The sequence below is a fragment of the Enterococcus canis NBRC 100695 genome, assembly GCF_001544375.1.
GTDB classification, from domain to species: domain Bacteria; phylum Bacillota; class Bacilli; order Lactobacillales; family Enterococcaceae; genus Enterococcus_H; species Enterococcus_H canis.
This window is the reverse complement of sequence record NZ_BCQJ01000001.1, coordinates 113,808-171,478: the sequence shown is the minus strand read 5'-3', so window position 1 is coordinate 171,478 and position 57,671 is coordinate 113,808. Positions and strand designations below refer to the sequence as shown.

56 protein-coding genes, 2 pseudogenes and 1 CRISPR repeat array (2 of these 59 cut by a window edge) are annotated in these 57,671 nt (G+C 42.6%); of the genes and pseudogenes, 46 read left to right on the top strand and 12 right to left on the bottom strand.

Features of this window, described 5'->3' with window-relative positions; genetic code table 11:
* From aroE to ECA01S_RS00825, 20 genes and pseudogenes are all read left to right on the top strand, one after another.
* On the top strand, positions 1-691 hold the 3' portion of the coding sequence (gene aroE, locus ECA01S_RS00920; RefSeq protein WP_067391060.1) for a shikimate dehydrogenase. It extends 158 nt beyond the left edge of the window; 691 of the gene's 849 nt are visible here — the last part of the coding sequence; the start codon falls outside the window, past its left edge; its stop codon occupies positions 689-691.
* Positions 692-705: 14 nt separating this feature from the next.
* Entirely contained in the window at positions 706-1,731 is a 1,026-nt protein-coding gene (gene aroF / locus ECA01S_RS00915; protein ID WP_067389702.1) for a 3-deoxy-7-phosphoheptulonate synthase, read from the top strand.
* Between the two features lie 5 nt (positions 1,732-1,736).
* Positions 1,737-2,798, top strand: a complete 1,062-nt coding sequence (aroB, locus tag ECA01S_RS00910; protein ID WP_067389700.1) for a 3-dehydroquinate synthase — start codon at positions 1,737-1,739, stop codon at positions 2,796-2,798.
* A 13-nt stretch (positions 2,799-2,811) separates the two neighbouring features.
* Positions 2,812-3,969: a chorismate synthase gene (gene aroC / locus ECA01S_RS00905; protein ID WP_067389697.1), complete on the top strand. Its 1,158-nt coding sequence runs from the start codon at positions 2,812-2,814 to the stop codon at positions 3,967-3,969.
* A gap of 16 nt (positions 3,970-3,985) precedes the next feature.
* Complete coding sequence (locus ECA01S_RS00900; protein WP_067389694.1) at positions 3,986-5,077, top strand: prephenate dehydrogenase; 1,092 nt, start codon at positions 3,986-3,988, stop codon at positions 5,075-5,077.
* Positions 5,074-6,360 carry a 3-phosphoshikimate 1-carboxyvinyltransferase gene (aroA, locus tag ECA01S_RS00895; RefSeq protein WP_067389691.1) on the top strand — a complete coding sequence of 429 codons (1,287 nt, stop codon included), beginning with the start codon at positions 5,074-5,076 and terminating at the stop codon, positions 6,358-6,360. Before ECA01S_RS00900 ends, aroA begins: the two co-directional genes overlap by 4 nt.
* Complete coding sequence (locus ECA01S_RS00890; RefSeq protein WP_067389687.1) at positions 6,357-6,866, top strand: shikimate kinase; 510 nt, start codon at positions 6,357-6,359, stop codon at positions 6,864-6,866. Before aroA ends, ECA01S_RS00890 begins: the two co-directional genes overlap by 4 nt.
* On the top strand, positions 6,863-7,699 hold the full coding sequence (gene pheA, locus ECA01S_RS00885) for a prephenate dehydratase (RefSeq protein WP_067389684.1): 837 nt from the start codon (positions 6,863-6,865) through the stop codon (positions 7,697-7,699). Before ECA01S_RS00890 ends, pheA begins: the two co-directional genes overlap by 4 nt.
* Before the next feature lie 183 nt (positions 7,700-7,882).
* A complete protein-coding gene (locus tag ECA01S_RS00880) occupies positions 7,883-8,101 on the top strand; it encodes a hypothetical protein (protein ID WP_067389680.1) in 219 nt (72 codons plus the stop codon).
* A gap of 201 nt (positions 8,102-8,302) precedes the next feature.
* Positions 8,303-9,169, top strand: a complete 867-nt coding sequence (gene ylqF / locus ECA01S_RS00875; RefSeq protein WP_067389677.1) for a ribosome biogenesis GTPase YlqF — start codon at positions 8,303-8,305, stop codon at positions 9,167-9,169.
* A complete protein-coding gene (gene rnhB / locus ECA01S_RS00870) occupies positions 9,150-9,920 on the top strand; it encodes a ribonuclease HII (RefSeq protein ID WP_067389674.1) in 771 nt (256 codons plus the stop codon). The genes ylqF and rnhB overlap by 20 nt, the downstream gene beginning before the upstream one ends.
* Before the next feature lie 44 nt (positions 9,921-9,964).
* Positions 9,965-10,804, top strand: a complete 840-nt coding sequence (gene dprA / locus ECA01S_RS00865) for a DNA-processing protein DprA (RefSeq protein WP_067389671.1) — start codon at positions 9,965-9,967, stop codon at positions 10,802-10,804.
* A gap of 139 nt (positions 10,805-10,943) precedes the next feature.
* Entirely contained in the window at positions 10,944-13,022 is a 2,079-nt protein-coding gene (topA, locus tag ECA01S_RS00860) for a type I DNA topoisomerase (protein ID WP_067389668.1), read from the top strand.
* A pseudogene (gene trmFO / locus ECA01S_RS00855) lies at positions 12,991-14,366 on the top strand (FADH(2)-oxidizing methylenetetrahydrofolate--tRNA-(uracil(54)-C(5))-methyltransferase TrmFO). Before topA ends, trmFO begins: the two are co-directional and overlap by 32 nt.
* A 113-nt stretch (positions 14,367-14,479) precedes the next feature.
* The gene (locus ECA01S_RS00850) at positions 14,480-15,091 is read left to right on the top strand and encodes a TetR/AcrR family transcriptional regulator (RefSeq protein WP_067389662.1); all 612 of its coding nucleotides are present in this window, start codon (positions 14,480-14,482) and stop codon (positions 15,089-15,091) included.
* Between the two features lie 193 nt (positions 15,092-15,284).
* Complete coding sequence (gene xerC, locus ECA01S_RS00845; protein WP_067389659.1) at positions 15,285-16,190, top strand: tyrosine recombinase XerC; 906 nt, start codon at positions 15,285-15,287, stop codon at positions 16,188-16,190.
* A gap of 10 nt (positions 16,191-16,200) precedes the next feature.
* Complete coding sequence (gene hslV, locus ECA01S_RS00840; protein WP_067389656.1) at positions 16,201-16,749, top strand: ATP-dependent protease subunit HslV; 549 nt, start codon at positions 16,201-16,203, stop codon at positions 16,747-16,749.
* A gap of 12 nt (positions 16,750-16,761) precedes the next feature.
* On the top strand, positions 16,762-18,153 hold the full coding sequence (gene hslU, locus ECA01S_RS00835) for an ATP-dependent protease ATPase subunit HslU (RefSeq protein WP_067389653.1): 1,392 nt from the start codon (positions 16,762-16,764) through the stop codon (positions 18,151-18,153).
* 12 nt (positions 18,154-18,165) lie between these two features.
* Positions 18,166-18,957: a GTP-sensing pleiotropic transcriptional regulator CodY gene (codY, locus tag ECA01S_RS00830; RefSeq protein WP_067389650.1), complete on the top strand. Its 792-nt coding sequence runs from the start codon at positions 18,166-18,168 to the stop codon at positions 18,955-18,957.
* A gap of 16 nt (positions 18,958-18,973) precedes the next feature.
* The gene (locus tag ECA01S_RS00825) at positions 18,974-19,849 is read left to right on the top strand and encodes an aldose 1-epimerase family protein (protein WP_067389647.1); all 876 of its coding nucleotides are present in this window, start codon (positions 18,974-18,976) and stop codon (positions 19,847-19,849) included.
* 33 nt (positions 19,850-19,882) lie between these two features.
* Here ECA01S_RS00825 and plsY read toward each other — a convergent pair whose 3' ends face one another.
* A complete protein-coding gene (gene plsY / locus ECA01S_RS00820) occupies positions 19,883-20,515 on the bottom strand; it encodes a glycerol-3-phosphate 1-O-acyltransferase PlsY (protein ID WP_067389645.1) in 633 nt (210 codons plus the stop codon).
* Between the two features lie 108 nt (positions 20,516-20,623).
* Between plsY and ECA01S_RS00815 the strand changes: the two genes are divergently transcribed.
* The 10 genes from ECA01S_RS00815 (at position 20,624) to ECA01S_RS00770 (ending at position 33,126) form a co-directional block, all read left to right on the top strand.
* Positions 20,624-21,040: a CoA-binding protein gene (locus ECA01S_RS00815; RefSeq protein WP_067389642.1), complete on the top strand. Its 417-nt coding sequence runs from the start codon at positions 20,624-20,626 to the stop codon at positions 21,038-21,040.
* 175 nt (positions 21,041-21,215) lie between these two features.
* Positions 21,216-23,249, top strand: coding sequence for a DNA topoisomerase IV subunit B (gene parE, locus ECA01S_RS00810; RefSeq protein WP_067389639.1), 2,034 nt, complete (start codon positions 21,216-21,218; stop codon positions 23,247-23,249).
* 5 nt (positions 23,250-23,254) lie between these two features.
* The gene (parC, locus tag ECA01S_RS00805; protein WP_067389636.1) at positions 23,255-25,693 is read left to right on the top strand and encodes a DNA topoisomerase IV subunit A; all 2,439 of its coding nucleotides are present in this window, start codon (positions 23,255-23,257) and stop codon (positions 25,691-25,693) included.
* Positions 25,694-25,975: 282 nt separating this feature from the next.
* Positions 25,976-28,204 (top strand): formate C-acetyltransferase, encoded by a 2,229-nt coding sequence (pflB, locus tag ECA01S_RS00800; protein ID WP_067389633.1) that lies wholly within the window; start codon positions 25,976-25,978, stop codon positions 28,202-28,204.
* Between the two features lie 109 nt (positions 28,205-28,313).
* Positions 28,314-29,075 carry a pyruvate formate-lyase-activating protein gene (gene pflA / locus ECA01S_RS00795; RefSeq protein ID WP_067389630.1) on the top strand — a complete coding sequence of 254 codons (762 nt, stop codon included), beginning with the start codon at positions 28,314-28,316 and terminating at the stop codon, positions 29,073-29,075.
* An 88-nt stretch (positions 29,076-29,163) separates the two neighbouring features.
* Complete coding sequence (locus tag ECA01S_RS00790; protein WP_067389628.1) at positions 29,164-30,093, top strand: manganese-dependent inorganic pyrophosphatase; 930 nt, start codon at positions 29,164-29,166, stop codon at positions 30,091-30,093.
* A gap of 71 nt (positions 30,094-30,164) precedes the next feature.
* Entirely contained in the window at positions 30,165-30,794 is a 630-nt protein-coding gene (locus ECA01S_RS00785; protein ID WP_067389625.1) for an HD domain-containing protein, read from the top strand.
* A complete protein-coding gene (locus tag ECA01S_RS00780) occupies positions 30,791-31,546 on the top strand; it encodes a DUF1803 domain-containing protein (protein ID WP_067389621.1) in 756 nt (251 codons plus the stop codon). Before ECA01S_RS00785 ends, ECA01S_RS00780 begins: the two co-directional genes overlap by 4 nt.
* A 19-nt stretch (positions 31,547-31,565) precedes the next feature.
* The gene (locus ECA01S_RS00775) at positions 31,566-32,405 is read left to right on the top strand and encodes an alpha/beta hydrolase (protein WP_067389618.1); all 840 of its coding nucleotides are present in this window, start codon (positions 31,566-31,568) and stop codon (positions 32,403-32,405) included.
* Between the two features lie 256 nt (positions 32,406-32,661).
* Entirely contained in the window at positions 32,662-33,126 is a 465-nt protein-coding gene (locus ECA01S_RS00770; protein ID WP_143139557.1) for a hypothetical protein, read from the top strand.
* Positions 33,127-33,154: 28 nt separating this feature from the next.
* Here the strand turns inward: ECA01S_RS00770 and ECA01S_RS00765 are convergent, their stop codons facing one another.
* Positions 33,155-33,793 carry a hypothetical protein gene (locus tag ECA01S_RS00765; RefSeq protein ID WP_067389612.1) on the bottom strand — a complete coding sequence of 213 codons (639 nt, stop codon included), beginning with the start codon at positions 33,791-33,793 and terminating at the stop codon, positions 33,155-33,157.
* 119 nt (positions 33,794-33,912) lie between these two features.
* Complete coding sequence (locus ECA01S_RS00760; protein WP_067389609.1) at positions 33,913-34,470, bottom strand: DUF2179 domain-containing protein; 558 nt, start codon at positions 34,468-34,470, stop codon at positions 33,913-33,915.
* 122 nt (positions 34,471-34,592) lie between these two features.
* Here ECA01S_RS00760 and ECA01S_RS00755 point away from each other — a divergent pair, with 122 nt between their 5' ends.
* The 5 genes from ECA01S_RS00755 (at position 34,593) to ECA01S_RS00735 (ending at position 39,591) form a co-directional block, all read left to right on the top strand.
* A complete protein-coding gene (locus ECA01S_RS00755) occupies positions 34,593-36,023 on the top strand; it encodes an amidase family protein (protein WP_067389606.1) in 1,431 nt (476 codons plus the stop codon).
* Between the two features lie 123 nt (positions 36,024-36,146).
* Positions 36,147-36,572, top strand: a complete 426-nt coding sequence (locus ECA01S_RS00750) for a hypothetical protein (RefSeq protein WP_217994731.1) — start codon at positions 36,147-36,149, stop codon at positions 36,570-36,572.
* 281 nt (positions 36,573-36,853) lie between these two features.
* Positions 36,854-37,156, top strand: a complete 303-nt coding sequence (locus ECA01S_RS00745; RefSeq protein WP_067389599.1) for a hypothetical protein — start codon at positions 36,854-36,856, stop codon at positions 37,154-37,156.
* 100 nt (positions 37,157-37,256) lie between these two features.
* A complete protein-coding gene (locus ECA01S_RS00740; RefSeq protein WP_067389596.1) occupies positions 37,257-38,021 on the top strand; it encodes an ABC transporter ATP-binding protein in 765 nt (254 codons plus the stop codon).
* The gene (locus ECA01S_RS00735; RefSeq protein WP_067389594.1) at positions 38,014-39,591 is read left to right on the top strand and encodes a hypothetical protein; all 1,578 of its coding nucleotides are present in this window, start codon (positions 38,014-38,016) and stop codon (positions 39,589-39,591) included. Before ECA01S_RS00740 ends, ECA01S_RS00735 begins: the two co-directional genes overlap by 8 nt.
* A gap of 55 nt (positions 39,592-39,646) precedes the next feature.
* Here the strand turns inward: ECA01S_RS00735 and ECA01S_RS00730 are convergent, their stop codons facing one another.
* Positions 39,647-40,546: a C40 family peptidase gene (locus ECA01S_RS00730; protein ID WP_067389592.1), complete on the bottom strand. Its 900-nt coding sequence runs from the start codon at positions 40,544-40,546 to the stop codon at positions 39,647-39,649.
* Positions 40,547-40,786: 240 nt separating this feature from the next.
* On the opposite strand from ECA01S_RS00730, the gene msrC reads away from it, so the two are divergent.
* The 10 genes from msrC (at position 40,787) to ECA01S_RS00680 (ending at position 49,830) form a co-directional block, all read left to right on the top strand.
* On the top strand, positions 40,787-41,242 hold the full coding sequence (msrC, locus tag ECA01S_RS00725; RefSeq protein ID WP_067389590.1) for a free L-methionine (R)-S-oxide reductase MsrC: 456 nt from the start codon (positions 40,787-40,789) through the stop codon (positions 41,240-41,242).
* 153 nt (positions 41,243-41,395) lie between these two features.
* A complete protein-coding gene (psiE, locus tag ECA01S_RS00720) occupies positions 41,396-41,806 on the top strand; it encodes a phosphate-starvation-inducible protein PsiE (RefSeq protein WP_071858920.1) in 411 nt (136 codons plus the stop codon).
* Positions 41,807-41,905: 99 nt separating this feature from the next.
* Positions 41,906-42,892, top strand: coding sequence for a LacI family DNA-binding transcriptional regulator (locus ECA01S_RS00715; RefSeq protein WP_067389585.1), 987 nt, complete (start codon positions 41,906-41,908; stop codon positions 42,890-42,892).
* Positions 42,893-42,912: 20 nt separating this feature from the next.
* Positions 42,913-43,644, top strand: a complete 732-nt coding sequence (locus ECA01S_RS00710; protein WP_067389582.1) for a sugar phosphate isomerase/epimerase family protein — start codon at positions 42,913-42,915, stop codon at positions 43,642-43,644.
* A complete protein-coding gene (locus ECA01S_RS00705) occupies positions 43,637-44,608 on the top strand; it encodes a sugar kinase (RefSeq protein WP_067389579.1) in 972 nt (323 codons plus the stop codon). Before ECA01S_RS00710 ends, ECA01S_RS00705 begins: the two co-directional genes overlap by 8 nt.
* The gene (locus tag ECA01S_RS00700; protein WP_067389576.1) at positions 44,605-45,228 is read left to right on the top strand and encodes an orotidine 5'-phosphate decarboxylase / HUMPS family protein; all 624 of its coding nucleotides are present in this window, start codon (positions 44,605-44,607) and stop codon (positions 45,226-45,228) included. Before ECA01S_RS00705 ends, ECA01S_RS00700 begins: the two co-directional genes overlap by 4 nt.
* On the top strand, positions 45,221-45,760 hold the full coding sequence (gene hxlB, locus ECA01S_RS00695) for a 6-phospho-3-hexuloisomerase (RefSeq protein WP_067389573.1): 540 nt from the start codon (positions 45,221-45,223) through the stop codon (positions 45,758-45,760). The genes ECA01S_RS00700 and hxlB overlap by 8 nt, the downstream gene beginning before the upstream one ends.
* Before the next feature lie 15 nt (positions 45,761-45,775).
* A complete protein-coding gene (locus ECA01S_RS00690) occupies positions 45,776-47,059 on the top strand; it encodes a citrate transporter (protein ID WP_067389570.1) in 1,284 nt (427 codons plus the stop codon).
* A gap of 15 nt (positions 47,060-47,074) precedes the next feature.
* Positions 47,075-49,192 carry a hydantoinase/oxoprolinase family protein gene (locus ECA01S_RS00685; protein WP_067389568.1) on the top strand — a complete coding sequence of 706 codons (2,118 nt, stop codon included), beginning with the start codon at positions 47,075-47,077 and terminating at the stop codon, positions 49,190-49,192.
* Positions 49,192-49,830 carry a hypothetical protein gene (locus ECA01S_RS00680; protein ID WP_067389565.1) on the top strand — a complete coding sequence of 213 codons (639 nt, stop codon included), beginning with the start codon at positions 49,192-49,194 and terminating at the stop codon, positions 49,828-49,830. Before ECA01S_RS00685 ends, ECA01S_RS00680 begins: the two co-directional genes overlap by 1 nt.
* A gap of 19 nt (positions 49,831-49,849) precedes the next feature.
* Here the strand turns inward: ECA01S_RS00680 and ECA01S_RS00675 are convergent, their stop codons facing one another.
* The gene (locus ECA01S_RS00675) at positions 49,850-51,112 is read right to left on the bottom strand and encodes a S41 family peptidase (protein ID WP_067389562.1); all 1,263 of its coding nucleotides are present in this window, start codon (positions 51,110-51,112) and stop codon (positions 49,850-49,852) included.
* Between the two features lie 187 nt (positions 51,113-51,299).
* On the opposite strand from ECA01S_RS00675, the gene ECA01S_RS00670 reads away from it, so the two are divergent.
* Positions 51,300-51,680, top strand: coding sequence for a hypothetical protein (locus ECA01S_RS00670; RefSeq protein WP_067389558.1), 381 nt, complete (start codon positions 51,300-51,302; stop codon positions 51,678-51,680).
* A 558-nt stretch (positions 51,681-52,238) separates the two neighbouring features.
* Here the strand turns inward: ECA01S_RS00670 and ECA01S_RS00665 are convergent.
* The 7 genes and pseudogenes from ECA01S_RS00665 to csn2 form a co-directional block, all read right to left on the bottom strand.
* Complete coding sequence (locus ECA01S_RS00665; RefSeq protein ID WP_067389556.1) at positions 52,239-52,457, bottom strand: hypothetical protein; 219 nt, start codon at positions 52,455-52,457, stop codon at positions 52,239-52,241.
* A 12-nt stretch (positions 52,458-52,469) separates the two neighbouring features.
* Entirely contained in the window at positions 52,470-53,333 is an 864-nt protein-coding gene (gene cydB, locus ECA01S_RS14280; RefSeq protein WP_082703212.1) for a cytochrome d ubiquinol oxidase subunit II, read from the bottom strand.
* Between the two features lie 12 nt (positions 53,334-53,345).
* A complete protein-coding gene (locus tag ECA01S_RS14675) occupies positions 53,346-53,474 on the bottom strand; it encodes a hypothetical protein (protein WP_281176619.1) in 129 nt (42 codons plus the stop codon).
* Positions 53,467-54,911, bottom strand: a pseudogene (locus tag ECA01S_RS14275) (cytochrome ubiquinol oxidase subunit I). The gene ECA01S_RS14675 and the pseudogene ECA01S_RS14275 overlap by 8 nt, the downstream one beginning before the upstream one ends.
* Before the next feature lie 242 nt (positions 54,912-55,153).
* Positions 55,154-55,828, bottom strand: coding sequence for a hypothetical protein (locus tag ECA01S_RS00650; protein ID WP_067389552.1), 675 nt, complete (start codon positions 55,826-55,828; stop codon positions 55,154-55,156).
* Positions 55,829-55,839: 11 nt separating this feature from the next.
* The gene (locus tag ECA01S_RS00645; protein WP_067389549.1) at positions 55,840-56,328 is read right to left on the bottom strand and encodes a helix-turn-helix domain-containing protein; all 489 of its coding nucleotides are present in this window, start codon (positions 56,326-56,328) and stop codon (positions 55,840-55,842) included.
* Between the two features lie 218 nt (positions 56,329-56,546).
* Positions 56,547-57,242: direct repeats of the CRISPR family, unit length 36 nt; unit sequence GTTTTGGAGACATTCAAAACAGCATAGCTCTAAAAC.
* A 123-nt stretch (positions 57,243-57,365) separates the two neighbouring features.
* A protein-coding gene (csn2, locus tag ECA01S_RS00640; RefSeq protein WP_373277532.1) for a type II-A CRISPR-associated protein Csn2 crosses the window boundary here: on the bottom strand, positions 57,366-57,671 show its 3' end. It continues 357 nt past the right edge of the window; 306 of the gene's 663 nt are visible here — the last part of the coding sequence; its start codon lies off the right edge, out of view — the gene reads right to left on this strand; it ends in the stop codon at positions 57,366-57,368.

Genomic DNA, 57,671 nt, shown 5'->3' with positions numbered 1-57,671 from the left:
AATGATCCGTGAGTTTGATATGCTGGGGGTAAACTTATCAATGCCCAATAAAACAGCGGCTCTAGCTTTGGTGGATGAAGTGAGTCCAGCAGGCAAACTGATTGGCGGCATCAATACTATTGTCAATCAACAGGGTCACTTAGTTGGCCACAATACGGACGGTATTGGCTTTATGCGCAGCTTGCAGGAGGCAGACATCCAAGTGCCACGTAAGATGACGATCTTAGGTGGTGGTGCCGCAGCGACGGCTATTATGGTCCAAGCGGCTTTAGATGGTGTAGCAGAAATCGCCGTTTTTAACCGGCGCAGCACCTCTTATTCTCGAATCGAAGCGAAACTTCAGGAAATCGCAAAGGAAACCGGCAAAGTCCTGACGCTTTATGATTCAGCCGATGCAGTCGCCTTAGAAAATGCCTTAAAGGATAGCCAGCTATTAGTCAATGGCACCAATATTGGCATGGCTGAATTAGCAAATGAGTGTCCCCTAGATCCTAAACTGCTGTACCCGGCATTAGCGGTGGCAGACATCATCTACGAACCACGAGAAACGGTATTACTGAAAGAAGCAAAAAAAATCGGTGCTAAAACCACCAACGGCTTAGGAATGTTGTTGTATCAAGGTGCGGCGGCCTTCTCCTTATGGACAGGTCAAGCTATGCCCATTGAAAAAATTAAGCCATTGATGAAATAAGAGGAGGAATTAACATGATCGTTATTATGAAACCAGGGGCAACGAATGCCCAAGTAAAAGCTATTATTGAACGTGTGAAAAGTGAGGGCTTGGAAGTCCATTTAAGTGAAGGCAAGGAGCAAACGATTGTCGGCTTAGTCGGCGATACGCGTAAAATGCAAGACGTAGCTTTCACCAGCTACGATGGCGTCGAAAATGCCGTACGCATTTCTTTAACTTATAAATTAACCAGCCGTGAATTCCATCCAGAGGACACCATCGTGGATGTCAATGGGGTCAAAATTGGTGCTGGCAACTTTGTGACAATGGCTGGTCCTTGTTCCATTGAGGGGCTAGACCAAATTCGTGAGTGTGCCCGTATCGCGAAAGCTGGCGGTGCTACCATTTTACGGGGAGGAGCTTTCAAACCGCGGACCTCGCCATACGCTTTCCAAGGTCTAGAAGAAGAAGGCTTGAAATACATTCGCCAAGCGGCTGATGAATTCGGAATGCAAGTCATTACCGAAGTTATGGATGAAGCCCACATTGACATGGTGGCGGCATACAGCGACATTCTTCAAATTGGGGCCCGTAATATGCAAAATTTCCGGTTATTGCAAGCTGTCGGAAAAACTGGCAAACCAATTGGTTTAAAACGTGGTATCTCAGGCACGATTGATGAGTGGTTAAACGCCGCCGAATACATTACAACGCAAGGCAACTTCAATGTGATCTTCATTGAACGTGGTATTCGAACCTACGAAACGGCTACGCGAAATACCTTTGATTTAAGTGCAGTGCCATTAATTAAAAAATTAAGCCACTTCCCGATTATCGTAGATCCAAGTCACGGTACTGGCGTCTGGGATTTAGTTCCGCCAATGGCGCGGGCGGGGGTTGCTGCTGGTGCTGACGGTATGATCGTCGAAATTCATCCAGATCCCGCCAACGCTTGGTCAGATGGTCCGCAATCTCTGAATGAAAAAACTTACATGAAAATGATGAAAGAGGTTCACATTCTAGAAGACGCGATGCAAACGATTAAACAATTGGAGGGGTGATTGAAATGGAACTGACGGTTTCTTTAGCCCAGCATACCTATACCATTTTGATTCAAAAAGGCGCCCTTCAAACAGTAGGAGATTGGGCTGCAGCTCTCTGGCAACCGCAAAAAATTGTGTTAGTCACTGACGAAAATGTTTCATCTCTATATAGTGAACAAGTCCAAAATTCGCTAATAGCGGCCGGCTTTCATGTTACCATAGCGGCGGTACCGGCGGGAGAGACAAGTAAAAGTTTAGAGATGGCTACTTGGTTGTATGACACTTTTGCTGAAGCTGGACTGACGCGCTCTGACGGAGTGATCATCCTTGGCGGCGGGGTTGTAGGGGATTTAGGCGCTTTTGCGGCCTCGACTTATATGCGAGGGATTCATTTTCTGCAAATTCCCACTTCATTAGTGGCGCAGGTAGACTCTAGTATTGGCGGTAAAACTGCCGTTAACACACAGACTGCTAAAAATTTAGTAGGAACTTTTACCCAGCCTGATGGTGTCTTGATTGATCCACTCGTTTTAAACACCTTACCTTTACGCCGAGTGCGGGAAGGTATCGCCGAGATTATCAAAACGGCTGCGATTGCGGATACCACTCTTTGGTCTCAATTAGCCGATTTGAAGGATGAAGCGGACCTACTGCGTCACAGCGAAGCCATTATTTATGCCTGTTGTGAAGTGAAGCGGCGTGTTGTCGAACAAGACCCCTTTGATCATCAAGAACGATTGACCCTGAATTTTGGTCATACAATTGGTCACGCTTTGGAGAATACGGCAGGCTATGGGGAAATTGCCCACGGTGAGGGTGTTGCCTTAGGTATGATTCAAATCTCCCGCAATGCTGAAAAACGTGGCGAAATTACTGCCGGGCTTACTCAGCAGTTAACCGAAATGATTCAAAAATTTCACTTGCCCACCGAACATCATTTGAATAAAGAGACGCTTTATCAGGCCTTGACTCACGATAAAAAAGCTCGCGGCAACCAGATAAAAATTATTTTAGTCCCTGAAATCGGTCGGGCCATAATTCAACCAATTCCATTAGAAATGATGCGGGATTATATAGAAGAATAGAGGAGGAACAGGTATGCGTTTTTTAACAGCGGGAGAATCCCACGGACCAGAGCTGACCGCAATCATTGAAGGTTTGCCGGCCGGGTTGCCTTTGACCGCCGAACAAGTTAATCATGAACTGGCTAGACGACAAAAAGGTTATGGTCGTGGTGGCCGAATGTTGATTGAAAAAGATCAAGTTCGATTTACCTCAGGTGTCCGGCACGGAAAAACCATTGGTGCACCAGTCACCATGATTGTCAAAAACCGTGATTGGGAAAATTGGCAGTCGGTCATGTCGGCCGAAGCTGTACCAGAAAAAGAGCAATTGAAACGACGTGTAGCTAAGCCGCGGCCGGGACATGCCGATCTAGTTGGCGGGATGAAATACCATCACCGCGACTTGCGAAATGTTTTGGAGCGGTCATCGGCCCGCGAAACAACTATGCGGGTAGCCATTGGTGCGGTTGCCAAGGTACTCTTGGCAGAAGTCGGAATCCATTTAGCGGGTTCCGTCATTGAACTAGGCGGTATCAAGGCGCCTACGGAACAACTATCAGTCGCTGAGATTAAAGTTCGTTCGGAAGCCTCTGAAATTCGGATGGTGGACACTACCCAGGAAGAAAAAGTCAAAGCTTTGATTGATGCAACTAAAAAAGCTGGCGATACATTAGGCGGCGTCGTTCAAGTAATTGCGGAAGGCGTACCAGCTGGACTAGGAAGTTATGTCCAATGGGACCGCAAGCTGGATGGTCGTCTTGCACAAGCCGTCATGAGTATCAACGCCTTTAAGGCCGTCTCTTTTGGGATTGGTGCAGAAATGGCCCGTAAACCGGGATCACAAGTGATGGATGAGATTCTTTATGAAGAAGGCTACACGCGGAAAACCAATCACTTAGGTGGATTTGAAGGGGGTATGACAAATGGCATGCCCATCATAGTACAAGGCGTTATGAAGCCTATTCCGACCCTTTATAAACCCTTAAGTAGTGTTGACATCGACACAAAGCAACCCTACAAAGCTAGCGTTGAACGATCTGATACTACCGCTGTGCCGGCCGCTAGCGTCGTTTGTGAAGCGGTAGTTGCCACAGAATTGGCGCAAGCAGTCTTAGAAAAATTTGAGGCTGATACCTTGACTGAATTACAACACTCTATCAACCGATACCGCGAAGATTTAGAACAATACTAAACGAGGAGGACAGAAGATGAAGATTTTAGTTGCAGGCTTAGGCCTGATTGGCAGTTCACTAGCATTGTGCTTACAAGCGCATCCCGAGGCGGTGATTACCGGCTATGACGCCAACGAAAAAAGCATGGCAGTTGCGTTAGAACAAAAAATCATTCATCGCTCTTCTTCTTTTTTAGCGGCCGCAGCAGTAAGTGACGTGATTTTTCTGTGCATGCCGGTGGAGGCTGTTTGTCAGGCATTGCAAGAGTTGGCGCAAGTTCCTTTTAGTCAACCAGTCATCATAACCGATGTCGGCAGTACCAAAGAACGAGTATTGGCGGCCAGTCAGTCATTGCCTCACCCAGCCGTGTTTGTGGGGGGGCATCCCATGGCGGGGTCGCATAAATCGGGTGTGATTGCGGCTGACCGTGATTTGTTTGAGAATGCGTTTTATGTTTTGACGGAGGAATCGCCAGTCGCTGTCCGCGAAATTTTAACTGATTTACTAGCGCCTACGAGAGCAAAAATTGTGACCTTATCTGCTAAAGAACATGACCAGGTAACGGGTATGGTTAGTCATTTGCCGCATATCATTGCCTCCGCTTTAGTGCAACAGACAGCGAATTTTTCGTTAACAGCCCCTGAAACAACACGATTAGCGGCAGGGGGCTTTCGAGACATTACCCGGATTGCGTCCTCCGATCCGCGCATGTGGACCGAGATTTTACTGACCAACCGTGAGAATCTGTTAGTTCAGCTGAGAGATTGGCAGCAAACCCTAACCAAAGTGCAAGATATGCTGACCCAAGCTGAACGAGACCAGATTTTCAAATTTTTCGCTGATGCCAAAGCTTTTCGCGATGAGCTGCCAGTTCATCAAAGTGGCGCCTTACCAGCCTTTTATGATTTGATGGTAACCATTCCAGACAAACCTGGTGTCATTGCTGAAGTCACTGGCTTTTTAGCCAACGAAAGCATTTCTTTAATCAATGTCAAGGTGTTGGAAACCCGGGAAGATATCCATGGTGTCCTCCAACTAACCTTTAAGAATCAATCTGATTTAGTTGCTGCCAAACGCTCCATTGAAGCTAAGTCAACCTATCAATGCTATGAAGGAGTCCTGTCATGAAATTACAAACAAATCAAGCCGGTTTAAAGGGTGAAGTGATCGTACCACCGGATAAATCCATTTCCCATCGAAGCATCATGTTTGGTGCGATTAGTCAGGGAACTACTACCATTCATAATTTTTTGCGTGCCGATGACTGTTTAGCCACCGTGGCGGCCTTCAAAGCTTTAGGGACAAGGATTACAGACGATGGTGAAACAATCACCGTTGAAGGACGTGATTGGCAATTCCAAGCAGCTGAAACGCCGATTGATATTGGCAACTCGGGTACCACGATTCGCTTGGTTTCAGGGATTTTAGCGGATAGCTCGTTTAGTACGACTTTATTTGGTGACGCCTCAATTACCAAACGTCCCATGGGCAGAGTAATGACGCCACTCACCATGATGGGCGTTACTTGCAGTGGGCGGGCAGGGAGCGAATTTCCCCCAATCACCATCACAGGGGCTGAGACACTGCAACCTTTGAAGTATCATTTGCCCGTTGCTAGCGCCCAAGTGAAGTCCGCTTGTCTCTTTGCCGCTCTGCAAGCAGCAGGCACTAGCGAAATTATTGAAAAGGAACCTACCCGTAATCATACGGAGGAAATGATCCGCCAATTTGGTGGCGAGATCACCACTGAAGGAAACAAGATTACACTAACAGGTCCGCAGCATTTACAGGGGCAAACGGTTCACGTACCAGGGGATATTTCATCTGCAGCATTCTTTTTAGTGGCCGCCGCAGTGACGTCAAATAGCCAAATCACTTTGCGACAAGTCGGACTAAATCCGACTCGTACCGGAATCTTGGAGGTTTTGAAGGCGATGGGCGCTGATTTCGAAGTAAAGGAGACAGACCCCAACAATCAATTAGGCGATATTACTATCCGTAGTTCTCGCTTGAGTAGTACGACGATTGGTGGTAGTTTGATTCCTCGTTTGATTGACGAGTTGCCTATTATAGCCTTACTGGCGACCCAAGCTCAAGGTACTACCGTAATTAAGGATGCAGAAGAGTTGAAGGTCAAAGAAACGAATCGCATTGACGCAGTAGCTGAGGAATTGACAAAATTGGGAGCGGATATCCAGCCAACCGAAGATGGATTGATTATCACTGGACCAACCCCTTTACATGGCGGAAAAGTTGCTAGCCGCGGTGATCATCGCATCGGCATGATGCTGGCGGTAGCGGCATTATTGGCACAGGATCCAGTAGAATTAAGTCAAAGCGAGGCCGTCTCTGTCTCGTATCCGCATTTCTTTGAAGATTTAGCCGCACTCTTACCAGAGGTGTCCCTATGACCGCCATCCTACTGACGGGTTTTATGGGGGCTGGTAAAACAACGGTGGGACGCCTTCTGGCAGCTCGTTTAGACCGACCTCATCTTGATTTAGATGAAGAGATCACGACGCAAATCGGCTGTTCCATCCAGCACTTTTTTGAAAATGAGGGCGAGCAGGCGTTTCGTCAGTTAGAGACGGCACTTTTAACTGAAATGATCCAACAGGAAGCTGTCCTTTCAACAGGCGGCGGGATCATTATCCGTCCAGAAAATCGACAATTGTTAGCGAAGGAAAAAGTCATTTACTTGGCAGCTACTCCAGAAGTTTTTTTGACCCGAATTCAATCTGATGAAAAGAATAAGCGACCTCTGGCTGTCGAAAAAACAGCCGACGAGCTAACCGCTCTATATTTAGAGCGTCAAGCATGGTATGAAGCAACCGCCCAACTAACAATTTTAACGGACAACAAAACGCCAGCCGTGATTGTTAGCGAAATCATTCAAGAAATGGGGGACGACCTATGACACCACCGACAATTGCCTATTTAGGACCAGCCGGTTCATTTTCAGAAGCAGGAGCACGCACGGCTTTTCCTCATGGGGAGCTGCAAGCCTATAATTCAATCCCGGCTTGTCTTATTGCTGCGGAAAAAGTGGAAGTCGCCTATTGTGTGATTCCCATTGAAAATACGATTGAAGGTACAGTCAACACCAGCATCGATTTTCTGTATCATCAAAGTCATTTGCAAGTGATGGGAGAAATTCTGTTGCCAATCGCGCAACAGCTGCTCATTCACCCTGACAACCATTATAAAACCATAGAGAAAATTTTGTCTCACCCGCAAGCGCTGGCACAGTGCGCCGACTTTATTCAAAAGTACTATCCCGACGCCATTTTAGAACAAATGCCGTCTACTGCGTATGCGGCACAACTGATTGCCCAGAATCCCCAAGAAAATTGGGCGGCACTCGCTCCCAAAACTGCGGCCGTAACCTATGACCTTGAAATCGTCCGTGCCGACGTCCAAGATTTGGCGCTAAACGAAACCCGCTTTTGGATCGTAGGACGTGAACCCTTATCCGAAAAAATCGGAAAAGAAAAGCTGACGATTGCCTTTACTATGCCCAATAACTTACCTGGTGCTTTACATAAAGCCCTGTCAGTCTTCAGCTGGCGCAGTATTGACCTTAGTCGAATCGAGTCCAGACCTTTAAAAACCGTTTTAGGGGAATACTTTTTTGTTCTGGATATTTTAGTGGAGCAGCCAATCCAATTGATTTGGCAAGCATTAGCAGAGCTGGAACTATTGGGAGGACAGTGGCGGCTATTAGGGCATTATTATAGTCATAGCGGCTGATTGATAAAAGTAGTTGCGTAAATGTCGAGCATCTTAACTGGCTTGATGACTAGCAGAGAAACAAGAACAAGCATTTAAGCGGTTACTGCTTAAATGCTTGTTTTGTTATGTCTGGTTGATTATATAGTTATGGGCAGGGTATCATAGAACAGGCGAGAAAGTACGGCTAACTAGGAGGAAGCAATGATATTAGTTGTAAAATATCTCTGTCTGTTTGTTGGTCTCGGCTGTTTTATTTTTTGCTTATTGCAGTTGAAACAGGTTCAAAAAGTAATTCATGAGAATGTCGGCGGTGCCTTAAACGACCACAACTATCAAGAGATTGAAGCCAGCTTAGAGCGAGTGAAAAAATGGGGAATCACTTTGGTAGTCTTGTTGATGGTGCTTTTATTCTTACCCTAAAAGATCAGTAAGTTCATCATAAAGAAGACTTGATCTTGTTTAAAATGCCTTCGTTTTATGATAAAATGCGAAAGGTACTTCGTTCTTAAAACTTTATAAATACTAGGTAGTAGCTAAAAGCTGCTTTAAATAACGCTTTTTAAGCCTACCTGCTAAACATTAAACAAAAAAGCTTTCATTGAAAGGAGCTGCTTTTAGTCTATGACGATTCAATGGTTTCCCGGACACATGGCCAAGGCACGGCGGGAAGTAACAGAAAAATTGAAGTTTGTTGATATCGTTTTTGAATTAGTGGATGCGCGTTTACCGCTATCCTCTAGAAATCCGATGTTAGACCAAATTATCCAACAAAAACCCCGTTTGGTGATTTTGAACAAAGCGGATTTGGCTGATCCCAAAGAAACACAAGCCTGGCAAGCCTACTTCAAAGCACAAGGCCACGAAGTGATTGCCATGAATGCCAAAACCAATGACGGGGTAAAAAAACTGAATCAATCAGCGCAACAAGCTCTGAAAGAAAAACGGGCACGGGATGCGGCCCGTGGCATTAAACCACGCGCAATTCGCGCGATGTGTATTGGGATTCCCAATGTCGGGAAATCGACATTAATGAACCGCTTAGTCGGTAAAAAAATTGCCCAAACAGGGAATAAGCCTGGTGTGACCAAGGGGCAACAATGGTTACGTTCGGGTAAGGATCTAGAGCTATTGGATACTCCAGGGATTTTGTGGCCTAAATTTGAAGATCCAGATATTGGTAAAAAATTAGCTCTGACTGGCGCCATCAAGGATGATTTACTCCATATGGATGATTTAGCCATTTTTGGACTGGAATTTTTCAGTCGTTTTTATCCAGAACGTTTGAGTGATCGTTATAAACTTAGCGCAGAAGATTTATTTTTACCTGGGCCAGATTTGCTGATGCTGATCAGCGAAAAACGTGGGTTTAGAGATGACTATCAAAGGGCCAGCGAAATGATTATTCATGATATTCGTCAAGGTAAACTAGGAAACTACACGTTAGATCGTATTGAGGAGCTGAATCCCGATGAAATTAGCCATCAGTGAGATCAAAACACGACTATTGACTGTCGAACCCGGTGATCCTTTTCTAGTAGAACTGGCGCAAGATGAGCGTAAAGGGGTACAGGCTGCGCTAGCATCATGGCAAAAACGACAAGAAAAGCAGCAAGCCCGCTTAGCAGCTTTCCAGAATATGCTGCAATTTGAACGGGATGCTTGGGATAAAGGTCACCGCTTCATCGCCGGCATTGATGAAGTTGGTCGCGGACCGTTAGCGGGACCAGTCGTGGCAGCGGCGGTGATTTTACCGGAGGATTTTTCAGTTATAGAAGTGAATGATTCAAAGCAGCTCTCAGCGGCTAAACGTGAGGAGCTATATGAACTGATTGAGGCCCAAGCCTTAGATATTGGAGTTGGCATCATTTGTCACAATCAAATTGATGAAATCAATATTTACGAGGCAACCAAAAAAGCGATGCTAGATGCGATTGAAGATTTGAGTATTACACCTGATCATCTATTGATTGATGCCATGAAATTAGACGTGCCCATGACGCAAGAAAGCTTGATTAAAGGGGACGCGCGTTCAGCTTCTATCGCAGCGGCCAGTATCATTGCTAAAGTGACTCGGGACCGCTTAATGACGGAGTACGGTAAGTTATTTCCGGGCTATGCCTTTGAAAAAAATGCCGGTTACGGAACTAAGGAACATTTAGCCGGTTTGAGAGAACATGGTATCAGTCCAATTCATCGTAAAACCTTCGCCCCCATCAAAGATATGCTAAAAAATCAGTAAAGATTGACCTCTCTTGCGAAATATAGTAGCAGGGAGGTTTTTTTATGAAAAATCATTGTATTGCACTATTTTTATGCGGAGGTATCGGCTGTATTACGAAACGTAAATTGTGGGAGTTCGTCCAAGGACATTCTTGGGAAGCATTACTGGTAGAATTGACGAAAGCCGACAAGGTTGCTATACTCCAGCAACTACGAAAAATTACCGATTGGCAAACAACAACTGCTTATAGTGAATGGCTAGTTGGCAATCCTTTCATTACCATTGAGGACCCAGAATATCCGCCGCTTTTAAAGGAAATTGCTGACCCACCATTGGTGTTGTTTTACGCAGGTCATTTGGCACTTTTACAGCAGCCGGCCTTGGCTGTAGTTGGCTCGCGGGCGGCTGCCACGAGTCGCCGGCAGTTGGTGGGGGAACTGATTACTCCTTTACTAAAGGACTATGTCATTATTAGTGGGCTCGCCCGTGGAATCGACAGCTTTGCCCACCAACTAACAACTAGCCAGCAAGGTCAAACAATCGGGATTGTTGGCTGTGGCTTAGATCGCTGTTACCCCAGTGAAAATCAGCGTCTGTTTCAACAAATGAAAGAAGAACAGCTAATTATCAGCGAATATCCTAAAGGAACACCACCGAGACAGTATCACTTTCCGCAGCGAAATCGCTTGATCGCTGGTCTGGCCCAAGGAGTCGTGGTCATTGAGGCCAAAGAAAAGAGCGGTTCACTGATTACCGCGCAATTAGCATTAGAAAATGGCCGCGAAGTTTTTGCGGTACCTGGTGACCCCTTACAAAATAACGCGGAAGGCTGTCATAGCTTGATCCGTGACGGCGCGAAATGTACCACCAAAATGACCCATATTTTGGAAGAGTTATCATAAATTGAAACTTCTCTTCTTGACAAATCTATTCTCCTTAGCATATGATTGTCTACGATTTGTTGGAAGAGAATTACATATAATAGAAGAAACTCGGTTTTTTTCGAAAAACCAGTCCATTTTGAAAGGAGCCACCTTATTTATGGCATATAAGTACTTAGTGATTGTGGAATCTCCAGCTAAGGCAAAAACGATTGAAAAGTATCTCGGACGAAACTACAAAGTCATGGCCAGCGTTGGTCATATTCGCGATCTTCCAAAAAGTAAAATGGGAATCGACATTGAAAATGATTATGAACCACATTACATTTCTATCCGCGGCAAAGGCGATGTAATCAAAAGTTTGAAAACAGCAGCTAAAAAAGCAGATAAAGTCTTTCTCGCAGCCGATCCGGACCGCGAAGGGGAAGCAATTGCTTGGCATTTAGCCTATTTATTAGGCTTGGATCTCAAAGATAAGAATCGGGTGGTCTTTAACGAAATCACTAAAGATGCGGTTAAAGCGGCCTTTAAAGAACCACGGACCATTAACGTTGATTTAGTAGATGCTCAGCAAGCACGGCGGATTTTAGACCGTTTAGTTGGTTATTCCATCAGTCCAATTTTATGGCGCAAAGTCAAAAAAGGACTAAGTGCCGGTCGGGTACAGTCTGTCGCCTTAAAAATGATTATTGACCGTGAAAAAGAAATTCGGGAATTTATTCCAGAAGAGTATTGGAGTATCGATGGTAATTTTATGAAAGGCCGCAAGAAATTCAAAGCGAACTTCTGGGGTGTCGACGGTAAAAAGCATAAGCTGAAAAATGCTGATGATGTCAAAGAAATTACCAAACGAATCAATTCAAAAGACTACGATGTCACAAAAGTTGAAAAGAAGGAACGCAAACGTAATCCAGCGCTACCTTTCACTACTAGTAGCATGCAACAAGAAGCAGCTCGGAAAATCAACTTCCGTACCCGCAAAACCATGATGGTTGCGCAACAGCTTTATGAAGGAATCAATATCGGGAAAGAAGGTACGGTGGGGTTAATCACCTATATGCGTACCGACTCGACACGGATTGCAGACAGTGCAAAAGCCGAAGCTGCTAGCTTTATTGAAGATAGTTATGGCAAAGAGTTTTCAGCTCACGGTGGTGGGAAAGTTAAAAATGCGCAAGGGGCCCAAGATGCCCATGAAGCGATTCGTCCTTCCAGCGTAATGCGGACGCCTGATTCTTTAAGCAAATACTTAGACAAAGATCAAATGAAGCTTTACTCATTGATTTGGTCACGCTTTGTAGCTAGTCAAATGACACCGGCTGTTCTAGACACGATGAAAGTAACTTTGGCGCAAAATGGTGTGATTTTTATCGCTAATGGTTCCAAAATCAAATTCCCAGGATTTATGAAGGTTTATGTTGAAGGTCGCGATGATGGTAAAGAAGACAAAGAAAATATTCTGCCTGAGCTGGTTGTAGGCGAACAGGTTACTTCTGTCGATATCGAACCAAAACAACACTTTACACAGCCACCTGCTCGTTTTAGTGAAGCAACCTTGATTCGTACCTTGGAAGAAAATGGTGTAGGACGCCCATCTACCTATGCGCCAACTTTGGAAACAATCCAACGGCGTTACTATGTCAAACTGACTAATAAACGCTTTGAACCTACTGAGTTAGGCGAAATTGTCAACTCCCTAATCGTAGAATTCTTCCCGAATATTGTGGATGTTCATTTCACTGCTGGGATGGAGACGGACCTTGATAAAGTAGAAGAAGGGCAAGAAAAATGGGTGAAGGTCGTTGACCGTTTCTATAAACCATTTGAAAAAGAACTAGTAAATGCCGAAGAAAAAATCGAAAAAATTCAAATCAAAGATGAACCAGCTGGCTTTGACTGTGATGTTTGCGGACATCCAATGGTCATTAAACTAGGGCGTTACGGCAAGTTTTATGCTTGTAGCAACTTTCCTGATTGCCGCAACACCAAACCAATTGTTAAAGAAATTGGCGTGATTTGTCCGGTATGTCATGAAGGCCAAGTCATCGAGCGCAAATCGAAGAAAAACCGTTTATTCTACGGCTGTTCTCGTTATCCAGATTGTGATTTCACCTCTTGGGATAAACCAGTTGGTCGTGACTGTCCAAAATGTGGGCAATATCTGGTTGAGAAGAAAGTCAAAGGTGGTAAGCAGGTTGTCTGCATTAATGGAGACTACGAAGAAGCTGTCCAAAAATAACAGAAGCAGTGAGAACGAGCTCTTCTGAGGAGGAATACTATGTCAACTTATCCAACAGTAAATGTAATTGGTGCCGGTCTAGCCGGTAGTGAAGCCGCTTGGCAAATCGCCGAAGCAGGCGTCCCTGTGCGTCTTTATGAAATGCGTCCAGTGAAACAAACGCCTGCGCACCATACTGAAAATTTTGCGGAGTTAGTGTGCTCTAATTCCCTTCGTGCCAACGGCTTAACCAATGCCGTTGGACTTTTGAAGGAAGAAATGCGCCGCATGGACTCTGTCGTGATTGGAGCAGCTGATAAAACAGCAGTGCCTGCTGGGGGCGCCTTGGCGGTGGATCGTGATACTTTTTCACAAGAAATCACCAGTCGCATTAAAAATCATCCGCTAGTAATGGTAGTAAACGAAGAAATCACCAGTTTGCCAGAAGGGATTACCGTTGTGGCAACCGGACCGCTGACTTCAGAAGCATTAGCGGAAGCAATCCAAGAATACAATGGCTCTGAGGGTTTCTACTTTTACGATGCAGCCGCACCCATCATTGATAAAAGCACAATAGATATGGATAAGGTCTACTTAAAATCGCGTTACGACAAAGGCGAAGCAGCCTACCTTAACTGTCCTATGACAGAAGAAGAGTTCAATGCCTTTCATCAAGCGCTGGTTTCTGCCGAGGTTGCGGAACTAAAAGCTTTTGAGAAGGAAAAATATTTTGAAGGCTGTATGCCGATTGAAGTAATGGCCGGACGTGGTATCAAAACAATGCTGTTTGGCCCAATGAAACCGGTGGGCTTGGAAGACCCTAAAACTGGGAAACGTCCTTATGCTGTGATCCAATTGCGACAAGATAATGCAGCAGCATCGCTATATAATATTGTTGGTTTCCAAACTCATTTGAAATGGGGCGAACAAAAACGGGTGTTCCGCATGATTCCTGGACTAGAAAATGCGGAATTTGTCCGCTATGGTGTTATGCACCGTAATAGCTTCATGAACTCACCAGAATTGTTGAAAGCCACTTATCAATCCGTTAATCGGGAAGATTTGTTCTTTGCCGGTCAAATGACTGGGGTGGAAGGTTATGTCGAAAGTGCAGCTAGTGGCTTAGTAGCCGGACGCAACGCGGCTCGTTTAGCAAAAGGACTCGCACCCATCACTTTACCTCGGGAAACGGCGATGGGGAGTATGGCTTACTACATCACCCATGCAGAAGGCAAACATTTCCAACCAATGAACGCTAACTTTGGCTTGTTACCAGAACTTCCAGAACGCATTCGTGACAAACGTTTACGTTACGAAGCACTTGCTGAACGAGCTTTGGAAGCCCAAACTGCCTATCTGAAATAAATTCTATGTGAAGAGATTGGGATATGACTTTTTGAGTTATGTCTCAACCTCTTCATTTTTATGTTGCGAAAGTGACAAGGTATCACTACAATAAAGGAAGGGAGGCGAAGAAAATGCCCAGTAAAACCTTTTTAAATCTGCCAGAAGCTAAAAAACAAAAAATTATGGATGCTGCCTTGCATGAATTTTCAGTGCGTCCAGTGGAACATGCAAAGGTTTCCAATATTATTAAAGAAACCGGCATTTCCCGGGGAGCTTTTTATAAGTACTTTACGGATATCACAGACTTGTATCAGTATTTTTATGACTCAATCAAACTAGACGCCCACCAAAAGCTATATGATGCGTTGACTAGTACCAATGGCGATATCTTTGCGGCCTTAGACTACTTTTTCGAACATTTGTTGGAGTATTTTGACAGTACGAAATATAAACAGTATTTCAAAGTAATGATTTTAGGGATGAACTCGTTTACCGAAGAGAAATATATGCCTGGCTTTAGTGGTGGGCATCAAGTACAGGAGCATTTCAAACGAATGCTGAATCTAGAGACGTTAAAAATTGATTCAGATGAAGAATTTACCTTATTCTTGGCTTTCTTAACGGATATGATGCATGACTTATTGAAACGACATTTTATGGAAGACCATACCGTGGCTGAAACGTTGCAAGCCTATCGCATGCGGAGTCACTGGTTGCAAGATGGTGTCAAAAAACGAGGGTAACCTCGTTTTTTTGTTGCACAGACAGAGCAAGACGACGAAAGAAAAGTGTTTTTTTCGTCAAAATGGCTAGTATTCTTAACAAAAACTTTTGAATTGTGAACTTATTTAGAAATATTAGTTAAATTCTGACAATTCATTTGTCTTTTGATCGTCTGTTATGTTAAAGTATTTTTGTACTGAAAGGAAGAGGCTGATGGCAACTGATAACTGGATCGATTTATTTCTGCAATATTTGATCGCCGAGCGTAATTATTCCCCTAAGACGCAAGAAGCATACGGTGAAGACATCCGTGATTTTGTGGCTTTTTTAGAAGATACCGGGGATAGTAATTACTTGTTGATTGAGCATACTGATGTTCGCATTTACTTGGCGTATTTGCACGATCAGGAATATAGTCGCAATTCCATCAGTCGGAAAATTGCGAGTCTCCGCTCTTTTTATCAATTTTTGTTGAAAAACGAAGTGGTGACAGAGAATCCCTTTTCTTATGTTCATCTCAAACGAAAGTCCTTGCGACTCCCACGCTTCTTTTATGAAGAAGAGATGAATGCCTTGTTTGACAGTGTTACTGGTGATAGTCCGCTGAGATTGCGTGACCGGGCCCTTTTGGAAACGCTTTATGCAACAGGGATGCGGCTGAGCGAATGTGCTGTGTTGACCATCAATCAAATTGATTTTGATCATCAGATTATTTTAGTCCATGGGAAAGGTAACAAAGAACGTTACGTCCCCTTTGGCAGCTTTGCGGCAGATGCTTTGACCGAATATTTGGAGCAGGGCCGAGCTGTCCTTATGAAAAAGTACCGTAAGGAGCACAAGATCGTCTTTGTGAATCACCACGGGGAGGCAATTACACCGACTGGTATTGAATATGTCATGAATCAAATCATCAAGCGCAGTACCTTAGCCGGTGATATCCATCCTCATATGCTGCGACACACCTTTGCAACGCATCTGTTGAACAATGGTGCCGATATGCGGACAGTACAAGAACTATTGGGCCATGCGGATCTCTCGACAACGCAGATTTACGCCCATGTTACAAAAGAGAGCTTACAAAAAAATTATCGAACATTTCATCCCCGAGCAAGGGGCTAGGAGGAACATCATGGTAGAATCACAATTTCACTCCACCACGATTTGTGCGGTCATGAAAGACGGCAAATTTGCAATGGCTGGTGACGGACAAGTTACAATGGGCGAGCAAGTCGTCATGAAGGGCACTGCTCGTAAAGTACGGCGCATCTATAACGATGAGGTCGTTGTAGGATTTGCCGGTAGTGTGGCGGATGCTTTCACACTAGAAGCTAAATTTGAAGGAAAACTAAACGAATACAATGGAAATTTGACTCGAGCAGCCGTAGAACTAGCTCAAGAATGGCGGACAGAGCGGGCCATGCAGAAACTGGAAGCCATGCTGATTGTTATGAATAAGGAAGAAATGCTTTTAGTATCTGGAACCGGCGAAGTAATTACACCAGATGATGGTATTTTAGCGATTGGTTCAGGTGGCAATTTTGCGTTGTCGGCTGCCCGTGCGATGAAACGTTATGGTGGAGAAGCCATGACGGCTCGTGAAATCGCCGAAAATGCCTTGAACATCGCTGCTGACATTTGTATCTTTACCAATCACAATATTATTGTGGAAGAAATATAAGAGGGACCGATTATGACAGAAATGACGAAATCACCAAAAGAAATCGTAAAAGAATTAGACCAGTATATCATTGGGCAAGACGCCGCTAAACGTTCAGTTGCGGTGGCCTTGCGGAATCGCTATCGCCGCTTGCAATTGGAGGCGGAGATGCAGCAAGAAATCACACCTAAAAACATTTTAATGATTGGCCCAACTGGTGTGGGTAAGACGGAAATTGCGCGACGGTTAGCACGTATTGTCAAAGCACCTTTTATCAAAGTTGAAGCCACCAAATTTACGGAAGTCGGCTATGTTGGCCGTGACGTCGAATCTATGGTGCGTGATCTAGTAGAGGCTGCGGTTCAAATCGTTGAAAAGGAACAGTACAGTCGCGTTTATACTCGGGCAGCTAAAGCGGCGAATAAGCGTTTAGTCAAAGCCTTGGTACCAGGCATTAAAAAAGAGAAAAAAGCCAGTGGCAATCAATTTGAAGCCATGATGCAAATGTTCAATGCTCAAAATCAAGAACCACAAGAAGAGGTTACGGAGGAAATCAAAACGAACCGTACAGCTATCTTGGCCCAACTCGAAAAAGGACTGTTAGATGAACGGGAAGTAACGATTGAAATCGAAGAGCCTAAAAAAACCATGCCTACTATGAACAATGGTTTGGAACAAATGGGCATTGATTTAAACGAAACACTAGGTGCCTTGTCGCCTAAGAAAAAAGTATCACGGACGATTACGGTTAAGGAAGCCCGCGAATTATTAATCACGGAAGAATCCGCTAAATTAGTCAATGACGCGGATATTGCTAGTGAAGCAATTCGTTTAGCTGAATCCAGTGGGATCATTTTTATTGATGAAATCGACAAAGTAACCTCTAAATCGCAACAATCCGGCGAAGTGAGTCGCGAAGGAGTCCAACGGGATATCCTGCCAATCGTTGAAGGTTCGCAAGTCAATACGAAATATGGCGCTATTCAAACAGACCACATTCTATTTATCGCTTCTGGCGCTTTCCATCTTTCAAAACCAAGCGATTTGATTCCTGAGCTGCAAGGTCGTTTCCCAATTCGGGTGGAACTGGATGATCTAACAGCGGAAGACTTTGTTAAGATCCTGACAGAACCTAATAACGCCTTGATTAAACAATATATGGCCTTAATTGGGACTGAAAACGTCAAAGTTACTTTTACCATTGAAGCAATCGAACGTATCGCGAATATTGCCTTCAAGGTCAATCGGGATACGGATAATATCGGTGCACGCCGCTTACACACCATTTTGGAACGCTTATTAGAAGATTTATTGTTTGAAGCGCCGGACATGCAAATGGGTGAAATCACGATTACTGAAGGCTATGTCAATGAAAAACTAGGAGATATCGCGCAGGATGAAGATCTTAGCCGTTATATTCTTTAAAGGAGTGGGAAAATGGAAAGTTTGTTAGAAAAAACACGCCAGATCAATAAGCTACTGCAACAGAAAAACACTTTTTCGCAGGAAGCTGATCTACCATACGACCAAATGGCTTTGATTTTAGGTGATATTTTGGAATGTAACACGTATATTATTAGCGTGGATGGGGATTTGTTGGGGTATAACGAAAAATTAGATGTGAACAATGACCGTATCAAGCATATGTTTGAAGAAAAGAAATTTCCGCAAAGTTATACAGATGCGGCAGGCGATTTGAAACGGACACGGGAAAATATTCCCATTACTAGTGACTTGACGGCTTTTCCAATCGAATCACGAGAAAAATATCCATTTGGTGTAACAACGATTGTTCCAATCTTTGGTGCAGGAGAGCGGTTAGGCACGATTATTTTAGCCCGAATCAATCACAACTTTGATGATGACGATTTAGTATTAGGGGAATATAGCGCCACCGTAGTTGGAATGCAGATTCTTTATCAGCAATCTCGCCATATTGAAGAGGACGTACGCAGCGCAACAGCGGTGCAAATGGCCATCAATACGTTATCTTACAGTGAGTTAAAAGCTGTTAAAGCTATTTTTGAAGCCTTAGACGGGGAAGAGGGTCGGCTGACTGCTTCTTCCATCGCTGACGAAATTGGTATCACGCGTTCTGTTATTGTAAATGCTTTACGAAAACTAGAGTCTGCTGGTATCATTGAATCAAGATCTCTTGGTATGAAAGGTACTTACTTGAAGGTCTTAAATCCGCGTTTTATCGCGGCTTTAGAAAAAGAACGAGTTTAGAACTGGAGGGTACGAAATGACGATTCTGATTGAAAACGACCAACTGAAGGTAACGATTGCCGAACACGGGGCGGAACTTGTCAGCTTGATCAGCAAAGAAACAGGTATTGAGTACATTTGGCAAGCCGATCCGACTTATTGGGGCAGACACGCACCAGTATTGTTTCCCTTTGTTGGCCGTCTCAAAAATGATCAATATACGTACCAAGGCCACACCTACCACATGGGACAGCATGGCTTTGCTCGTGACATGGACTTTACGGTGATTGAGCAAGGTGCTGAAAGTGTGGCACTTTCTCTGAAAAGTACGCCAGAAACCCGCAAAAATTATCCTTTCGATTTTGAACTGATCATCCGCTATGAACTAGGTGGCGATGGGGTAGTAACCCATTATCAAGTGCAAAATACCGGTAATGACACGATGTACTTTTCGATCGGGGGACACCCAGCTTTCAATGTACCTTTAGAGGAAGGCTTGACCTTTGAAGACTACTTTTTAGCATTTTCACCCATGAAGTCGCGGATTCGACTTCCGTTAAATGGACCATACATTGATTGGGAGCAGAAAACCTTAGGGCAAACCAATACAAGCTTCAAGCTGACCCGCGAAATGTTTAAGGATGATGCGGTCATTTTTGAAACAAAAGGCTTAAACGCTTTTTCGGTCCGGAGTGAAAAAAGTCCTCATAGTCTGACATTGAGCTACAACAATTTACCGTATGTCGGGTTTTGGTCGCCTTATCCAAAAGAGGCACCGTTCGTGTGTATCGAGCCTTGGGCGGGAATCGCCGATACCATGGATACAACTGGTGAATTAATCGATAAAAAGGGCATTCAAACATTGGCTCCCGAAGAACTGTATCAAACCAAATATAGTATTACAGTTAAATAAAAATGAGCAGATGCCGTTATGGGCATCTGCTCATTATTTTTTTTTCGAAGAATTCAAGCCAAAAGGTACGCGGCTTTCAGTTCCGTCTTTGATACGCTGGATGTTTTCGCGATGACGATAAAAGATAAAAACCGTCACAGCTATCGCAATAATTGTTAAGAGTGGATCAAAATGCGGTAAAATTTGAGGGAAAATAAATGGTACAAGAATGGTTGAAAGAGTAATCAGAACCGCACTGATCATACTGGTCAGACTTACCATACTAGTCAAAAATAAGGTAATGACAAAAATAGCAGAAGAATAAAGAAAGAAAACAGGATTGTAGCCTAACAACATCCCCGCGCTAGTTGCGACCGCTTTTCCGCCTTTGAACTGAGCAAAAATTGGGAAGGTATGGCCTAGAATTGCAAAAACACCAAACCACAGAGGGTTGATTGATACATGAAACAGCAACGGCAGACAAGTAGCCAATGTCCCTTTTAAAATATCCATACATAAGACGATAATGCCTGCTGTTTTCCCCAGCACACGAAACGTATTCGTTGTTCCTGTATTTCCTGAACCAAATTGGCGGATATCCTTTTTAAAAAGCAGTTTTCCCACCCAAACACCGGAAGGGATCGAGCCAAGTAAGTACGCACAGAGAAAGAGCGCGACTATTTTCATGAAAAAACCTCCTAGATTTACTTCGATTCATTCTATCATGAATAATAAGACGGAACAATATACATTCCCATTTCAAACGAGTATAATCACACTTAAGGAGTGAGACAAATGACATTTCAAAACCCTCAGCAAGACGTAATTAAAGGTTACTTAGCGGATGCGAAAAATATCGCAGTCGTCGGCTTAAGCGATAACCCGGATAAAACAAGTTATCGAATTGCTGCCTTATTGCAAGACCACGGTTATAAAGTTTTTCCGGTAAACCCTACTAAAGTTGGTCAAACGATTTTAGGAGAGCCTGTCGTTGCGAAACTGACCGACTTGACGGAACCAATCGACGTCGTGGATATTTTCCGACGTAGTGAGTTTTTACCAGCAGTCGCAGAAGAATTCATCCAAACTAATGCCAAGGTCTTCTGGGCGCAATTAGGTCTAGAAAATGATGAAGCAGCGGCTATCTTAGCTAACGCTGGTCGCCATGATGTGGTGATGAATCGTTGTATCAAAATTGAGTTAGCGCGTTAATGATCAAATTGAGGTTTCCTGCGGGAAGCCTTTTTTTATTGCGACTAGACAAAGCAGTAAAAAAACAGTAGGATAAAAAGCGAATATACGTTCTCTTTGTGGAAACGGCCATTTTAGAGTATGATAGTTACGATGCGGCGCTTGTCGCGGGAATTCTAGATAAGGGGTTTTTAATTTGACGGTCAATGAATATAATGATGCATCGATCCAGGTCCTCGAAGGACTGGAAGCAGTGCGTAAACGACCAGGCATGTATATCGGCTCAACTGACGGCCGCGGCCTGCACCATTTGGTCTATGAAATCGTAGATAATGCAGTAGATGAAGCATTATCTGGCTACGGAAATGAAATTAGCGTTACCATCAATCATGATAACAGTATCACTGTCACGGACTCAGGACGCGGGATGCCTACTGGTATGCACGCATCGGGCATTCCAACGGTTGAAGTAATCTTTACAGTCCTGCACGCCGGCGGGAAGTTTGGCCAAGGCGGTTACAAAACCTCTGGCGGTCTTCACGGCGTGGGGGCCTCCGTCGTAAATGCCTTATCCAAGTGGCTTGAAGTCCGAATCGTACGTGATGGCGTTGAGTATATGGAACGCTTTGAAGATGGCGGGAAGCCGCGGGGTGGCTTGAAAAAGGTCGGCAAAACCAAGAAGAAAAATGGAACTATGGTTACGTTCTTACCGGATGACACCATTTTTTCTACTACAAAATTCTCTTATGATACTTTAGCAGAACGTCTGCGGGAATCCGCCTTCTTGTTAAAGGGCGTCAAAATTACTTTGACAGATCTCCGTGAAGAACCTCGTGAAGAAATCTTCCATTACGAAGAAGGGATCAAAGAGTTTGTTCAGTATTTGAATGAAGAAAAAGATACTTTAACACCGGTGGTTTATTTCTCAGGAGCCAAAGAAGGAATCGAAGTTGAATTAGCCTATCAATACAACGACGGTTATTCTGAAAACGTCCTATCCTTCGTAAACAATGTGCGTACCCGCGATGGCGGTACCCATGAGGCTGGGATGAAAGCTTCCATGACGAAAGCCTATAATGAATATGCGCGTAAAGTCGGCTTGTTGAAGGAAAAGGATAAAAACTTAGAAGGTAGTGACTTCCGTGAAGGATTGGCAGCCGTCTTATCCATTCGCGTACCAGAAAACCTGCTGCAATTCAAAGGACAAACGAAAGAAAAGCTAGGTACACCAGCTGCTCGAAATGTCGTAGATGCGGTAGTAGGGGAACAATTAGGTTTCTATCTTCAGGAAAATAGTGAAATGAGTCAAATGCTGGTACGGAAAGCCGTCAAAGCACGGGAAGCACGGGAAGCCGCCCGCAAAGCGCGGGAAGAAAGCCGTAATGGTAAAAAACGCAAAAAGGGCGAATCCTTACTTTCTGGAAAATTGACACCGGCTCAATCACGCAATCCCAAACGCAATGAGTTATACCTAGTGGAGGGTGACTCAGCTGGCGGTTCGGCTAAACAAGGCCGTGACCGAAAATTCCAAGCGATTTTGCCGCTACGTGGGAAGGTCATCAATACTGAAAAAGCAAAAATGCAGGATATTCTGAAAAACGAAGAGATCAATACGATGATCTATACGATTGGAGCCGGTGTCGGGCCAGAATTCACCATTGAAGACTGTAACTATGACAAGGTCATTATTATGACCGATGCGGATACCGATGGGGCCCACATTCAAGTGTTATTATTGACTTTCTTTTACCGGTATATGAAGCCTTTGATTGAAGCGGGTAAGGTTTATATTGCACTGCCTCCTCTTTACAAAGTATCGAAAGGCGTTGGTAAGAAGCAAGTAGTGGAATACGCCTGGACGGATGAAGAGCTGCAAGCAGTGATTCAAAAAGTCGGTAAAGGCTATATGCTGCAGCGTTATAAAGGTCTTGGGGAAATGAATGCGGAACAATTATGGGAAACGACGATGGACCCGGAAACGCGGACACTGATTCGGGTGCGTATCGACGATGCTGCCCAAGCAGAACGCCGTGTTACCACTTTAATGGGTGACAAAGTCGAACCGCGCCGCAAATGGATCGAGCGTCATGTCCAATTTACGCTGGAGGAAAATGGCAGTATTTTGGAACGGCCCGACGACGAGCATTTACCACAGGTTTCACCTGTCGTTGAAACAGAATTAGCTGAACAACCGGTCGCAGAATCGATCAGTTTATTTGATGAGGAGTGAGTAGAATGGAAAAACACGCGATCCAAGAGCTGACGCTTGAGGAAGTGATGGGGGACCGTTTTGGTCGCTATTCAAAATATATTATCCAGGAACGTGCGTTACCAGATATCCGTGACGGACTTAAACCCGTACAACGTCGTATTCTGTTTTCTATGAACAAAGACGGCAATACTTTTGAAAAAGCCTTTCGTAAGTCAGCCAAATCAGTAGGGAATGTCATGGGGAATTATCACCCCCACGGCGACAGCAGTATCTATGAAGCCATGGTACGCATGAGTCAGGATTGGAAACTACGGGAAACCCTGATTGAGATGCACGGAAATAATGGTTCCATGGACGGCGATCCACCCGCTGCGATGCGGTATACGGAGGCGCGCCTTTCAGAGTTAAGTGGCGAATTATTGAAGGATATCGAAAAAGAAACAGTGGAATTTGTCTGGAATTTTGACGATACCGAAAAAGAGCCAACTGTTCTACCTGCTAAGTTTCCTAACTTGTTAGTCAACGGTTCAACCGGAATCTCGGCCGGATATGCTACTGAGATTCCTACCCATAATTTGGCCGAAGTGATTGACGGCACGATTTACCTGATTGATCACCCACAAGCTACCACCGAAAAATTGATGGAATATATTCCAGGACCAGATTTCCCCACCGGCGGTATTTTACAAGGGAAAGAAGAGCTGAAAAAAGCTTACGAGACCGGGCGCGGAAAAGTTATTCTGCGTTCTAAAACGAAGATTGAACCTTTAAAAGGCGGTAAACAACAAATCGTAGTTAGCGAAATCCCTTATGAAGTCAATAAAGCAGTCTTAGTGAAAAAAATTGATGAGATTCGTTTGAATAAAAAAATCGATGGCATCGCCGAAGTACGAGATGAAACCGACCGAACTGGTTTACAAATCGTAGTGGAATTGAAAAAAGACGTCAATGCTGAAGGTATTTTAAACTATTTGTTCAAAAATACCGAACTGCAAGTCAATTACAACTTCAACATGGTGGCAATTGATAATATGACGCCTCATCAAGTGGGCTTAAAGCGTATTTTAGAAAGCTATGTCAGTCACCGCAAGGAAGTCATCACCAAACGCAGTGAGTTTGAATTAGCCAAAGCACGTAAACGTCAGCATATCGTGGAAGGTTTAATCAAAGCCCTCTCCATCTTAGACGAAGTGATCGCGGTAATTCGAGGTAGTAAGGACAAGAAAAACGCTAAAGAAAATCTCGTTTCCAAATTCCAATTTACTGAAGAACAAGCAGAAGCAATCGTAACCTTGCAGCTATATCGCCTGACTAATACGGACATCACGCAATTGGAACAGGAAGCTCAAGAGCTGTCTGAAACCATCCAAGCTCTACAAGAAATTTTAGGGAATGAACGCAGTCTCTTCCAATTGATGAAAAAGGAACTGCGGGAAGTCAAAAAGCAATATGGCAATCCACGCCGGACACAGCTTGAGGCAGAGATCACCGAAATCAAGATTGAAACGGAAGTATTGGTGGCACCAGAAGAAGTTATTTTGACTGTGACCCACGAAGGTTACGTGAAGCGCTCTAGCTTACGTTCTTACAGCGCTTCCTCACCAGAAGAAATTGGTATGAAGGAAGGGGACTTCCTTTTGTATAGTGGACAGGTCAATACCTTGGATCACGTTTTATTGTTCACGAACAAGGCCAATGTCATCTATCGTCCCGTCCATGAATTACCGGATTTACGTTGGAAAGACGTTGGGGAACATATTTCACAAACGATTCTGAATCTAGGCATGGATGAATCAATCATCGCGGTTTTCCCATATAAGGAATTATCTGAAGAGAAGAACTTTGTTTTTGCTACTCGTGATGGCATGATCAAGCAAACCAAAATGACGGAATTCGAACCTTGGCGCACCTATAAGAGTCGCCCAGTTGCTTCCATGAAATTAAAATCACCAGAAGATCATATTGTTGCCGTCTTTTTAAATGAAGGAGAGCAGGATGTCTTCCTAGTGAGTCATCGAGCTTTCGGCTTGCGTTATCCACTTTCTGAAGTACCGGTGGTTGGCAGTAAGGCTGCCGGCGTCAAAGCCATTAACTTAAAAGATGGCGATCATGTGGTAGGGGCTGCTCTGGTTCATCCAGAAGGTGATACGCCTGTAACGATCATTAGCCAACGAGGCGCAGTCAAACGCATGTTAGCGCAAGAATTGCCACAGTTAGGACGCGCCAAGCGCGGCTTAATGGTCCTACGAGAATTGAAGAAAAATCCGCATCGGGCCGTTTATATGGGTGCCGATAATGAATTGCCGCTGCTGGTCACTACTCAAAAGGGCACGCAGCATATCTTAGATAGTACTCAGTATCCAATCAGTGATCGAACATCTAACGGTTCGTTCCTAATTGATGAAAAAACTGAAGGGCAAGTGTATGAGGTCCATCAAATGCACTCCGCAAGTGTTATATAGAAAATAAAATAGCAGCTATCTGTATTAGTACAGATAGCTGCTATTTTTTTAATTGTTACAATAAGCTTAGAAAATAATAAGTTTAATTAGAATATCTTTTCACAAAAAAGAAACCTTGAGAAATCAAGGTTTTCTTGTGATTTTTCGGTCAATCCCAAGATAACAGTTGCGATTTTATAAAATCGGTTCCACAAACTCTTGCAATTCTCTTGTGATGTGTTATACTTGTCCCGTAAAGCTGTTACATATGAGAAATCATATCAATTAAGGAGGGTCCATTAAATGGAACAATGGAATGGATTTAAAGGCAAAGCTTGGAAAGAAGAAGTAAACGTACGCGACTTTATTCAAGCAAACTACACACCATATGATGGTGATGACTCTTTCTTGGCTGGCCCAACTGAAGCAACAACTCAATTGTGGGACCAAGTAATGGAATTGAACACACAAGAACGTGAAGCTGGCGGCGTCTTAGACATGGATACAAAAGTTGTATCTACAATCACTTCACATGGCCCTGGCTACTTGAACAAAGATTTAGAAACTGTCGTTGGTTTCCAAACTGAGAAACCTTTCAAACGTAGCTTACAACCATTTGGTGGTATCCGTATGTCTGAACAAGCTGCTGAAGCTTATGGCTACGAAATCGACTCTGAAGTTTCTCACATCTTCCGCGATTACCGTAAAACCCATAACCAAGGGGTATTTGATGCATACACACCAGAAATGCGCGCTGCGCGTCGTTCAGGTGTTATCACAGGTTTACCAGATGCTTACGGCCGTGGCCGGATCATCGGTGACTACCGTCGTGTCGCTCTTTATGGGGTAGATTACCTAATTAAAGAAAAGAAAAACGACTTAGCAAACTGCGGTAACGGTACAATGTCAGAAGACATTATCCGCCAACGTGAAGAATTAAATGAACAAATTCGTGCTTTAGCTGAATTGAAAGAATTAGGAAACATTTATGGTTTCGATATTTCTCAACCAGCTGCTAACGCAAAAGAAGCTTTCCAATGGTTATACCTAGGTTACTTGGCTGCCATCAAAGAACAAAATGGTGCGGCAATGTCTCTAGGACGTACTTCTACTTTCTTAGATATCTACGTTGAACGCGACTTAGCTAGCGGCGTGATTTCTGAAGACGAAGCACAAGAAATCGTGGACCACTTCGTAATGAAACTACGTTTGGTTAAATTTGCACGGACACCTGATTACAATGCATTATTCTCTGGCGACCCAACTTGGGTTACAGAATCAATCGCCGGTGTTGGTGAAGACGGACGTCACATGGTTACTAAAAACAGCTTCCGTTTCTTACACACATTAGCAAACTTAGGACCAGCTCCAGAACCAAACTTGACAGTTCTTTGGTCAACTCGTTTACCACACAACTTCAAAACTTTCTGTGCGAAAATGAGTATCCAAACATCTGCTATCCAATACGAAAATGACGATGTAATGCGTCCTCATTGGGGCGACGATTACGGAATCGCATGTTGTGTATCTGCTATGCGTATTGGTAAACAAATGCAATTCTTCGGCGCTCGTGCTAACTTAGCTAAAACTTTGTTATACGCGATCAACGGTGGGGTAGATGAAAAATCTAAAGCCCAAGTCGGACCTAAATATCAACCAATCACTTCTGAATATCTAGAATACGATGAAGTATTGGCTAAATATGACACTATGATGGACTGGATCACTGAACTTTACGTGAACACTCTAAACATCATCCACTACATGCACGACAAATATTCATACGAACGTATCGAAATGGCTTTACAAGATACTGATATCTTGCGCACGATGGCAACTGGTATCGCTGGCTTCTCAGTAGCAGTTGACTCTTTATCAGCTATTAAATACGCTAAAGTTCGTACAATCCGTGATGAAAATGGTATCGTTGAAGATTACGAAATCGAAGGCGACTATCCTAAATATGGTAACAACGACGACCGTGTAGACGATATCGCTGTTACATTATTGAAAACATTCATGACAAAAGTTAAACGCAACAAAACTTACCGTAACTCTAAACATACGACTTCAATCCTTACGATTACTTCTAACGTTGTTTATGGTAAGAAAACTGGTAACACACCAGACGGACGTCGCGCTGGCGAACCATTCGCACCAGGTGCTAACCCAATGCACGGCCGCGACAGCCATGGCGCTTTAGCAAGTCTTTCTTCTGTTGCGAAATTACCATATGACTACTCATTAGATGGTATTTCTAACACATTCTCAATCGTACCTAAAGCTTTAGGTCGCGATATGGATACACAAGAAGAAAACTTAGCAACAATGCTTGATGGATATGCTAAAAAAGGTGGTCACCACTTGAATATCAACGTATTCAACCGTGACACTTTATTGGATGCACAAGCTCATCCAGAAAAATATCCTCAATTAACAATCCGTGTTTCTGGTTACGCAGTTAACTTCATCAAGTTGACGAAAGAACAACAAGATGACGTAATCAAACGTACTATGCACGAATCTATGTAATCTCGTTACAAATGGTGGGCGGATGGACTTAGTTCCATTCGCTCTTTTTCTCGCAACATCTGCTACCAGAGCTCGACTCTGATCATATATATCAAAGGAGAAGATCCAAATGACAGAACCTACACTAGGCTATATCCACTCAACGGAAAGCTTTGGCTCCGTAGATGGACCAGGGATCCGCTTTATCGTTTTTACACAAGGCTGCCGCATGCGCTGCCAATTTTGCCATAATCCGGATACTTGGAAAATCGGCACTGGCACACCAAGAACTACTGATGATGTATTAGAAGAAGCATTGAAATATCGTGAGTATTGGGGCGAAAAGGGTGGTATCACAGTCAGTGGCGGCGAACCGCTGTTACAGTTGGACTTCTTGATCGAGCTCTTCCAAAAAGCTAAGGCTGAAGGTGTTCATACAACCATTGATACTTGCGGGAAACCTTTCACTTATGAAGAACCCTTCTTCAGTAAGTTTGAAGAATTGATGCAGTATACTGATTTGTTGTTGTTCGATATCAAACATATTGACAATGCGCAACACAAGCTGTTGACGACGCAATCAAATGATAATATCTTACAAATGGCCGAATATTTATCTAAAATTGGCAAACCTGTTTGGATTCGCCACGTCCTCGTTCCTGAACGTAGTGATTATGACGAATACCTGGTTCGTTTAGATGACTTCATCAAAACGTTAGACAACGTTGATAAAGTAGAAATCTTGCCTTATCACACAATGGGTAAATACAAATGGGATACGATGGGGCTAAAATACCCGCTAGAAGGTATCGAACCACCCACAGAAGACCGCGTGACTAACGCGAAAAATCTGTTGCATGTTAACGATTATCGCGGCTATTTGAACCGTTAATTTCAAAAGGAAAAGAGCGAAAAATCATTGCTCTTTTCCTTTTTTTTGTTATGATAAAGGGTGAGAATCACATCGAGGAGGAGTTATTATGTCAAAAATCTTTGTTTTCGGACATCAAAATCCAGATACGGATGCGATTGGCGCTGCCATTTCATTCGCTTATTTACAAAAGGAGTTAGGGAAAGATACAGAAGCAGTTGCTTTAGGACGCCCTAATGAAGAAACGCAATACGCTTTAGACTACTTTGAAGTTGAAGCACCACGAATTATTGAAAGCGTGAAACCAGAAACAGATAAAGTCATGCTAGTGGACCATAACGAATTTCAACAAAGCGCCTCTGATATTGCAGAAGTATCGATTTTAGCAGTTGTTGACCATCACCGTATCGCCAACTTCGAAACGGCTGATCCTTTGTATTACCGTGCCGAACCAGTTGGCTGTACCAGCACGATTGTTTTGAAACTGTACAAAGAAAATAACATTGTCGTGCCCAAACCAATCGCTGGGATGATGCTTTCAGCTATTGTTTCAGATACCTTGTTGTTCAAATCACCAACTTGCACGCAAGAAGACATTGATGCCGCGAAGGAATTAGCGGATATCGCGGAAGTCGACTTAGAGGGCTATGGTTTAGACTTATTAAAAGCTGGTACCAACCTTGCTAGCCGCACAACCTTCGAATTATTAGATATGGATGCTAAAAGTTTCCCAATGGGCAGTAAAAATGTCCGGATCGGCCAAGTCAATACAGTTGATATTGATGAAGTAATGACGCGTCAAACGGAATTAGAAACTACTATGCAGGCTGAAAATGCAGCGAAGGGCTACGACCTCTTCTTATTCGTCGTAACCAACATTTTAACGTCTGATTCTGAACTGCTAGCAATTGGTAGTGACTTAGACAAAGTCGAAAAAGCCTTCGGTATCACATTAGTGAACAACCGCGCGGCTTTACCAGGCGTTGTTTCCCGCAAAAAGCAAGTCGTACCACCACTAACAGAAGCATTTGCTGAATAATACCTGATTACTGCCGGAATGTCCCTGAGCTAGCGGATATTCCGGTTTTTATCATTGAAGGAGCGTTTACTTTGAATAAACAAGAACAAGCTTGGGCTTATACGGAAAAGCAGTTGGCCAATGATACTTCTGGTCACTCATTGGATCACATTCGCCGGGTAGTCCATCACGCCAAACAAATTGCCGCAACCGAAACAGTCGATAATGAGGCTGTCGTACTAGGTGCGATTATCCATGAGGCGCTTGATGATAAACTTGTCGCTGATGCAGCGCAAGCTAAGTCTGATTTTACGGCTTTGTTAGCGGACTTAGCGCTGACAGAAACACAACAACATATTTTATGGGAAGTTGTGACGAAAACTTCTTTTTCAAAAAGTGTCGGTCAAAATTGGCAGCTAACCAAAGAAGCGCAAATCGTTCAGGACGCTGACCGCTTAGATGCAATTGGGGCTATTGGGATTGGCCGTGTCTTTTATTATGGCGGCAGCAAAGGTCATTTGTTTGTCAAACCCAGTCAAGAGGTAACAGAATCGACCAGCTATCAACGGACCAACGTGGTGTTGGATCACTTCGATGAAAAATTGCTAAAATTGAAAGATATGATGAATACACCTGAAGGTCACCGCTTAGCAACTATCCGCCACGATCGGATGGTTCGCTTTTTGGCCGAGTTTAATGAGGAGTGGGGGGAGCAGGCGTGAAAATCTATGCCAGTCCCAACTATCAACGGCTCTTAGCACACCCGCTTTTTGAGAAAGTAACGGATTATCTATTGGAAAAGCCGGCTGCTACTTTAAGAGAATTAAAGAGCCAATTTGACCAAAAGGGCTTTGATCACTACCTTGATACGCTAGTCCAAGCAGGGTTAGTCCAGCGTGCTGAGCGTCGCTATCAGCTAGCATTTCCTCTCTACAAGGAAGTTCCTTTAGTTAAAAGTGAGCCTAATCTTGATTTAGCTAGTCTTCTAAAGCTACAAGAGACAATCCAAGATTATTTCTTCGCAGTAGCTGATGATTCACCAGCGGCAGCCTTTATGCAAACACGTTACGGACTTGCTGAGCTTCATTCTGACAATTTGACTTGGGTATATATAGGACCTGAAACAGATGAACCCAACATTCCAATTTATTTTCAACAGCTTGCTCAGGAAAAACGCCCAAACCAGACGTTATATGATTTACTGGGAGATGTGGATCCACACTATTTCATGCGGCAAATTGAAAAAGTATTACCAACTTACCAAAAGGGAAGAATACCTAAGCGCCCCTCTATCTTTTGGGATGCTTTAACCATGGATGCTCACTTGGAAATTCAACCATTCCCTCTATCAACAGCAGAATCGCCTGCTGCAGAAAATGCTTTTTATACCTTCGCGCGATTGGACCAGCAGTTACGGCACTTTGTCGCAGCACATGACGCGACCATCCTAGATTGGTTGATACCATCAGAATAAGGAATAGGAAGTAGAGTAGATGAAGAAAAATAAATTTTGGCTGATAAGTATGGTACTTATTCTAGTAGCCTGTCTGTTAGGTGCCTTTCTATGGGATTTCAAAACGCTGGGGGAGCCTGATCAGACGACAAAAACAACCGTCGGAATTCCTACCCTGTTTATTCCAGGATACGAAGGGAATCGTTATTCTTTTGGAAGAATGATCAGCCGTTTTGAGGCCGATGGCGTGGCCGAAAAAGCCATGGTGATCGAAGTCAAAGAAAACGACGAGTTGGTGGTAGAAGGAAAGCTGCAGGGAAAGAATCCTATGATTCAAGTCCTATTTGCTGACAATCAGATGGATGAGCTGCAGCAAAGTTTAGCTATCCTGACAGTCATGGAGTATCTGGACAGCTTAGGTGTTGAAAAAGTAAATTTTGTGGCTCATTCTATGGGTGGTGTTTCTGTATTACGTTACTTAGTCGAGTACTATAATCGGATTGTACCGGAAACGGTCTCTTTTGTAAGTATCGCCGCGCCTTTCAACGATTTAGAGGTATCGGAGGATACGGAAGAAATCTTTGCCTATGAGCTGACCGAAGCAGGTCCTGAAGATGAGGCACCGATTTATGAATATTTTGATGAAAAGATGAAACATTTAAGTCCTGATTTACGGGTTCTCAATATCGCAGGAGATTTGGAGGACGGCACGGATTCTGACGGCAGTGTCTCATTCCATAGTAGTTTTGCTTTAGATTTTCTACTAGAAGAAGACGTTGACTACACACCACTTTTGATCAAGGGTGAGGCCGCTGGACACTCTGCACTCCATGAAAATTCACAAGTCGATAAAGCCATTAAAGATTTTTTGTGGCATTAGATTATTCTAATAATTAACAGGTGTTTATTAAAACACCTGTTTTTATTTGTATTTGGATGTTTTCGTTCTTGATATAACAACAACAATGTCTAAAACTACCGTAACATAAGTCTTTATAGTTACTGTTCTTAAAAACTATCGTTCTTTAATTTCTGTAATAAAAACAAAAAAATCGGCAAAAAATTATACATTTTCATTGCTAATATTAAAATAAAATGATAATATTATTACAGAAAGAGAAAAAAGGATGGGGAAAATGGAAAATAAAAAATCAGTTACTCTAATGGCAACGCCAGCAAAAATTAAAAAAATTCGTGAAGAAGCAAAAGTGATTTCTTTTGTTTCACAAGAAAAGTTAGCAGAAGCTCGTAAGCAATTGACTGATGCCGGTTTTGACGGTGAACACTACGCGGATGGTGAGTTGATCCACGCGATTCGCTTACAGGAAAAAACAGAAGCTGCGACAGTGGTGCCCATCATTATTGACTGGATGATGCGTCATAATGTGATCCAAACTCCTCATCAGGCCTTGGATCATTTGCATCAGCATGATCGCGTTCAACAGGAACTGACTTTTAAACTAGTCGGAGAACTAGATCATGACCATAACGGCTATTTTTACTTAGTTGTCGCAACGAAAGTTGAAACACCGAAGAAAATTGAATCCTTATACAAAGTCTACACAAACGGTATCATCCGTGAAATGTGGATGGAAAACTAAATTAAAAAGAGATGTGCTAATAACAGGACTAGCACATCTCTTTTTCTATTGGATAGGTTAATTGGAAGACACCCATAATGGCGTTAAAAATGATTACCGTGAAGAGATTAATCTGCTCAGCAAACACCAAAGAGGTGAGGGGAGCGAGAATAGTCAGCAGCGTGCCAATAATCATACCGGCTAATCCAATTGCCGCAAACTTACCGAACCAACCAAAAGAGCGGTCAAGAGAGGCACAGGTAAAGAGAAAGAATGCAGTGGTGGCCAATAGAACGACACAGCCGGTAATCAGCATATACAAAACATCTAGCAATAGGTAGCCATGATTAAATTCCGTCAGCCCAAGAACGATAAAGACAAGTACCTGCATGATCGCAAAAAGACGCGCGCCATCACGAAATAGCCCCGGCATACTTTCGCGAAAATAGAAATAGAAATTGATAGAAAAAAGTGTCGCAACCACTCCGTAAGCCTTAGCCAAAAGCGTTGGGGAGTTAGGGCGCCCAAAACGTACTGGATCTAAATCTGATAATACATGAGTCAAGGGGCTGATAGTCATCAAATGACTCTCAAAAAACAAATGACAAAGTAGCAGTATTAGCGCCAAAATCCCTGAAAAGCCAGCATAGCGCCAATGAGCTGCGTGAATTCGTTTCACAGTCTCCATGAACACTCCTTAATTTATTATACTAATATTGTTATTTTATAATAAAGCGTTTACTGAATCATCATAACAAAAAAACCTGTTCCTGTCGATATTTAATAGACAAGATCAGACTTTTTTTGTTATTGTCCTACATTATTTTCTTGTCGGCGGCGCCGAACTTTCTTTGTCCAAAAACCACCTGAGATGAATTTGGGCTCATAAGAAATAATGAAGGCTTTGCTATCTAGGTCCTGAATCAGTTTATAAAGTGTGCGTTCACTTTTTCGCGGGGACAGGATTTCCATCACTAAACGTTCGCCTTCGCGTCCTTCCGCATGAGAGACCGTAACGCCGTAGCCATTTTCTCGTAAAATTCGCGGCATATTTCGTTCTTCTGTCGTCTGAGGCAGAATTACAGTTACCATGATGTAGCCTAATGCCAGCTTGTCTTCAATCTTTATGCCCACTGAGATCCCAACAGCATAGCCTAATGCATAAACAACTAAGTTGATTGGATTGTCCAGGCGATTCAAAACCATGGAAAGACCTAAAACATAAATCGTGATTTCTGCCATACTGACTAATGGCGCTAATAGGCGATAGCCCTTCATCGTTAGCATAAAACGGATCGTATTTAGGGTAATGTACGCAAAGTTTACCACAAAAATCATCAATAACATCGGAATATCAATTGCCATAATGTCTCGCCTCTTTCCTTCACTACTTCCACCATAGCAAACAAAAGCGATTTTGAAAAATCAAATAGCTTAAACAGAGGAATCTATCAAATTCGGGTATAATAAAGGTAGGAGGGATGACGATGCAAGATGCAACTTTTTGGCACCAGCAGATGAAAGCAAAAAAATTATCACCATTGGAATTTTTAGAAGAGACGATTCAGAAAATCAAAGAACGAAATCCTGAAATCAATGGTTTGGTGGATTTTGACGAAGCGGCGGCTGTCAAAGCCGCACAAGCGCCGCAAGATTGGTCAAAGCCATTTGCGGGATTACCGATTCCTTTAAAAATATTAGGTCAAGATAAAAAAGGGTGGTCCAATACGATGGGCTCCCGTTGGCTGTCTCATAGTCGTGCCAGCGAAACTGATTATTTTGTCCGACAACTGCAGCAATCCGGGTTTTATCCAGCTGGACAGAGTAATACCCCTGAATTTGGCTTACAAAATACAACGGCACCACTTTTGTATGGCGCAGCTAAAAATCCTTGGAATACCACCTTCAGCCCTGGAGGCTCTAGTGGAGGTGCTGCGGCCCTCGTAGCAGCTGGGATCTTCCCGATTGCGGCTGCTAGCGACGGTGGCGGCTCAATACGAATACCAGCCTCTTTTACCGGCTTGATTGGTTTGAAACCAACCCGTGGCCGTATGCCTGTTGGACCAGGTACTTGGCGTAGCTGGCAAGGTGCTGCAATTGCCTTCGCCATGACAACTTCTGTACGCGATACTAGCCGCTTACTAGAAGCTATGCAGGTCGTTCAAGCACCTGCGGCTTACCAAACGCCCCTGCTGGATTTTAACGCACCTGTCAAAAAGCAGTTGAAAATTGGTTTCTATACGACATCGCCAGTACAAACCGTTGTTTCAGAAGACGCCATTCGCGTCACACGAGAAGCTGCTACTTTCCTAGAAAAACAAGGGCATCAAGTAGAAGAGATTTCTTATCCTGTTGATGGCGATGCCTTGATTCGTAGCTACTATCTAATGAACGGGGCTGAGATGCGAGGGATGTTTGAAGCAATTGGCCAAACCATGGGGCCAGTCACTAAAGAAAATATCGAGCCGATGTCTTGGGTTTTAAACGCCTATGGGAAACAAATCCCAGCAACTGACTATCTCAAAGCATTAGCCTTGTGGGATCAAAGTAGTGCCGTGATGGAAACACTCTTTACGGAATACGATGTGATTTTATCGCCAACCACGGCTCAACATGCACCTAAAATAGGGGAGGATTTAGTTAAAATTCCCAAAGAAACCTTATTAGCTGCAGATGACATGCGTCTTCCAGAGCTGGATGAGTTAGTCTATCAGATGTTCGCACCTAGCTTGGCATACTCGCCTTACACGCAATTAGCCAACTTAACAGGCGAACCTGCCATTAGTCTGCCAACAGGTTTGACAGACATCGGGTTACCAATTGGAATCCAATTACAGGCAGGGAAGGGTCAGGAACGAACCTTATTGATGTTGGCCGAAACTTTCGAAAGCGCTGGTCAATTCCATTTAGCAAATTAATGAACCAGAAAAGCACCTTTGAATAAAAAAACACTTAATAAAGTTATTTTGATTCCCAATTTCACACTTTCATTGTATAATTAGATTATGATTAGCAAAGGGTGAAATTATATGAATAATAAAATGAGGTTATTTCAAGGGTGTCTTCATCTGATTGTTGCCACCATCGCCATTTACGGAGGTCTTGCTGCTATTTTAGATCCAGCCGGACAGTGGAGCCAAATCGTCGATACGACTTTTATGATGGAGCCGTTTCAGGATCATCTGTTACCAGGTCTATTGTTATTTTCTATTTTAGGGATTGGTAATCTATTGGCCGCTGCCATTGACGCACTGAATTGGTGGTTTTATCCCTATATTTCTGTGGGGTTAGGGATTGTTCTAATGATTTGGTTAGGTGTTGAGCGTATGTTATTAAGCACCTTTTATGTGACCGAGTTTTGGCTATTAGGCCTCGCCATATCCCAAATCGTTTTAGGCTATCTTAGTATGAAGAAATTAGCAATCCTCCCAAAACAATTAGGGGTAACCAAACGAATCATTGAGTAAACTGTCGAATTCGCTGGAATTCGGCAGTTTTTTTGATGCCAGTGCTTAAAATCGCAATAAGTAGCCATAGACTGAAACTCTCCGTAAAATCTAACCAACTACCAATCGAGTATGGTAGCTGGCTATTCAGATGGAGAATTCTTTGAATAAAGGAGCTTTTTTGCTTTTATAATAAAACCTGTTATGATTGGTATAGAACGTTCAGAAAGGATGACGATAATCTTGCAGCTGAAAGTGATTTCTCTTAATTGACTTAATTATTAGCCAAAGGAGGACTCATGATGAGACCTATCAAAATCATTCAAGAAAAGATAATCGAGAATGCGGTATTGAACGGCACCATTCGCCAACTGCAACGGCTATCCTCACAACATCCAGAACTTAGTGAAACAGTCATTTTAGCTAATCAGCTAAAACGACAATACTTTGATACCGTGAACACTGTGATTGGCACGCCTTTAACAAATCAGAAAGTCTGGTTGATGGAAATTGATCTGCCTAGAAATGACCGTCAATTTCAGCAAGCTGCTCAGCGTATAGATAGTAGAGAGGGCAGCTTCATCGTTTTAAAAGCGCTAAAATAGCGATTCCAGCTTATGCAATTTCGCATTTTTTCATGAAAATTCCCTAATCGATTGTATCAACCCCTTCTTTCCTGTATAAAGGTACTAAGGAGGGGTTTTCATGATTGAATTACAACATTTACGCAAAGAATACGGGCAGCAGGCTGCCTTAGCTGATCTAAATTTGACAATAAAATCTGGCGAAATTTTTGGGTTTTTGGGACATAATGGGGCAGGGAAGTCCACGACAATCAAAAGTCTGGTTAGTATCATTGAACCTACTTCTGGGACAATTCTCTTTGATGGGAAGCCACTTAGCGAAGACCGCCTAGCAATTAAACGCCGGATTGGCTATGTACCTGATTCACCTGATATGTTTTTACAGCTGACAGCTCGGGAATATTGGGAGCTGATTGCTGCGGCTTATGATTTAACAGCCGACCATAAAGAGACGCGTTTAGAAGAACTGATTGGCCTATTTGATATGCAAGGCAAAGAAGACGGCGTCATTGAGAGTTTCTCGCATGGGATGCGACAAAAAACCGTCATTATCGGTGCGCTCCTGCCAGACCCAGATATTTGGATTTTAGATGAGCCTTTACAAGGATTAGATCCACAAGCTTCTTTTGATTTAAAAAGCTTGATGAAAGCTCATGCTGAAAAAGGGAAGACCGTGATTTTCTCCACTCACGTTTTAGATACTGCTCAACAGCTTTGTGACGAGCTGGCAATTTTGAAAAAGGGTGAATTGATTTACAAGGGCTCAGTCGCTGACTTACTTGAAACAGCTCCCAATGAGTCATTAGAGACAATCTATTTGAAAATGGTCGGACGCCAAGCGGACCAACAAGCCATTACTGCTTTAGAAGGTGAGTCCCATGAATAAGCAACTCCGGGTATTACTGCAAACCAACTTACTGTATGCCAATCCGCAGGTGACGCAACAGCAGCGCCAAAAAGGGAAATCCGGAAAGGCCATCACGCGCACCATCCTTTTTCAATATGTCGCTTTGAGTATCATGTTCATGGTGATATATGGTGGCATGATGATGCTGTTAGACTTCACACGCCTGCCAGGCTATTTCACTTATTACGTGGCACTCTTCACTATAATGACCTTTGCGCAAAGCGTCACCTCAATTTTCAATTTGTTCTATGAGAGTAAAGACCTAACTAATTATCTGCCATTACCGTTCCAGCAAAAAAGTGTCTTTCTCGCAAAATTTATGATTGTCGCAATGACGATTTTGCCTTTTGCCTTACCGATTCTCGTGTTATTTCTCTTAACCACCATTAGAAGTGGTTCACTGTTAGGGATTCCGGTGGCAATCGTATTATTTGCTCTTTTTGCCGTTTTTTTAACTGCCCTTTGTGCCCTTATTGTCTTTGGTCTGACGCAAACTAATTTATTTGTACGTCACAAGAAAGTCGTAACCACTCTACTGATGTTGATTCCTTCCGTGGGGATGGTAGGGGGAATCTTATATCTAAATAGCCAGCAATCAGGTAGCTATGGTATGACAATCCATGATCAAATGATTCTGTGGCCGTTTTATCCACTATATAAAATATTGACTGCGCCGCTCAGCTGGCAAGCACTAGTGAGTCTTGCGGTACTAATCATCTTACTAGTAGGGGTATTATTAGTAGTCCAAAAACGGGTGATTCCACGTCTCTACGAACAGGAACAGGGAGAAGCGCCAACCCCAACTACCCGAAAGCATTATCGAAATGAAAGCTTTAAACGTCAGTTGTGGCGCTACAATTTTAGTCTAATCAAAGATCCGTCGTTGTTGATGCAAATTTTCTCCTCTACGATTTTATTACCAGTCGTAATGGTATTGAGCTTTGCATTAAATGGCCTGTTGGATTTCAGTCAATTGGATCAACGCTACTTTGGTGTTTTTCTGTTGGGAGGTATCTGCTTTAGCCTGATGTCGCTGAATCAAACAGCCATCGTCGCAAACATTATTTCCCTTGACCGGCAGAATTTCTATTTTATGCGCTCCTTGCCGATTTCCTTCAAGGAATACTTAAAGGCGAAGTTTATCTTTAGTTTCAGTCTTCAAGCGCTTATTACGGCCACGTTGCTCCTTGTAGGCGGACTCGTATTGAAAGTCCCTGTCATCCTCGTGGTGGCACTCGTCCTCGGGGACCTTTTAGGGAGTTATCTAGGAAGTTTGCGGTTTTTCGCCCGAGATTACAAACATTTAACCTTGAATTGGACCAACACCTCACAGTTGTTTAACCGCGGGGGTGGAAACTTTATGATGATGGTTTCGATTTTCGGAACTCTAATCGTAGGCGCAATCCTCATTGCTATCTACACTATACTAGTCAGCTCACAAGTAATGCCTGTCTTAGTCAATAGCGGCTTTGCTTTATTGATTGCTGGCGCTTCAGCTGGTGTGATTCTTTATTATGGTTTAGGCTTTTGGGGAAAATTGCATGACTAAAAAAAAGAGATGCCAATCACGGCATCTCTTTTTTTCTATCTAGATCAGGCGACTATTAAACGCGAATTGCAAAAGAAGGCGTATAGCCACTAATTGTATCGTATTTTACGACATCGCCTGGAACTGGTGCATGAATATATTCACCATTTCCTACATAGATTGCGACGTGGTAGCTAGCGCCAGGTGAACCCCAGAATAATAAATCACCCGCTTGAAGTGCGTCCATCGAAACTGACGTGCCGGCACTTTCTTGATCAGTGGTAGTCCGGCCTACGCTGATGCCCATCTGATTAAACACATATTGGACTAAACCAGAGCAGTCAAAGCCACTAGGAGTCGTACCGCCCCAAACATAAGGCGTTCCTAAATAATTTGCGGCGATACTAGGGGCACTGTTGCCACCTGTTGTTTCCTTTAGTGCTTGTTCCTCAGCTTGTGCTTCTTTTACCGCTTCTTCAAGCTCATTTAAAGTTGCTTGGGCAGCCGCTTTCTGTTCGTCTAACTCTTTTTGCGTTGCCTCATTTTTGTCTTTTTCCTTCGAAAGTTCTTTTTCATCATCTTGCTTTTGCTCCAAATCATGCGCCAATTTCTCAACAGTAAGGGTCAGGCTGTTCAATGAATCATTGGTTGTAGTGACCGCAGTTAGCGGTGTAACCGTCAATGGCGAGAGGGGCTGAACATCTTCCGCACCTAATTCTTTTAGGTTAGCCAATTTTTGATTTTCCTCTGAAAGTTGCAATGCTAAAGCTTGATTCTCATCTTTTACTTTTTCTATGGCCGCTTCGAGTTTCTTTGCGGTAGTAGTAGTAGTCTCGATTTTTTGACTAATTTTTTCGATTGTTGCTTTTTGAGAGGTAACATCCTCTTTTGTAGCAGCCAAGGATTGACCGCCCATAAATAAAGCTGCACTTAAAGCAGCGACTGTGACTGTATTTTTAATTAACGATTGTTTCAATCATCATCTTCCTTTCAAAAAGAGGTACGAGATGTATTAAACCATATTTTGATGTCAATTTATGTAAAAGGGGCGTTAAAGTTACGTTGCCATTTTTACAAAAAACCTAGAATTATTACAAAATATTCAAAGTAATCGTTTTCTAGCGAGAAATGTCACGAAGCTGTAAAATGACACTAGCTATTTGGGAAACTTTCTACTATACTAAAGCATTATTAGCGGTTAAGGGAGAGGACGTAGATGGATAAACAAGCAACATACGAATTGATGCTTCAGCAACAGGCAGGATTACTGGATTTGGAAAAAGATCCAATTGCTGCTTTAGCCAACAGCTCCGCACTTTTGAATGAAACCTTACCAGGCTCTGTTTTCACTGGTTTCTATTTATATGATGGTGAGGAGCTAATATTAGGACCGTTTCAAGGCCGCGTTTCTTGTACACGAATCAGGATGGGGAAGGGCGTTTGCGGAGAATCTGCTGAAAAACGTCAAACAATAATAGTTGATGATGTAAAACAGCATGCCAATTATATAGCCTGTGATTCCGCAGCAATGTCTGAAATCGTAGTCCCCATCGTAAAAGGAGAACGTTTGATTGGCGTCATTGATTTAGACCACAGCCAGACTCATGCTTACGATGCCACAGATCAACATTACTTGGAACAACTGGCGGAACAGCTAGCTGAGCTTTATTAGAAAGACCCATCAAACAAAATAGAAGTAAAACCGTTTCTTCGACTGTCTAGCTGAAGAAACGGTTTTTTTGCAAAAAAAGTTAACCGGTAAACCAAAAAGCGCTTTCATTACGCTCGTTTTTCTGCTATCTTAGAGAAAAAGGAGGGAGTTGTGATGCATTTTAGTTTTTATAAACGTGTAATAAACGTCGTGCTGGATATCATCTTAGGAACCTTAGCCGTCATTGTCATCTTTTATATGATTCGTCATCTGTATGATTTAGTCGGACTCGTTTTTATGCCGGTAAACCCACAAAACTTTTCTACTGTGATGCAAGAAATCACGTCATTCTTCATGTTGTTTGAGTTTGTGATTATGCTGGTACGCTATATTCAAGAAGGACACCACATTCCTATCCGCTACCTGATTCTCATCAGCATGACCGCTATCTTACGACAATTACTAGTGATTCATGAAAAGGGTACACAAACCTTGTTACTTGCACTCTCCATTTTACTCCTAGCAGCAGTTCTAATGATTCTATCCAAGTTCGGCGAACAGTTTCACGAAAAGCCAAAAAAATAGAGATAATTCTATAAAAATGACAAACGTTATTGACATTTTTGTAGTTAGCGCTTACAATCTAGTTAACCGGTTCCCTAAAAGCGAAAAAGAGGTAAATCTATGAAAGAAAATTTGACGATTCAGGACATCGCCACTCGCGCCGGGGTCTCTAAAACGACGGTTTCTCGTTACTTAAACGGCAAATATGGCAATATGTCCCTCAAAACGAAAGCAAAAATTAAAGCAATTATTGAAGAAGTCGGCTACCGTCCTAGTAAACAAGCACAGTATCTCAAATCTAAAAAGAGTTATCTGCTAGGTCTTTTAGTCGCCGATATCGAAAATCTATACTCTGCTTATCTTATTAAGTCCGTACAGGATGCCTTGGAAGGTACAGACTATCAAATCTTAATCATGAATACCAACAATTCAAAGAAAGCAGAACAAAAAGCATTACAGAAATTATTAGATCAAAATATTGATGGTATTTTACTTCAACCTGTTTCAACGAATATCGAAGATTTCAAACTGTTACAAGATGCCGCAATCCCAACGATCTTAATTGACCGCTCCTTAGTTAACAGTCACTGGACAACGGTTCAATCCAATAATTACCAGGTAACAAAAGAGCTAGCTAACCATATCATTCAGCTAGGTTATCAACGAATCATCCATGTTTCAGAACCAATTGAAAATATTAGTCCGCGGGTTGAGCGGTATGATGGGATGCGCGTCGAGGCGATGACCCAAAATATTCCCTTAGATTTAGTGGAGCTGACACAAAAGGGATACTCATTAGAAGCCTATCTAGCGGCACATCCTCTTAAAGAAAAAACTGCGTTCTTCGCGGCAAACGGTAATGCCTTATACGAAGTCGTGGCAACTTTAAAACGCTTAGGTTTAGAAATTCCGAAAGACTGCGGTGTCTCTGGTTTTGATGATTGGTTCTGGGCTGAACTAGTGCCACCAGGTATTACCACGATTCACCAAAACCCGCATCAAATTGGGTTACGCGCAGCTGAGCTATTAGTAGCTGAAATTCAAGAAGGGATCCCGGTGGAGCGTATCGAGATTCCGTCAGAACTGCACATCCGGCATTCACTATAGAAAGGGGTCTTCCTTAGTTTATGAATTTATTGCTTAATACGATTATTTCGTTAGAAGAAGAGCTTTCACAACAAGATTTTGTTCAACAGGTAGCGGCTTTAGATCTTCCTATCGCAGGAATCGAGTTGCGCTACGAATATTTCCCTGAAACGAAAGACGAGCGCCAAGCCGTTTTTCAAGAGTTTTTGGAAACCGGTAAACATAAAGGCTGGCAAACGTTTCTCTCAATCCCGTTACCTTTGTTTACCACTAACGGGCTCCATCCTGATCTCGAATTATTTCTGAGAGAAGCAGAGCAATTAAATGTGCGCTCTGTCAAAATGAATATTGGCGATTTGACGGGGATTTCGCAGGTGAAAACGTCAGAGTTAACAGCGCTGTTAGATAGCTATCAGATAAACCTGACGATTGAAAATGATCAAACTGAAGAAAACGGTCATTACGGTCCTGTCAAAGCTGCCTTGACTGCTATTGAAGAGCAGAGCTTGCCTGTTGGCTATACCTTTGATTTAGGCAATTGGTTAGTAATGGAGGAAGATCCTTATCAAGCCTTCAACGCCTTAAAGCCTTACATCACCGTCTTCCATATGAAGAATCTTCAAGATAAACAGACAACTTTACTAGAAGAGGGCGCGCTGGATTGGCGTAAATTTCTAGGACTACCCGTTCCATATGTTTTAGAATATCCCATGACCGTGGCACAGATTCCCGGTGAAGTAGCAAAAATGAAGGAGGCAGAACAACGTGGGTAAAGTATTGACTATCGGTGAACCAATGGCTATGTTCGTCGCACAAACGGAAGGTAAATTGAAAGATGTAGAGACTTTTCAGCGCTTTGTAGCGGGCGCGGAGGTTAATGTTTCTGTAGGGGTATCTCGCTTGGGACACGAGATCGAGTATATCACACAATTAGGTCAAGATCCTTTTGGCGAATATATCAGTGATTTCTTAAAACAAGAATCTGTAGGTACCAATTATCTGCAATATAACGAAAATTTCCCGACTGGTTTCCAATTGAAGAACAAGGATTCAAAAAACGATCCTGAAGTCGTGTATTTCCGTAAAGGCTCGGCAGCTTCTCAGTTAACGAGAGAAGTTTTAGCAAAAATCGATTTTTCTGATGTGGATGTTTTCCATGTGACGGGCATCTTCATGGCGCTTAATGATGAAACTTTCCAATTAACTAAGGAATTAATTTTAAAAGCGAAAAAAGCCGGCAGCTTCATCACCTTTGATCCTAACTTACGGCCGGTCTTATGGGGCTCACAAGAAAAAATGGTTGCGCGCATAAATGAAATCGCTTCATTATGTGATTTTGTTTTACCAGGGATTGGCGAAGGCTTTATCCTAACTGGCTATACTGAACCAGAACAAATTGCCCAATTTTATCTCGATCTCGGTGCTCATGGGGTCATTATTAAAAAGGGACCCAACGGCGCTTTCGCCATGTGGCAAGAGCAAGATGGTATCCACACACTGGATGCACCAGGCTTCCGCCTAGCTGAAGTTGTCGATACAGTAGGTGCCGGCGATGGATTTGCGGTAGGCGTGATCACCAGTATTTTGGAAAATCTTTCAATGCCAGATTTATTGCAGCGGGCAAACGCGATTGGCGCAATTCAAGTTAGCCATATTAGTGATAATGAAAACTTACCCACACCTGAGCGGCTAGCTGATTTTATCAAAGATCATACACAGGAAGGAGCAACGGCATGAGATTACAAGTCGCTATTGACCGGGTCCCACTGGCTCGTGCCAAGGAATTGGTTCAAGAATTGAATCAAGCCGACATTATCGAAATCGGCACTTCATTAAGTAAAGATTATGGACTTCAATGTGTAACAGAAACAAAAACTTTTAAGGGTACTGCCAAACTATTAGTCGATATAAAGACGATTGATGAAGCAGCGTATGAATTCACCAAGTATTTTGAAGCAGGTGCTGATATTTTGACGGTTATGGGGGCCGGTGCCTACGAAACCGTAGAAATTTGCTACCAAGTTGCCGAAAAATTTGGAAAGGAAGTGCTGATTGATCTATTAGAATGTGACGAGGAACGGATTGAACGAATCGCCCACTTCGAGAACGCAATCTACGCGATGCATTTTTCGAAAGACAGCAATCAGAAAGTTTCGGTCGTAGATGAAGTCAAACGCTTTGTCACACGTTTCCCTCATATCAAACGCATCGCACTAGCGGGCGGCTTGAATTTAGAAACAATGGCGGCGTTAAAAGAAACGCCCCTTGAAATAGCAATTGTTGGCAGTGCCATTGTTGGAAAAGAGGCGCCACAAAAGGAACTAGAAAAATATTTGGAGGTTTTGTTGGATGAATGACATGCAAACGATACTAAAGGAAATTACGGACGTATTAGACAAAGTCGATCCGCAAGAGGTGGAGACTGCCATTGAATTGTTAGGCTCTGGTAAACGAATCTTTGTTTTAGGGGAAGGCCGCAGCGGCTTACAAGGAAAGGGCTTTGCTATGCGCTTGATGCACATTGGCTTAACGCCTTTTGTCATTGGTGAATCAACCACCCCTTCAATTCAAAAGGATGATGTACTAGTTGCTATCTCCGGTTCAGGGACCACCAGCACCATTGTCAGCTTAGCTGAGAAAGCTCGCAAGCAAGGGACGGCCGTCTTAGGTATCACTAGTAAAGCTGATTCACCACTAGGCACTTTAGCATCACAAGTTTTAGTAATTCCCGGTGCAACCAAGACGGGAAATGGGAAATCAATTCAGTTACTTAGCACACTCTTTGATCAAACGCTGCACATTCAATTGGATTATATCTGTCTAGAGTTAAGCCGCAAATTGAAGGTTTCTAACGACGACGCGAACAAGCAACACTCAAATATGGAATAAAAAGGAGAGCGAAAAATGGACTTTATTATTGGTGTCATCTTATTGATCACGTATTTCTTATTGATTCGCTTTGCTGCTAAAGGCGGCAACTTGATGGTCGGATTCTTTGTAATGGCAATTATTTGGGTATTCTTCAGTATTGTTGGCGGACAGCTGACATGGGACCAAGCGATGTTGGACGTTTTCCAAGGTGGACCGGAAAGCTGGGGGGCAACAGCCGTTATCGTTATCTTCGGTAGCTGGTTTGGCCGCATCTTGATTGAAACTGAAATTGCCTCTAGCTTAATCAAAAAAACCGTTGAGCTAAGTGGTGAAAATCCACTATTCACAACCATCTTATTGTGTATCGTAACAACTTTGATTTTCACTTCCACATTCGGTGCCGGTGCCGTTGTTGCCATTGGGATCATTGTACTGCCAATCTTAATGTCACTAGGAGTACCGAAACCATTGGCGGTAACGTCTTACTTAATGAGTGTCGGTAGTGGGATGTACGTCAATATTGTACTCTTTAAACAGATGCAAGGAATCTTTACTGAATATCAATACGACTGGAGCTACCTACGCTTTGGTTTTACGGCTCTCGGCGTTCAAACCGTCATGATTATTTTAATGTTAGTCTTCGGTTTACGGAAAAAACGCACGTATAACTGGGCAGCGGTTGCTTCGGCTGTAGAAAAGAAAAAGGACATTCCAGTCTATGCCTTGATTACTCCCGTTATTCCAGTATTGTTAGCAATCGTTTTTGGCTGGCAACCAATCCCAGCCTTTATCGTCGCTTCATTATATGCGTTAGCTGTCTGTGGTAAATTACCTAACTATAAAGACGGCACACGCTTGATTACGCGGACTTTCTATGATGGTGTCGTGGACGTCGCTTCACTACTTGGTTTCTTATTCATTCTACCAATGTTTAATAAGGCTTCTGGAATCGCCGCACCATTCTTCCAAGCAGTTATCGGTGACTTCATGCCCACCAGTACCTTAGTATTGTGTATTGGTTTTGCCATCTTGATTCCACTAGGACTATTCCGTGGCCCATTGACGATCTTTGGGGCCGGTAGTGCCACAGTTGGTATCTTACAAGGAATGGGGATTTTCCCAGTTAGTCTGTTGTTCCCATTAATCTATATCCCAACAATTTCTATGAACCTATCGACATGTCCAACCCAATCTTGGAACTTGTGGGCGTTAAACTATTCAAAAGTTGGCGCAAAAGAATTCATGCTTACTGGGGTACCTTGGGGCTGGGCCGCTGGTGCAATCAACGTGATGATCTGTTACATGATGTTTGGTTAAGAGGAGGAAAAATAAATGAAACGTGCAATCCGCGTCGGTATCGACGTTGGGGGAACCCATACAAAAGCAGTTGCTATTGATAATGATACATTTGAAATCGTAGGGATTGGGTCTGTTAAAACCACTCACGATGATGAATTAGGCGTTTCTGCTGGTGTTGTACAGGCCTTTGAAAAATGCTTAAATGAAAACGGTATCGCGCCAGACGAAGTAACCTTTATCGCACACAGTACTACTCAGGCGACTAACGCGCTCCTAGAAGGGGATGTAGCCGTAACCGGCGTCATCGGCATGGGCAATAGCTTTTTGGCTAAACGCCAAGCCGTGATTCACGACATAATCCTGGACGAAACCGGCAAACGAAAAATCTCCACTCATAATAAATACATTCCACTGAAAAAATTTGATAAGTCGATCGCCAAGCGCACCATGGAAGAGTTGATTGGCGAAGGCGCTGAAGTCATCGTTGCGTCAAAAGCCTTCGGGGTGGACGATAAATCAGAAGAAGAAGCGATTGCGGAAATCGGGAAAGAAATGAACGTAGAGGTTTCGCAAGCTAGTGATATTAGTAAAATGTACGGCCTTTCCAAACGGACTCGGACCGCAGTTATCAACGCCTCTATTTTACCGAAAATGTTTGAAACTGCCGATAGTACAGAAGACAGCGTCCGTCAAGCCGGCATTAAAGTACCCTTGATGATTATGCGCGGCGATGGTGGGGTTATGGATATTAACGAAATGCGCAAACGGCCTGTTTTAACCATGTTATCAGGTCCAGCAGCCTCAACTGTTGGTGCCTTGATGTACTTGAAAGCCTCCAATGCCATCTTCTTTGAAGTTGGTGGAACCAGTACTGATATTGGGGTCATTAAAAATGGACGTCCAATGATTGATTACTCCGTTGTCGGCGGACATAAAACCTTAATTAGTTCGCTAGATGTTCACGTATCCGGTGTTGCTGGCGGAAGTATGGTACGGGCAGATAAGAGCAGTGTCGTTGCAGTAGGTCCACGTTCAGCCCATATCGCTAAACTACCGTATGCAGCCTTCAGTACGCCAGAAGAAATTATCAATCCAAAAGTCGTACGGATTCAACCATTGGAAAACGATCCAAGTGATTATATTGCCATTGAAGGTGAAGATGGCAAACGCTTTGCGATTACCGTTACTTGTGCAGCCAATGCTTTGAAATTAGTGAAGAAAGGCGATTACTCTTTCGGGAACTATGATGCCAGTTACAAGGCCATCAAAGCTTTAGCTGACGATATCGGTCTATCTGTTGAAGAAACGGCTACCCAAATTATGGACCGGGCCTCTGATGTTGTTATTAAGGTTATCAATTTCTTAGCAGACAAACACAAAGTCGAACGCAGCCAAATCTCCTTAGTCGGCGGAGGCGGCGGTGCTACCTCACTGCTTCCTTACACAGCTAAAAAGATGGGCTTAGGTTATGACATTGCTCAACATGCGGAAGTTATTTCTTCCATTGGGGTGGCTTTGGCGATGGTTCGTGATGTTGTGGAACGGGTAATTCCAAATCCAGCCCCACAAGATTTAGAGGATATCCGTAATGAAGCAATCCAATCCGCCACTAAATCTGGGGCGGCTCCGGAAACGATTGAAGTTCAAATGGAAATTGATTCTCAAACAAATAAAGTTCGCGCAATTGCGACTGGTTCTACCGAAGTAAAAACGACTGACTTATCAGCGAAAGTCGATGAGGCAGAGGCGAAGCAATTAGCAGCCAAATCGATGCAGATTTCCGAAGAAAAAGCTTACTTGATTCAAGAAAATGAATACTTCTATTGCTTCGGTACCATGAAAAATGATCAACAAGAATTACGGATTATTGATAAGAAAGGCTTCATTAAAATTCAGCGGGGCGATGGTGAGGCCGTTAAAACAACTGTCGGTGGCATTCGCAATGTAGTCGATAATTTCTGGGAAGATCTAGCTGTCTATAAGAGTGACATTAAGCTGGCTCCAGACATTTACTTATGTATCGGGGCTAAAGTAGTCGATTATACCGGCATGCTAGAGCTTTCACAGCTACACATGGTCATGGATACCGAGCTTATGCAGCACGGCGGTAAAGAAGAGGTTATCGTGGTCGCCGCACGAAATAATCTATAATGGAACTGGAACGTATGCTGCAGCACTTGCTATGGCTCACGGATGATACGATTATCCGTGAAGCCATCAGCAATGATCGTATTGGCTACAAGCTCTCTTTAGATGAAATCGAGCAAAAAGGTCGTATGGCGAAAAATCTAGGGATTCGTCTTGCTGAAAAATATCAGCAGCTAGTTGAGCCGCCAACCGTCGAAGCACTGGCGGACTATCTAGGAGTGCAAATTGAGGAGCAAGAGATTGGTGTGGATAAAAGCTTTGCCACATTAGGCTATTTCGAGACTCCTAACAAAATTGTCGTAAATACTTTATTCAAGGAAAAGGATTCCTATTTTGCCGAACATAACTTGGAACAATGGCAATTCGAGAAGTGGCGTGATGTCATTATCGCCCATGAACTCTTTCACAGTATCCAGGAGCATGAACAACTTGATTTACAAGATTTTCAAATCAAATTGTGGGGGATTGGGCGTTATCAGCATATGTCAACAATCAACGCACTAGTTGAAATAGCCGCCAATAGCTTTGCCAAAAAATGGCTAAATTTAGACTATTATCCTGGAATCCTTGATAAAATCGTGCTATATCCTTATTTTCCAGAAGAAATTGCTAGCAGCATTCAGACAGACCTACAAAAATAGAAGCGATACAGAGTTGCCTTTAGGACTCTGTATCGTTTTTTAAAGCTCTTGCCAAGATAGGATCTGCGCCATTTTGGACATCCTGAATGGTAAGACTGATCTCAATCTCTGGCTTGAGGCCTTGGTTATGGTGAATTGTGCCAGCTGGCAGTTCCACAGCTTTAGCCGTCACTTGGAAATAACCACCTGTTTCCAAAGGAATCCACGCAGATTGACCAGTAGATCCTGCCGTTGAGGTGCCTATCGTGACAGTCTTAGACCGCTGGATAAAGTTCATCAAAAAATTTTCTGCAGAAGAATAGGTCGCCGCATCTTGCAGCAAAACAACAGGTTTCTCCGCTAGTTTTCCAGCAAATTCAGGATAAAAGGCTGTTTCAGATTGCTCTTCAAAAGCCTGATGACGCCAACTAGCTAACTCCTTATGAAAACGGGTTTGCGCTGCTTCATCCAGCATTTTTGCTGGCCAAGTGGCGATTTGTGACCCATTCGCATAAGTTTCTCCATTAGTTAATTGATAGTAGTAGCGCTCAACTAGAAACTCACCTGGATAAAAAGCCTGAGCAAGCTCATCTGCAAACCCAGAATTACCGCCTAGATTTCCACGTACATCGATGATCAATTTATCAGCCTGCTGCAATAACTCGACATGGCGATAAAAATCTTTGACCATTGTTTCTGACATAAAGTGTTGGATTTTCACCATGATTGAGTCTTCAATTTGATAAAGGGATAGGCCTTCGTGTTGATAGCGGAGAACGCCTTGTCGCAATGGTTTAGCCAGGCGGGGCGTAGCGACCATTTTGATTAAATAGTGCTCCCCGGCAACGCTTATATTCAGCCCATCAGGAAAGAAGAAGGGGAGACGCGCGACTAAATTCACATAAAAAAAGTCTGTTTCATGCCAGATAAAGGGCTTAATTTCAGCTAAAAACTGTTGAACTGGTTTACCTTCAATTTTTTGAACTACTTGGCCAATCAAATCAATATAGGGTACTTGAGCATTCGTAACAACCAATTCATTTTCTATCATTTCAAACTTAATAGGACTAAATTGATTAACATTCAGAGAAGAGGGGAGGATTATCTGAGTGTGTCCATCCTTCAGCAAAGTCGCAAGCTTCATAAGTTCAAGATAGAATTCTCGTTCAGTGAGACCTTGCGAAACTGTCGCCAACAATTGCTCATAAGCAGCTGTCCATTCTTTTAACAAATCATCTGTCCAATAAGGAAACAGAAATTGCGCCTCATGATAAATACGTGCTAAATCCATTATTTGTTTCATAAAAAGCCTCCTAAATATTTATGAAGTAACCAGAATTATATTATGTAAACTAATATCAATTTTTAATAAGCTAAGTCAATTGTAGCACATTTCTTATCAACGCAAATTTTGAGAATGATTTGATAAAAAAAGAAGCATCCAGCACTCCCGAAACGCTCTATAATAAGCATGTAAGGGGGCGCAGTACATGAGAAACAAACGTCTTATTTCAATCATTAGCGTCATGTTATTTGCCTTTGTTGTCGTTATATTGTTGATTCGACCAATTTGGGGACATTCTGACCAACTAAAGGCTGATGATTCGACAGTACAGCTGCAAGAAACTTTGGTAGAAGAACCCGGATTACTACCCACAAAACAAGACTTAGCCTATTTAGACCAAGTAGATGGCCACTACGTGTTCTCAGAATCTATCCAATATCTAGGCTTGCAGCAAGGGAAAGACTATCACGTGAAAGTCTCAATCAAAGATCATGGAAAACCCGTCACAGACTTCGTGGCACTTCAAGGTCGAATGAACCGCGAAGGAATCATTCATCTACACGGACGCCTTAAAATCAATAAATAGTATGAATTTAAGTGAGCCATTGATAAGTTAATGGCTCTTTTTTTGTCTACATAAACAATGTAGCTACTTGCAGTGCTTGAAACGGCTGTTTGTCAGTCACAGCAAATAGGATTCGAACTTACAAAAATCAAAGTCGCAGATTTCATTTTAACTATCACAATTAGTCAAAAGAATTTCAGTAGCTGTAGCTTAAGAATTCAAAGTATCCAACTAGCTATAAATCATCAGAAAAAGTTCAGAAAAGTTAAATAAGGAATTGTTCTTAATGATTGGTGTTTAAATTAAGACTAAGAGAGGATAGAGCACCTAAAAGAGGATTTAACAAGCTATTTTGTATTAATTTTATTCTAGTTAACATAATATACATTATACAAAGTAGATTACATAAAGACTATTACAACGCTGTTTTACATATTATTCATTCCCTTTGCCATTAATTAGCCATCATTTATTGATGTGTTTTAACATGATGATAAATTTGCTGTTTTGACTAAATAAAAAAACTAACTGAGTCATATTCAAGCATTGCTCGCTCAGTTAGTTTACTTATAGTAGATTCTATTTTTTTACTTTCACTGGAACTGGTTCTTGACGTCCATAGCCTTTAGCATTCAAATAGATTCCCCAAGCCAATACTACCAGCGCTACGCCAAAAATACTCGCTTGTCCCCAAAAATTACCAATCAATGGTTGCAGCCAAATATGCCAAGAAAACATCCAAGTCCACGGCAGCACGATTACGACTGTCCAACCAATTACATGAAATACTTTACGCATATTGTTTCCCTCCTAATAATTGATTTCGCTATCCGGTGCTTGATACACTTTATGAATCAAATGATAGGCCGTGATTTGCAGAATGATCATCAGTGGTAACATCATCCCCGAACCAAAAGCAACCCAGAGTTGAGATTCCCGTCCGCTAGCAGCTGCCATGATTGTTAAGGGAATTCCCGAGGTACTACTGATCAAATTCGGATATAGTCCCAAAAAGATTACTGCGCTAAAACTACCAATAGCCACTGCTGCTCCCCAAAAACTGATTCTAGGGCGATTCCAGCTCACCAGAACCAAACCGATTGCCAACACACTAAGTACAACGATCGCCGCGGCAAGATGAGCTTGAAACATCGTAGTATTAAGGGCTAGTAACACAACTTCTAATAGTGCCAAGCCGTAACAACTATAATTCACCAGCTTCAATGGTCTTTTCAAATTGCTTGCTGTTGTTTCTGGTGCTCGTTTCCGCACACGCGTTAAGCCAATCTGAATGCAGAGTAAGACTAAAAATAATGCCGAGCATAATGTAAAGAGATTAAAGACTTCACCTGCTTTGATCCAAATAAAATCCCCATTGAATGTCACGCCCCTCAATGAAGCGCTGAAGATAATGCCCAATAAAAATGGCGGTATTAAACTTCCCAAAAATAATCCCCAGTCCCATACGCGATTATACGTTTTACTGCGCCATTTTTTTCGATAATCAAATGCGACGCCCCGAAACATAAAACAAACTAACATGAAAATAAAAAACAAATAAAATCCTGAAGTTAAAGCAGCATACCAATGAGGAAATGCCCCAAACATGGCAGCCATGCCAGCGACGAGCCATGTTTCATTGCCGCCCCAGACTGGCCCTGAGGTACGCACAATTGCGTCGCGGTCTTAATCATCATGAACAAAGAATGTCGCAATTCCCGCTCCAAAGTCCGTGCCGCCTAAAATTAAGAATAGAGATAGCTCGCTGGCAACTAGCAAATACAGGGCAAACTGCAGATTAGTCGGATTAGCCATGACTCTTCCCCTCCCCCATTAACATATTGTCTGCTGATAGATCCTCGTCCATATTTCCATCAATATTGGGAGCGCCTTTTTTTAGTGTTCGATGGCCCATTACCAAACCTGTGGTGATCAAAAGACAATCCACTATGGCAAAAAGACTAATGGAAGTGATGATTTTTGCAGCGGTCATATTAGGAGAGACAGCATCTAATTGTGTAAATAAGCCGTAGACGACGAAAGGATAACGGCCTACTTCGGCTACTACCCATCCTGCAATGACCGTAATATATGGAAACCACATGGTGATCCCTAACGCTTTTAGCAAACGCGGGTGTTCTTCAATCGCCTTTTTGCCTTTTTGCGTCGATGGAGTAGAAACAAAGCGATCATACCAAAGATAATATAATAATACCCACTGAAAACCATCCAGCGCATACACCAGAAGATTAGCGTAACTGGCGGATAATAGGTCATATCCCCGTCATACGAAGCGGCTACCTCCTGATCGTACTTCTCATGGTAAGTTTGAGCAATTGAATTCATTCCCGCCGATGCGCCTACAAATTTACCTGAACCAAAATAGCTGCCTAATCCGGGGATTCCTAAACCATAACTCTTATGTTCACTTTCGTCAATCCAAGCGACAACATCCCAAGGCGTTCCGGTTGTAGTGCTACCTTCGTCTTCATATTGAGCTTCGGCCGCCGCAAATTTCATTGGTTGCAGATTTAACGTTGCCGCAATTTGGTCATCCCCCATTTGCGGTTGAATAATTGCCGCTGGCAGGAACATCAAAACGCCAATTTGAACGGCTTTTTTAAAGAGAACTGTATCTCGTTTCCGCAATATTTGCCAGGCAGAGACACCTGCGGTTACCAAACCACCTAAAATCATAATAGCGAAGAAGACGTGAAGTGCCTCGGGCCAGTATTGTGGGTTCCGTAATAATGAAATCACACTGTCTAGTTGGGCTCGACCATTTACCATCGTAAAACCGACTGGATTTTGCATAAAAGCGTTGATCGTAATAATCCAAACAATGGAGAATAATGACGTGATAAAAAGCAGCGCACCAAATAAGACGTGTAGTTTCTTATTGATTTTCCCCCAGGTAAAGCGCCACAGTCCTATCAAGGTTGACTCCATGAAAAAGGCCATAATCCCTTCTAGAGCTAAAGGGACGCCGATTACATCACCAAAGAAATAAGCGTAAACAGACCAATTCATACCAAACTGAAATTCCATGATGAGTCCGGTGACCACACCAGTAGCAAAACTGACAAAATAAAGTTTCGCGAAAAATAAAGCTAAGCGGCCATAATGCTCTGTCTCCTTTTTACCAAAAACATAGAGTAATTCAAAAATTAAGGTTGCTGCCATTAAGCCGACTGTTGTGGGGACAAAGAAAAAATGAACAATTGCCGTTAACGCGAATTGAATTCGGGACATCGTTGTCACAAACATACTCATGGCTAACATTTATATTCCTCCTCTCTTGTAAAATACTAAAGTAAACGCTTTCATAATTATATGTTACTCCTCCATTGATTATTTTGCGAATGATTGAACTTTTGTAATTGAGTGTCTTTTATTGATTTGTTCGTATTCCTAGCATGACGACACGCGACACAACACAAAAACGCCTTAGCATGTGAAAAACATCTACAAGCTAAAGCGTTTTCCCTATTTTTTTATAACATAGCACTTAAACTCATTAGAAACAGCGTCAGTGCACCTACGATAATCATCCCCTGCTCGTAGCGGTACCCCAGCGGTTCGAGTTCTTTAGGGGCAACCTTCATTACGGCAATGTCGGGAAACTGCGTATTAAAGAATTTTAGGTAAGGATATGCAGCCGGAGCTAATGCAACCGTAATACCCGTTGATCCCTCAGCTAAATGATGCTTAATTTCTTCAAAATTGGTGACTTCCCAATACACATTAGGATAATCGCGCATTAGCTGGCGCAGGTTATCGTTGGTGAATTGTGTGCTTTCTTTTGGTTGACCCTTTTGTGACATTGTCGGCCCATCTACAATCAAGTAGCCACTAGTCCGTCCTAAAACTGCTCCTTTAGGCGCTAATTGTCGCATAAAGTCTTCTGCTCCCACCTTAATCACGGTGATTTCTGGGGACAGTTCTAATATGCTCTTACGATATTTCTGACTCATAGGCGTAATGGCAACTGCGTCATACCTTTTGATCGTTTCTTCATTTAAGTCATAAAATGGGACCGTCTCCCAATCATATTCTCTATAATCAACTTTTAAATAATTCAACAGTCTTGGAATATAATTTTGGTCCTGTTGCGCCCAAAAAATACCGTCAGCTGTTTGAACGGCCGTAATAGGTACTAAACCCTTCATATTGCTCCCTCCTATCCTCTGCTAATTTGCAACACAACTACCGCAATACAAGCAAAAAAGTAAAATATACAGAGATATAAACCCCAGTCATACATGTTCTCTGCTTGTCCGTATAAGCTAGGTAATCTTTTTGTCTTATACATGAAATGAACGGAGATGATTAAGCCTCCGATTGCATAAATCAGCAAAAGGATCAACGTCGTCGGTCGTATGATCATTTGTAGCGCCAACAATACAATTGACCAAATAATCAAGGCAATAAAATGTTTCTTGCCAATAGCATTTTTCTCACTAATGATTAGTCGCTTTCCAGTCATTAGTTCATCGATTGAAATATCAAAAGTTTGCGCTAGCAGTACAATATTCTCAATATCAGGTTGTCCTTTCTCGGTTTCCCAATTGGAAATCGTTTGACGCGTCACAAAAAGTTTATTTGCTAATTCTTCTTGCGTATAGCCTTTTTCTAAACGCAGCTGTTTTAGCTGTTCTCCTAATTTCATATTGCTCCTCTCCTTCTCGAATCTTCCACAACTTTATTGTAGCAAAGTATTGGAGAAGTATGCCGTTTTGTAGCTGAAAAGCTATGTCAAAATCACTAGACATGCTGATGTGATAGGGTTTGCAGAACCATAAAAAAACCGCAATCCTAAAATTACGGTTTTTTGCAGCGCAATTATCTCTCAAAAAATATACTATTCAAGATTATTTCTCTACGCCAACAATCGAGACATTCAAAACAGCATAGCTCTAAAACGCACAAAAACTCACCTAAAAATAGCAAAAAGTTTTGGAGACATTCAAAACAGCATAGCTCTAAAACTTTATAGTTTACAATACAGAATAAGTTTATGTTTTGGAGACATTCAAAACAGCATAGCTCTAAAACGGTCAGTACCTAAATACGCCAGAGGAACAAGTTTTGGAGACATTCAAAACAGCATAGCTCTAAAACGTTATATCCTCACCAATCGCAATATCTAAAGTTTTGGAGACATTCAAAACAGCATAGCTCTAAAACAAACTATATACCGTTAGCGGTTTTCATTACGTTTTGGAGACATTCAAAACAGCATAGCTCTAAAACAGTACAATATTCGATATTAAGCAAAATGCAGTTTTGGAGACATTCAAAACAGCATAGCTCTAAAACACTTGTTCAGCAGTAACTCCGTGTGGATTTGTTTTGGAGACATTCAAAACAGCATAGCTCTAAAACATTAGCGTACAAATTAGATTTAAGTATGTAGTTTTGGAGACATTCAAAACAGCATAGCTCTAAAACGCAAAGCTACTACCAGCATAGTTGATCGTGGTTTTGGAGACATTCAAAACAGCATAGCTCTAAAACATTAGTCACCTCAAAGTAGCTAAGATGACTGTTTTGGAGACATTCAAAACAGCATAGCTCTAAAACCTCGTAGACTTTTTCGAAGTTCCGTAATCGCGCTATTCATCCATAGCAAGACTTTAGTTTTAAATGTCTCAAATTGCATTAATTGTTGGTATTACTATTTAGTTGTCAAAGAACAATTATCGGTTACACGTTTTTTTCGGTTAGAAAAAAATCTTCGTCCAAAATTACTTGCATCGCTCCAGATACTTTTCGAGGTTCAATAAAGAGAACATCGACGTTACTTAGTTCAATATACTCCCGCAATTCGGATCGCTCTTCATCTGCCAAATAAGCATACACGTTGCAAAAGATGAGTAATCTCTTTTTAGACAAATATTTATAAACTTGCACAATTTCAATAAGCTTCTCAAAAATAGTATCGCTTGTAGTTTCAATTTTAATTCCTAATGCTTTAAACAGCTCATTTACAGTAATTTCATCCTCCTCTAA

Excerpts from the sequence above, each read along its gene's own strand:
- aroF (WP_067389702.1), top strand. The coding sequence starts at position 706 with ATGATCGTTATTATGAAACCAGGGGCAACGAATGCCCAAGTAAAAGCT.
- aroB (WP_067389700.1), top strand. The coding sequence starts at position 1,737 with ATGGAACTGACGGTTTCTTTAGCCCAGCATACCTATACCATTTTGATT.
- aroC (WP_067389697.1), top strand. The coding sequence starts at position 2,812 with ATGCGTTTTTTAACAGCGGGAGAATCCCACGGACCAGAGCTGACCGCA.
- ECA01S_RS00900 (WP_067389694.1), top strand. The coding sequence starts at position 3,986 with ATGAAGATTTTAGTTGCAGGCTTAGGCCTGATTGGCAGTTCACTAGCA.
- aroA (WP_067389691.1), top strand. The coding sequence starts at position 5,074 with ATGAAATTACAAACAAATCAAGCCGGTTTAAAGGGTGAAGTGATCGTA.
- ECA01S_RS00890 (WP_067389687.1), top strand. The coding sequence starts at position 6,357 with ATGACCGCCATCCTACTGACGGGTTTTATGGGGGCTGGTAAAACAACG.
- pheA (WP_067389684.1), top strand. The coding sequence starts at position 6,863 with ATGACACCACCGACAATTGCCTATTTAGGACCAGCCGGTTCATTTTCA.
- ECA01S_RS00880 (WP_067389680.1), top strand. The coding sequence starts at position 7,883 with ATGATATTAGTTGTAAAATATCTCTGTCTGTTTGTTGGTCTCGGCTGT.
- ylqF (WP_067389677.1), top strand. The coding sequence starts at position 8,303 with ATGACGATTCAATGGTTTCCCGGACACATGGCCAAGGCACGGCGGGAA.
- rnhB (WP_067389674.1), top strand. The coding sequence starts at position 9,150 with ATGAAATTAGCCATCAGTGAGATCAAAACACGACTATTGACTGTCGAA.
- dprA (WP_067389671.1), top strand. The coding sequence starts at position 9,965 with ATGAAAAATCATTGTATTGCACTATTTTTATGCGGAGGTATCGGCTGT.
- topA (WP_067389668.1), top strand. The coding sequence starts at position 10,944 with ATGGCATATAAGTACTTAGTGATTGTGGAATCTCCAGCTAAGGCAAAA.
- ECA01S_RS00850 (WP_067389662.1), top strand. The coding sequence starts at position 14,480 with ATGCCCAGTAAAACCTTTTTAAATCTGCCAGAAGCTAAAAAACAAAAA.
- xerC (WP_067389659.1), top strand. The coding sequence starts at position 15,285 with ATGGCAACTGATAACTGGATCGATTTATTTCTGCAATATTTGATCGCC.
- hslV (WP_067389656.1), top strand. The coding sequence starts at position 16,201 with ATGGTAGAATCACAATTTCACTCCACCACGATTTGTGCGGTCATGAAA.
- hslU (WP_067389653.1), top strand. The coding sequence starts at position 16,762 with ATGACAGAAATGACGAAATCACCAAAAGAAATCGTAAAAGAATTAGAC.
- codY (WP_067389650.1), top strand. The coding sequence starts at position 18,166 with ATGGAAAGTTTGTTAGAAAAAACACGCCAGATCAATAAGCTACTGCAA.
- ECA01S_RS00825 (WP_067389647.1), top strand. The coding sequence starts at position 18,974 with ATGACGATTCTGATTGAAAACGACCAACTGAAGGTAACGATTGCCGAA.
- plsY (WP_067389645.1), bottom strand. The coding sequence starts at position 20,515 with ATGAAAATAGTCGCGCTCTTTCTCTGTGCGTACTTACTTGGCTCGATC.
- ECA01S_RS00815 (WP_067389642.1), top strand. The coding sequence starts at position 20,624 with ATGACATTTCAAAACCCTCAGCAAGACGTAATTAAAGGTTACTTAGCG.
- parC (WP_067389636.1), top strand. The coding sequence starts at position 23,255 with ATGGAAAAACACGCGATCCAAGAGCTGACGCTTGAGGAAGTGATGGGG.
- pflB (WP_067389633.1), top strand. The coding sequence starts at position 25,976 with ATGGAACAATGGAATGGATTTAAAGGCAAAGCTTGGAAAGAAGAAGTA.
- pflA (WP_067389630.1), top strand. The coding sequence starts at position 28,314 with ATGACAGAACCTACACTAGGCTATATCCACTCAACGGAAAGCTTTGGC.
- ECA01S_RS00790 (WP_067389628.1), top strand. The coding sequence starts at position 29,164 with ATGTCAAAAATCTTTGTTTTCGGACATCAAAATCCAGATACGGATGCG.
- ECA01S_RS00775 (WP_067389618.1), top strand. The coding sequence starts at position 31,566 with ATGAAGAAAAATAAATTTTGGCTGATAAGTATGGTACTTATTCTAGTA.
- ECA01S_RS00770 (WP_143139557.1), top strand. The coding sequence starts at position 32,662 with ATGGAAAATAAAAAATCAGTTACTCTAATGGCAACGCCAGCAAAAATT.
- ECA01S_RS00765 (WP_067389612.1), bottom strand. The coding sequence starts at position 33,793 with ATGGAGACTGTGAAACGAATTCACGCAGCTCATTGGCGCTATGCTGGC.
- ECA01S_RS00760 (WP_067389609.1), bottom strand. The coding sequence starts at position 34,470 with ATGGCAATTGATATTCCGATGTTATTGATGATTTTTGTGGTAAACTTT.
- ECA01S_RS00755 (WP_067389606.1), top strand. The coding sequence starts at position 34,593 with ATGCAAGATGCAACTTTTTGGCACCAGCAGATGAAAGCAAAAAAATTA.
- ECA01S_RS00750 (WP_217994731.1), top strand. The coding sequence starts at position 36,147 with ATGAGGTTATTTCAAGGGTGTCTTCATCTGATTGTTGCCACCATCGCC.
- ECA01S_RS00745 (WP_067389599.1), top strand. The coding sequence starts at position 36,854 with ATGAGACCTATCAAAATCATTCAAGAAAAGATAATCGAGAATGCGGTA.
- ECA01S_RS00740 (WP_067389596.1), top strand. The coding sequence starts at position 37,257 with ATGATTGAATTACAACATTTACGCAAAGAATACGGGCAGCAGGCTGCC.
- ECA01S_RS00735 (WP_067389594.1), top strand. The coding sequence starts at position 38,014 with ATGAATAAGCAACTCCGGGTATTACTGCAAACCAACTTACTGTATGCC.
- msrC (WP_067389590.1), top strand. The coding sequence starts at position 40,787 with ATGGATAAACAAGCAACATACGAATTGATGCTTCAGCAACAGGCAGGA.
- psiE (WP_071858920.1), top strand. The coding sequence starts at position 41,396 with ATGCATTTTAGTTTTTATAAACGTGTAATAAACGTCGTGCTGGATATC.
- ECA01S_RS00715 (WP_067389585.1), top strand. The coding sequence starts at position 41,906 with ATGAAAGAAAATTTGACGATTCAGGACATCGCCACTCGCGCCGGGGTC.
- ECA01S_RS00710 (WP_067389582.1), top strand. The coding sequence starts at position 42,913 with ATGAATTTATTGCTTAATACGATTATTTCGTTAGAAGAAGAGCTTTCA.
- ECA01S_RS00700 (WP_067389576.1), top strand. The coding sequence starts at position 44,605 with ATGAGATTACAAGTCGCTATTGACCGGGTCCCACTGGCTCGTGCCAAG.
- hxlB (WP_067389573.1), top strand. The coding sequence starts at position 45,221 with ATGAATGACATGCAAACGATACTAAAGGAAATTACGGACGTATTAGAC.
- ECA01S_RS00690 (WP_067389570.1), top strand. The coding sequence starts at position 45,776 with ATGGACTTTATTATTGGTGTCATCTTATTGATCACGTATTTCTTATTG.
- ECA01S_RS00685 (WP_067389568.1), top strand. The coding sequence starts at position 47,075 with ATGAAACGTGCAATCCGCGTCGGTATCGACGTTGGGGGAACCCATACA.
- ECA01S_RS00680 (WP_067389565.1), top strand. The coding sequence starts at position 49,192 with ATGGAACTGGAACGTATGCTGCAGCACTTGCTATGGCTCACGGATGAT.
- ECA01S_RS00675 (WP_067389562.1), bottom strand. The coding sequence starts at position 51,112 with ATGAAACAAATAATGGATTTAGCACGTATTTATCATGAGGCGCAATTT.
- ECA01S_RS00670 (WP_067389558.1), top strand. The coding sequence starts at position 51,300 with ATGAGAAACAAACGTCTTATTTCAATCATTAGCGTCATGTTATTTGCC.
- ECA01S_RS00665 (WP_067389556.1), bottom strand. The coding sequence starts at position 52,457 with ATGCGTAAAGTATTTCATGTAATTGGTTGGACAGTCGTAATCGTGCTG.
- ECA01S_RS14675 (WP_281176619.1), bottom strand. The coding sequence starts at position 53,474 with ATGGCTAATCCGACTAATCTGCAGTTTGCCCTGTATTTGCTAGTTGCC.
- ECA01S_RS00650 (WP_067389552.1), bottom strand. The coding sequence starts at position 55,828 with ATGAAGGGTTTAGTACCTATTACGGCCGTTCAAACAGCTGACGGTATT.
- ECA01S_RS00645 (WP_067389549.1), bottom strand. The coding sequence starts at position 56,328 with ATGAAATTAGGAGAACAGCTAAAACAGCTGCGTTTAGAAAAAGGCTAT.